Raw genomic sequence first — 45,234 nt, 5'->3', positions numbered from 1 at the left:
ATCCTTTTATCGGGGTGTCCACCGGCGGCGGGGCCGCGTGGGGCGCCGGGCCCGTTTTGGGTGGTGCCCCGCCCGCCGCCCGCCCCCCCGCCGCGCGCGGGCGCCACGACAGCAGATCTGACGAGGAGGCCATTGCCGAGCATGGGATGCCAACACCCCAGCGGCAATGGCCTTCTTCGTATGTGCAACACGTGAAAGAGGCGGGATCTCCATGACCACCACCAAGCCCCAGAAGAGCGACGACGGCAAAGTACGCGGCCGGTTTCTGCTGAAGCTGTCCGGTGAGGCCTTCTCCGGTGGCGGGGGCCTGGGCGTGGACCCCGACGTGGTGCACAAGATCGCCCGCGAGATCGCGGCCGTCGTGCGGGACGGGGCGCAGGTCGCGGTCGTCATCGGCGGCGGCAACTTCTTCCGCGGCGCCGAGCTCCAGCAGCGCGGCATGGACCGGGCCCGCTCCGACTACATGGGCATGCTCGGCACCGTGATGAACTGCCTCGCCCTCCAGGACTTCCTGGAGAAGGAGGGCATCGACAGCCGGGTGCAGACCGCCATCACCATGGGCCAGGTCGCCGAGCCGTACATCCCGCTGCGCGCCGTGCGACACCTGGAGAAGGGCCGGGTCGTCATCTTCGGCGCCGGTATGGGCATGCCGTACTTCTCCACCGACACCACCGCCGCGCAGCGCGCCCTGGAGATCGACGCCGAGGCGCTGCTGATGGGCAAGAACGGCGTGGACGGGGTCTACGACTCCGACCCCAAGCGCAACCCGGACGCCGTCAAGTTCGACTCCCTCGGCTACGGCGAGGTCATCACCCGCGACCTCAAGGTCGCCGACGCCACCGCGATCACGCTGTGCCGCGACAACAAGCTCCCGATCCTCGTCTTCGAGCTTCTGGCCGAGGGCAATATCGCCCGCGCCGTCAAGGGTGAGAAGATCGGCACGCTTGTGGGTGAGCACGGCAGCCGGGACTGACCAGCAACACCCACGGACCCTGACCGGGGGATGGACAATGTCCCGCAGGTCGGGAACCGTGCAGGAAGAAGACGCGACGCAGCCGGCCGCCGCCCCCACGCATACGGAACAGCAGCCGGGCCTACTCAAGACACGCAGGAGCAAGTGGTGATCGAAGAGACCCTCCTCGAGGCCGAGGAGAAGATGGAGAAGGCCGTCGTGGTCGCCAAGGAGGACTTCGCCGCGATCCGCACCGGTCGTGCGCACCCGGCGATGTTCAACAAGATCGTGGCCGACTACTACGGCGCGCCGACGCCGATCAACCAGCTGGCTTCGTTCTCCGTGCCGGAGCCGCGCATGGCGGTCGTGACCCCGTTCGACAAGACGGCGCTCCGTAACATCGAGCAGGCCATCCGCGACTCCGACCTGGGCGTCAACCCGAGCAACGACGGCAACATCATCCGGGTGGTGTTCCCCGAGCTCACCGAGGAGCGCCGCCGCGACTACATCAAGGTCGCCAAGGGCAAGGCCGAGGACGCGCGCGTGTCCATCCGGTCCGTGCGCCGCAAGGCGAAGGACGCCATCGACAAGCTCATCAAGGACGGCGAGGTCGGCGAGGACGAGGGCCGCCGCGCCGAGAAGGAGCTCGACGACTCCACCCACAAGTACGTGGCCCAGGTGGACGAGCTCCTGAAGCACAAGGAAGCGGAGCTGCTCGAGGTCTGATGAACGACTCTTCCTGGGGAACGCCGCCCCACACCGGGTCGCAGGCGGGGTACTGGGGGCCGTCCGACCAGGGACCTGTCCAGGGCGCTGCCCCGGCGGGTCCCGCGTACGATGCGCCCAAGGCGCAGCAGACTCGCCCCATGCCCATCGTGCCCGAGGTACCCGCGTACGGCGGTGACCAGGATGACGACCGGGGGGCCGCTCGGCTGAGCGGTCCCTTGTTCCGCGACGAACCCCCTCAGTCGCCGCCCTACCCGGCGGCGCAGCAGAATCCGGAGCCCATGCCCGACGCCCCGCAGCCGGCGCCCCGCCCGCAGAAGAAGAGCGCGGGCCGCGACCTGGGCGCGGCCATAGGGGTCGGTGTCGCGCTCGGTGTGGTGATCATCGCGTCGTTGTTCATCGTCAAGGCCGTCTTCGTCGGCGTCATCGCGGTCGCCGTCGTGGTCGGGCTGTGGGAGCTGACCAGCCGCCTCCAGGAGCGCAAGGGCATCAAGGCGCCCCTGGTTCCGCTGGCACTCGGCGGGGCGGCGATGGTCGTCGCGGGATATGTGCGGGGCGCCGAGGGCGCCTGGGTCGCCATGGCACTCACGGCGCTCGCCGTCCTCGTATGGCGCATGACGGACCCACCGGAGGGCTACCTCAAGGACGTCACGGCGGGCGTCTTCGCGGCCTTCTACGTGCCCTTCCTCGCGACGTTCGTGGCACTGATGCTGGCGGCCGGGGACGGGCCGTGGCGTGTGCTGACCTTCCTGCTGCTGACGGTGGTCAGCGACACGGGCGCGTACGCCGTCGGCTGGCGCTTCGGGAGCCACAAGCTGGCCCCGCGCATCAGCCCCGGCAAGACCCGCGAGGGTCTGCTCGGCGCGGTCACCTTCGCGATGGTGGCTGGCGCGCTGTGCATGCAGTTCCTGATCGACGACGGTGCCTGGTGGCAGGGCCTGCTCCTCGGCCTCGCGGTCGCGGCCAGCGCCACACTGGGCGACCTCGGCGAGTCGATGATCAAACGGGACCTGGGCATCAAGGACATGGGCACGCTGCTGCCGGGGCACGGCGGCATCATGGACCGGCTGGACTCGTTGCTGCCTACGGCGCCGGTGGTGTGGCTGCTCATGGTGTTGTTCGTGGGGTCCGGCTGACCGGCCGTGACGCATGGAGCCCCCGCCCTTCAGAGGGTGGGGGCTCCACGCTTTTCGGAAGGCTTTTCGGACGATGGCGGACCGGTCGGCCGAGTGGGACGATTCCGGTGTAAGCCCTCAAACGGAATCTCCCGAACCCGAAGAGGAGGCGCCATGTCCACCATCCATGAGGAGTTCGACGTGGACTGCCGTCCCGAGGACGCCTGGGCGTACATCATCGACCCCTCCCACCTGCCGGAGTGGCAGCTGAGCGCGGTCGCCACCGAACAGCTCGACGACCGCCCCTTCGGACTCGGGTCCCGGGTCCGGGTCACCCGGCACGTGGGCCGCCGCGACATCCCCATGACCATGGAGTGCACCCAGTACGAGCCCCAGCGCTCCTGGACCGTGCGCGGGATCGACGGCCCTGTCAGGGGCAACTTCCACGGCGAGATCACGCCCCTCGACGACGGCCGCCGCACCCACATCACCATGGACCTCGACTTCGAGGGACACGGCATCGGCAAGATCCTCCTCCCCCTGGTCGTCCGCCCGCAGGTCCGCAAGGAGATGCCACGCAACGAGCAACTGCTCAAGGACAAGCTGGAGCACACGACCGGCTAGGCGGGGGCCGGATTCATGGTGGGGCGGGGGACAGCGGGGGATCTGCGACACTGGAAGGGTTATGCCGAAGCCCGGAGAACTCACTTTCGTCGCCCCCCGCGGAGCCAAGAAGCCGCCGCGGCATCTTGCCGATCTCACGCCTGCCGAGCGCAAGGAAGCGGTGGCTGAGATCGGCGAGAAGCCGTTTCGTGCCAAGCAGCTCTCGCAGCACTACTTTGCGCGGTATGCGCACGACCCGGCGGAGTGGACCGACATCCCGGCCGGTGCGCGCGGCAAGCTGCAGGAGGCGCTGCTTCCCGAGCTGATGACGGTCGTACGGCATCTGTCGACCGACCAGGGGACGACGCGCAAGACCTTGTGGCGGCTGTTCGACGGGACGCTCGTCGAGTCGGTGCTGATGCGCTACCCGGACCGGGTGACCATGTGCATCAGCTCGCAGGCCGGGTGCGGGATGAACTGCCCGTTCTGCGCCACCGGACAGGCCGGGCTCGACCGGAATCTGTCCACCGCCGAGATCGTGCACCAGATCGTCGACGGGATGCGGGCGCTCAGGGACGGAGAGGTGCCCGGCGGGCCGGCGCGGCTTTCCAACATCGTCTTCATGGGGATGGGTGAGCCGCTCGCCAACTACAAGCGGGTCGTCGGGGCCGTCCGCGCGCTCACCGATCCCGCTCCCGACGGGCTCGGGCTGTCGCAGCGCGGCATCACCGTCTCGACCGTCGGTCTGGTGCCCGCCATCCACCGGTTCGCCGACGAGGGCTTCAAGTGCCGGCTCGCCATCTCGCTGCACGCCCCGGACGACGAGCTGCGCGACACCCTCGTCCCCGTGAACACCCGGTGGAAGGTGCGCGAGGTCCTCGACGCCGGGTTCGAGTACGTCGAGAAGAGCGGGCGAAGGCTCAGCATCGAGTACGCGCTCATCCGCGACATCAACGACCAGGCCTGGCGCGGTGACCGGCTCGGGCGGCTGCTGCGCGGCAAGCCCGTGCACGTCAACCTCATCCCGCTGAACCCGACGCCCGGGTCGAAGTGGACGGCGTCCCGGCCCGAGGACGAGAAGGCCTTCGTCGAAGCGATCGCCGCGCATGGAGTGCCGGTGACGATCCGGGACACCCGGGGGCAGGAGATCGACGGGGCCTGCGGCCAGCTCGCGGCCACCGAGCGGTAACCTGAGCCCGTACGTACATCTTCATATTCCGACAGGGGAGCGCCACAGCGCTGAGAGTGCGGCAACCGGGCCGCAGACCCTCTGAACCTTGCCCAGGTCATTCTGGGTAGGAAGTTCGGTCTTCACTCGAGCTGTTGCGCCCTGCCCGGGAGCCGGCGGATTTCTCCGGCGCTCCCGGGCAGGGCCGCGTCTCTTCCTGGTCAGCCAGGAGGAATTCAGTGCACACCAAGACGTTCGTGGCCGCCGCGGTCGGCCTCGGTCTCGTCACGTTGTCCGCGTGCGGTTCGTCGTCGTCCGGCAGCGAGGGCTCCGGCGGCTCCAAGACCGTCACCCTCGTCAGCCACGACTCGTGGGCCGTCTCGAAGAGCGTCCTCGCCGACTTCGAGAAGCAGTCCGGGTACAAGGTCAAGGTCCTCAAGAGCGGCGACGCCGGGCAGGCCGTCAACAAGGCCATCCTCACCAAGGACAACCCGCAGGGCGACGTCTTCTTCGGCGTCGACAACACCCTGCTCTCGCGGGCGCTCGACAACGGGCTGTTCCAGTCGTACGAGGCGAAGGGCGCGGACCGGATCCAGGCGCAGTACCGGGTCGACCAGTCCAAGCACCGGGTCACCCCGATCGACTCCGGCGACATCTGCGTCAACTACGACAAGGCCTACTTCAGCAAGCACAAGCTGACCCCGCCCCAGTCGTTCGACGATCTCGTCAAGCCCGCGTACAAGAACCTCCTCGTCACCGAGAACGCCTCCACCTCCTCGCCCGGCCTCGGCTTCCTGCTCGGCACCGCCGCCAAGTACGGCGACGACGGCTGGCAGGGCTACTGGAAGAAGCTCAAGGCGAACGGCGTGAAGGTCGTCGACGGCTGGGAGCAGGCCTACAACGAGGAGTTCTCCGGGTCCGCGGGCGCCAAGAAGGCGGGGGCCGACCGGCCGCTCGTCGTCTCCTACGCCTCCTCGCCGCCCGCCGAGGTCATCTACGGCAACCCCAGGCCGAAGACCGCGCCGATCGGAACGTCGTACGGCACCTGCTTCCGGCAGATCGAGTACGCCGGGCTGCTCAGCAACGCCGGGAACACCAAGGGCGGGAAGGCGTTCATCGACTTCCTGGTCGGCAAGGAGTTCCAGGAGGACATGCCGCTCAACATGTTCGTCTACCCGGTGATCGAGGGCGCCCAGGTGCCGCCGGAGTTCGTGAAGTACGGGCAGCCGGCCAAGGACCCCGAGACCATGGCCCCGTCCAAGATCGCCGCCAACCGTGACCAGTGGGTCAAGTCGTGGACGTCACTCGTACTGAAGTAGCCGTCCGCAGAAGGCGGACGGGGAGCGCGGTGCGGCTCGGCCTGATGGCCGTGCCCGCCCTGTTCTTCGCCGCCTTCTTCGCCTGGCCCGTCGCCGCGATCGTGGCGCGCGGGCTCAAGGTCGACGGGGAGTGGCAGTTCGGGCGGATCGAGGACGTCGTCGCACAGTCCGACATCCGGCACGTCCTGTGGTTCACCACCTGGCAGGCGCTCGCCTCCACCGCGCTCACGCTGCTGATTGCGCTCCCCGGCGCGTATGTGTTCGCGCGCCTCGACTTCCCCGGCAAGCACGTGCTGCGGGCCGTCGCCACCGTCCCGTTCGTGCTCCCGACGGTCGTCGTCGGTACGGCGTTCCTGGCACTGGTCGGGCGCGGGGGACTGCTCGACGAGCTGTGGGGCGTACGGCTGGACACCACCGTGTGGGCCATCCTGCTGGCGCACGTCTTCTTCAACTACGCCGTGGTCGTACGGACCGTCGGCGGCCTGTGGGGGCAGCTCGACCCGCGTCAGGAGGAGGCGGCGCGGATGCTGGGCGCCTCGCCGCTGCGGGCCTGGCGGAAGGTGACCCTGCCGGCGCTCGGGCCCGCCGTCGCCGCCGCCGCGCTGATGGTCTTTCTGTTCACCTTCACCTCCTTCGGTGTGGTGCAGATCCTCGGCGGCCCTACCTTCTCCACCCTCGAGGTCGAGATCTACCGGCAGACCTCGGAGATCTTCGACCTGTCCACCGCCGCCGTGCTCACGATCGTCCAGTTCGTCGCCGTCGGCGCGATCCTCGCCGTGCACGCCTGGACCGTGCGGCGGCGGGAGAGCGCCCTGCGGCTGGTGGACGCGAACGTCACGGCGCGGCGGCCCCGCGGGGCGGGGGAGTGGGGACTGCTCGCCGGGGTCCTCGCCACCGTCCTGGTGCTGCTCGTGCTGCCCCTGGCCGTGCTGGTGCAGCGGTCCCTGGGTGCCTCCGGCTTCGGCTACTACCGGGCGCTGACCCACGACGACGGCGGCACCTTCCTCGTGCCGCCGATCGAGGCCGTCGGCAACTCCCTCCAGTACGCCCTCGCCGCGACGGCCATCGCGGTGCTGATCGGCGGTCTGGCCGCCGCGGCGCTCGCCCGCCGGGACGCGGGCCGGCTGGTCCGTGGCTTCGACGCGCTGCTGATGCTGCCGCTGGGCGTCTCCGCCGTGACCGTGGGCTTCGGGTTCCTGATCGCGCTGGACAAGCCGCCGCTGGATCTGCGCAGTTCATGGATCCTGGTGCCGCTCGCGCAGGCGCTGGTGGGCGTCCCCTTCGTCGTACGGACCATGCTGCCCGTGCTGCGGGCCGTCGACGCGCGCCTGAGGGAGGCGGCGGCCGTGCTCGGGGCGTCGCCGTGGCGGGTGTGGCGGGAGGTCGATCTGCCGATGGTGCGGCGGGCGCTGCTGGTCGCGGCCGGGTTCGCGTTCGCCGTGTCACTGGGGGAGTTCGGGGCGACGGTGTTCATCGCGCGGCCGGACAATCCCACGCTGCCGGTCGCCGTCGCTCGACTGCTCGGCCGGCCCGGCGATCTCAACTACGGCCAGGCCATGGCCCTTTCGACCATTCTGATGGTGGTGTGCGCGGTCGCGCTGCTGGTGCTCGAGCGGCTGCGCACCGACCGGAGCGGGGAGTTCTAGATGCTGCTGAGCCTTGAGGACGCGACCGTACGGTTCGGCGGGCGGGCCGTGCTCGACGCCGTCGGCCTGGATGTCGTCGAACACGAGATCGTGTGCGTGCTCGGGCCCAGCGGCAGCGGCAAGTCGACCCTGCTGCGGGTGGTGGCGGGGCTCCAGCCCCTGGACGGCGGGCGGGTGCTGCTCGACGGACGTGACCAGTCGGGCGTGCCCGCACACAAGCGGGAGGTGGGCCTGATGTTCCAGGACCACCAGCTGTTCCCGCAGCGGGACGTGGGTGGCAATGTCGCCTTCGGACTGCGGATGCACGGCGTTACGCGCTCTCAACAGGGCGAACGGGTACGGGAGTTGCTGGACCTCGTCGGGCTGCCGGGCGCCGCCCGCCGGGCCGTCGCCTCGCTCTCCGGTGGTGAGCAGCAGCGCGTCGCGCTCGCCCGAGCGCTCGCTCCCAGGCCGCGGCTGCTGATGCTGGACGAGCCGCTCGGCCAGCTCGACCGCTCGCTGCGGGAGCGCCTCGTCGTCGAACTCCGGGAACTCTTCGGGCAGTTGGGGACCACCGTCCTCGCCGTGACGCACGACCAGGGCGAGGCCTTCGCGCTCGCCGACCGGGTCGTGGTGATGCGGGACGGGCGGATCGCCCAGTCCGGTACGCCACTTGAGGTGTGGCAGCGTCCCGCGGACGAGTTCGTGGCCCGCTTCCTCGGCTTCGACAACGTGGTCGAGGGCATGGTGACGGGCGAGGCGGCGGACACCCCCTGGGGCAAGCTGCCGGTGCCCCAGGACGCCCCGCAGGGCATCCGCACGCTGCTCGTGCGGCCCGCCGGCGTCCGGCTCGTCCCCGCCGACGAGGGCCTGCGCTGCACCGTGGCCGCCCGCACCTTCAAGGGCACCCATGTCGCCGTACAGGTGCAGCCGGAGGAGGCGCCGCGCCTGGAGGCGGCGGTGGCGCTGCGCGAGGCGCCGGAGGTCGGGGACGCGGTCGGGGTGGAGTTCGACGCGGCGGAAATCGTGGTGCTCGGCCCAGGGGTTTCCGCGTAGGGTGCGCGCGATGACACTACTTACGCATGATCGCTACTGCGATGAAATCGCCCACCAGGTGGAGCAGTTGAGGGCGGTGGTGACGAGCGGCGCCGATCTGTCCGCGACCGTCCCGACCTGTCCGGACTGGACCCTGGAACAGCTCAACCTGCACATGGGCGGCGTCCTGCGCTGGGCCGGGACACTGGTGCGGAAACGGGCCGAGGAGAACGTCCCCGACGAGGAGATACCGCGCGGCGACGGCCCCGAGACGCCGGGTGACGCCGCCGCCCTCGACGCCTGGCTTGCGGAGGCCGGCGAGCTGGCCGTGGGCGCGCTGCGCGAGGCCGGGCCCGACGCGAAGGTATGGGGCTGGGCCGGACCCCAGACCGCCGGCTTCTGGGCCCGCCGTATGGCCCACGAGATCACCGTCCACCGCGCCGACGCCACGCTTGCCGCGGGGCTGCCGTACGAAGTGGCCCCCGACATCGCCGCCGACGCGATCGACGAGTGGCTGCAGATCGTGGGATGGGTGCGGGAGCAGGAGGGGAAGGAAGCGCCGGTCGGCGCCGGAGAGAGCATTCACCTCCACGCCACCGACACCGCGCCGGAGCCGAATGCCGAGCGAAGCGAGATGGGGGTCCCCCCGCCCGAAGGGTGGGGGAGGCTGATCGAGGGCACCGAGGAGGGCTTCGGCTGGCGCCGCGGCCATGAGAAGGCGGACGTCGCCCTGTGCGGACCGCTCACCTCCCTGCTTCTCGCCTTCTACCGCCGAATTCCCCTGGACAGCCCGCAGTTGGAGGTCCTCGGCGAGCGGAAGGTGCTGGAGTTCTGGCTGGAGCGGGCGAGCTTCGGGTGAACGACCGCGGCCCGTCCCCCGGGGATACGGGGACGGGCCACAGCGTTGCTCTGCGGGAGGCGTCAGCGGCTGCTGTTCGCCCCACGACGGCGCATGCCGAAGAAGACGGCGCCGCCGCCGACCACGACCAGCGCGCCGGCGATACCGGCGATCAGGCCGGTGTTGGAGTTGGCACCGGTCTCGGCGAGGTTGTCGTCACCGGCCGCCGGGGACGGGGCGTTGGACGAGGTGTCCGCCGGAGGGGTGCTGTCCGAGGCGGACGGGGACGGGGACTCCGAGGCCGGGGTGGAGGCGGACGGGGTCGGCGTCGGCGATGCCGGCGGCGTGGTCTCGTCCTTCGAGCAGCCCTCGGACGGAGTCGTCAGGTTCGGCGTGATGTCCTTGTCGACGATCAGGTGGTCCTTGTCCTTGCCGGCCGCGACATGGATGCGGTACTCGGCGTTCGGCGACCAGTCCTCGTTGAACGTGACGGTGACGCCCTCGCGGGAACCGGTGACGTCCTGCTCGCCGACCTGCTTCGCGTCGGCGCCGTTGTTCTCGAGGAACACGGTGATCGTCGCCGGGGTACCCGAGGCGTCCTTGTCGGTGACGGTGATGACGCCCTTGCTGCCGTCGCACTTGGGTGCGGCGGAGAACTCACTGATGTTGCAGGCGAGCGCGGAGCCCGCGGCGCTCAGCGCGAGCGCGGAGGACGCGGCGGCGACGCCCAGGATCTGCACGGAACGACGTGCGGTACGGCGAGATATGGACACGTTTGCCCTTCACGGGATGCGCAACTGCGGGGGGTTGACGAGGGACGTGAGGCGACTGTGGAGGTGAAGCCTCACCCTCCCCAGGAGACTCAAAGGTTTATAAGCGTTCGATAAGGAGTGTCAATGCGCAGGGGTATCTGGGGCGTTGGCTTTGCACTCTTATTAACCGCCGAGACGTTTCAGCGCCGCCGGAGCCTCCTCGATCCGGTCAACGAGGGCGATACGGGACTCCATCGAGCGTTCCCGGGCGAGTGACTGCAAGAGGGGCCAGGTCGGCAAGTGCTCCGTCCAGTGCCTGCGGTCGACGAGCACCATGGGCGTCGGCTCGCCCCGTGACTCGTAATAGTTGGGCGTCGCGTTGTCGAAGATCTCCTGTACGGTGCCGGCGGCGCCCGGCAGGAAGACCACACCCGCGTTCGAGCGGGCCAGCAGACCGTCCTCGCGGGTGGCGTTGGCGAAGTACTTGGCGATGTGCGAGGCGAAGGGGTTCGGCGGCTCGTGGCCGTAGAACCAGGTGGGGATGCCGATGGAGTGGTTGCCCTTCGGCCAGCGGGTGCGCACCTCGAAGGCGGCGCGGGCCCACTCGGTGATCGAGGGCACGAACGACGGGGACTTCGCGAGGAGCCGGCAGGCCTCCTCCAGCATGCCGTCCTCGTACGGCGCCGCGTACGCGCCCAGGTTCGCCGCCTCCATGGCGCCCGGACCGCCGCCGGTCGCCACCACGAAACCGGCGCGGCTCAGCTCGCGGCCGAGACGTGCGGCACCGGCGTAGGCCTGAGTCCCGCGCGCCATCGCATGACCGCCCATGACACCCACCACTCGTGCCCCGCGCAGCAGTTCGTCGAGGGCGTCGGATATGGAGTCGTCGTGCACGGCACGCAGCATCGAGGCGAATATGTCGCCGTCGGCCTTGGTGCGCTGGAACCAGGCGTAGGCGAGGGCGTCCGGTGTCTGCTCGTATCCCTTCTCCAGGGAGGCGAACAGCTCGTCGGGCTTGTAGAGGTGCCCGCGGTAGGGGTCGAAGGGCAGATGCGGGACGGGGGGAAAGACCAGCGCACCGTCGGCGCGGACCTTCGCGGCCGCTTCCTCGCGCATCGGACAGCCGAGGAAGACCGCCTCGGCGGTGTCGGTGGTGAGCAACTCCCTTGTGCGGTCCGTCAGATCGACGGCCTGCACGCGGTAACCGGCGAGGGTGCCGCGGGCCGACACCGTCGCGTCGAAGTCCTCCAGCGTCTCGATCTCGCGCTCGTCGTGGTGGGCCGCATGGGCCGGGCTCGTCTGCACGGGCCCATGCTAGGCACGCCGTTCGTCGGGGGTTCCGGTCAGCCCTGGACCGCCGCCGGGTCCATCCACACGATCTCCCAGCCGTGGCCGTCGAGGTCTTCGAAGGAACGGCCGTACATGTAGCCGTAGTCCTGGACGTCGTCGTTGGCGGTGCCGCCGGCCGCGACCGCCCTTCCCACCAGCTCGTCGACCTTCTCGCGGCTCTCGGCGCTCAGACAGATCAGCACCTCGCTGGTCTTCGTCGAGTCCGCGATCTCCTTCTTCGTGAAGTCCGCGTACCGCTGCTTGCTGAGCAGCATCGTGATGATGGTGTCGCTGATCACGACACAGGCGCAGTCGTCGGTGCTGAACTGCGGGTTGATCGTGTAGCCGAGCTCCGTGAAGAACTTCTTCGACGCCTCGACGTCGTCGGTGGCCAGGTTCACGAAGATCATCTGCTGGTACATGTGAGGTCTCTCCCGTCGAATGCGTGGTGTTCGCAGGGGTAGACCGGGGGTCCGCGCGGAACTCATCGGTTCCCGGGAATTCTGGTCGTACGAATTCTCAGCGGGCCAGTGGCAGGGCCGCCAGCTCCGCCACGACCAGGGTCAGCGGGGCGAACACGGCGAGCAGTGCGCCCACCCGCAGGGCGGCGGCGCCGCGCAGCATCGTGGCGGGGGCGCCGAGGCGCAGCAGGGCTGCCGTGGTGTCGGCCCGGGCGTGCTTGGCCTCCACGGCCGCGGTGAGCAGCGTGGCGAGGGTGCAGCCGGACACGAGCAGCGTGCCGAGGGTGGTGAGCGGCCCGAAGACGGGGCCGGCCGTGTCGTACAGGGCGGCCATGGCGTAGGTGCCGGAGGCGACCGCGCAGACGATGCCGAGGGGGCGGCCGATGCGGGTGGCCTCCTCCATGAGGACGCGGCCGGACAGCAGCCGGAGGGCGCCGGGGCGCCCCGCCTGGAGGAGGCGGCCGCACAGATGGGCGAGGCCGGGGCCGGCGACGGCGAGGCCGAGGGTGGTGAGCACCCAGCCGAGGAGGACCGAGGGGGCGCCGGTGGCGAGGCCGCCGGGGAGCCGGGAGCCGGGGGTGGCCGACGCGCCGGTGGCGTAGGCCTGCACGGCCAGTCCCGCGGTGAGGACGGCGACGCCCCAGGGGAGGCCCGCGGGGGCGGTGCTGGGCGGGGGAGGGTGCGGTGAGGAATGGTCGGGGGCGGGGTTCGGCCGACCACCGGTCGAGTCGTCGCCCGGGGGTGGCGCTGTGGGGGCGGGATCGCTCGCCCGCGCGTGCGGGGTGCCGCCCTCCTTGGAGCCGCCCCAAGCGGCACGACTGCCCGCAGACTGGGGTGGCGGGGTGCCGCCCGTGTTCGGGGCGGGAGTCGCGTCGGCCGTACGGCTGCCCGCGGGCTGGGTGCGCAGGCGTGCGCCGAAGCGGCCGTAGGTTCCGAAGGTCTCCCGTGCCACCGTCCGGCCGTAGGCCCCGAAGCGGCCGTAGTGCCGTGCCACCGCCCGTGCCGCGGCCGGTCGTGCGTCCCGCGGGAGGAGGACCAGCGCCACCGTCGCCGATGCGACGGCCGGGACCAGCGCCAGCAGGGTCAGGGCCGCCGGGACGGGCAGTGGCTGGTCGGCGGCCAGGAACACCGAGGCGGCGCCGTCGAAGGGGACCCCCACGAGGTCGCCGCGGAGGTCGAGGAAGACGAGGAGGGCCAGCAGCGAGCCGAGCGTGCAGGACACGGCCGTCGTCGTGGCGGCGAGCGTCATCAGACGGAAGGGGCCGAGGCCGATGGCCGCCAGGCCGGAGCGGGGTTTCGTGGCGGGGTCGGTGCGGGCCACCGCCACCGCGAAGTGCGCGGTCGCGGCCAGCGGGGTCAGGCACCAGGCGAGACGGAGGGCCGAGCCGCCGGGGTTGGCCGGGTGGCTCATCGCGTAACCGAGGGCGCACAGCAGGAGGAAGCCCGTGCCGGCCGAGGCCACCGCCACCAGGAGGCGGCGCAGCTGTACGGCCGGGTGGGCGTCGCGGGTCAGACGGAGAGCGAGCACGGGGCCCGGCCTTCCGTCTCGGCCACCGGGGGCAGGTGGACCGTGTTCACGCAGCGGCCGTCCAGCAGCGACAGCGTGCGGTCGGCGATGGCCGCGGTCTCCTGGTCGTGGGTGGCGACGACGACCGTGATGCCGTGCGAACGGGCCGCCGTGGTGAGCGTGCGCAGGACGTGGGCGCGGTCGGCGCGGTGCAGGGGGGCGGTGGGTTCGTCGGCGAACAGGACGGTGGGGCCCAGGGCCAGGGCCCGGGCGATCGTCACGCGCTGCCGCTCGGCCTGCTTCATCTCGTGCGGACGCCGACGGGACAGGTCGCCGACGTCGAGGCGTTCGAGCCACTCAAGGGCGGCCGTCCTGGAGCGCTCGCGGCTGGTGCCGCGCAGCATCAGCGGCAGGGCGGCGTTCTCCCAGGCGTTCAGTTCGGGTACGAGCACGGGGGCCGGGTCGATCCAGCCGAAGCGGTCGCGGCGCAACCGCTCGCGGGCCGGCTGGGCCATGGTGTGGACCGGCACGCTGTTGAACCAGACCTCGCCCCGCTGGGGCGTCACCAGGCCGGACAGACAGCGCAGCAGGGTCGTCTTCCCGCTGCCCCGGGGGCCGCTGACGGCGAGGATCTCGCCCTCCCGGACACCGAACGAGACGCCGCTGAGCGCGGGCGAGCCGTCACTGTGCTGGAAGTGCAGTGAGCGTGCCCAGAGCACGTCGTTGTCCGGCGGGGCCTCCATGGGCGTACACCTCGGTTCGGATCTGTGGTTCCCGTGATCTTTGTTCCCCCGTGCGGGGGAACGAGGACAGGGCCGATCGGTTACCAGGCACGCTAAGGAGCGGCGGCGCCGACGCCGGACAGCACGCGGCCCGGCATGCACCCTTCTCACTCGTACGGGTGCACACCGGGCCGTATAAGCGGCTGAACCGCCGGGAGGTCAGAGCTTCGTCCAGGCCTCCGTCAGCGTGGCCCGCAGGATCTGCTCGATCTCGTCGAAGGTCTCCTGGTTGGAGATCAGCGGCGGGGCGAGCTGGATCACCGGGTCACCGCGGTCGTCGGCGCGGCAGTACAGGCCGTTGTCGAAGAGGGCCTTGGAGAGGAAGCCGTACAGGACGCGCTCGGTCTCCTCGTCGTTGAAGGACTCCTTGGTGGCCTTGTCCTTCACGAGCTCGATGCCGTAGAAGAAGCCGTTGCCGCGGACGTCGCCGACGATCGGCAGGTCGTGCAGCTTCTCCAGGGTCGAGCGGAACGCGCCCTCGTTGTCGAGCACGTGCTGGTTCAGGCCCTCGCGCTCGAACAGGTCGAGGTTGGCGAGGCCGACCGCCGCGGAGACCGGGTGGCCGCCGAAGGTGTAGCCGTGCAGGAAGGTGTTGTCGCCCTTGTAGAAGGGCTCGGCCAGACGGTCGGAGACGATGCACGCGCCGATCGGGGAGTAGCCCGAGGTCATGCCCTTGGCGCAGGTGATCATGTCCGGGACGTAGCCGAACTTGTCGCAGGCGAAGGTCGTGCCCAGTCGGCCGAAGGCGCAGATGACCTCGTCCGAGACCAGCAGCACGTCGTACTGGTCGCAGATCTCGCGCACGCGCTGGAAGTAGCCGGGCGGGGGCGGGAAGCAGCCGCCCGCGTTCTGCACCGGCTCCAGGAAGACGGCCGCGACCGTGTCCGGGCCCTCGAAGAGGATCTGCTGCTCGATCTGGTCGGCGGCCCAGCGGCCGAAGGCCTCGGGGTCGTCGCCGAAGAGCGGGGCGCGGTAGATGTTGGTGTTCGGGACCTTGTGCGCGCCCGGGACCAGCGGCTCGAAGGGGGCCTTCAGACCCGGCAGGCCGGTGATCGACAGGGCGCCCTGCGGGGTGCCGTGATAGGCGACCGCGCGGGAGATGACCTTGTACTTGGTGGGCTTGCCCACCAGCTTGAAGTACTGCTTGGCCAGCTTCCAGGCGGTCTCGACCGCCTCGCCGCCACCGGTGGTGAAGAAGACCTTGTTGAGGTCGCCCGGGGCCTCGTCGGCGAGGCGCTCGGCCAGCTCCACGGCCTTCGGGTGGGCGTAGGACCACACCGGGAAGAACGCCAGCTCCTGCGCCTGCTTGAAGGCGGTCTCGGCGAGCTCCGTGCGGCCGTGACCGGCCTGGACCACGAACAGACCCGCGAGACCGTCGAGGTAGCGCTTGCCCTTGTCGTCGTAGATGTAGGTGCCCTCGCCGCGCACGATCGTCGGCACGGGGGAGTTCTCGTACGAGGACATGCGGGTGAAGTGCATCCACAGGTGGTCGTACGCGGTCTTGCTGAGGTCCTTGGAGCTCACGGTTATCGGGTCCTCACGGTTATCGGGTTCCCCACATGTAGGTCTGCTTCTTCAGCTTCAGGTAGACGAAGCTCTCGGTGGAGCGCACGCCGGGCATCGCCCTGATGCGTTTGTTGATGACGTCCAGCAGGTGGTCGTCGTCCTCGCAGACGACCTCGGCGAGGATGTCGAACGAGCCCGCGGTCATCACCACGTACTCGACTTCCGGCATGTCGGTCAGCGCTTCGGCGATCTTCTCCACGTCGCCCTCGACGTTGACGCCGACCATCGCCTGCCGGCGGAAGCCCACGGTGAGCGGGTCCGTGACGGCGACGATCTGCATCACGCCCTGGTCGAGCAGCTTCTGCACGCGCTGGCGCACGGCCGCCTCGGACAGGCCCACGGCCTTGCCGATCGCGGCGTACGGCCGGCGGCCGTCCTCCTGGAGCTGTTCGATGATGGCGAGGGAGACGGAGTCCAGATGGGGACTGCCGTTCCTGGACTCGCGGGACGAGTCCCTTTGCTCTGCGCTTCGACTGGCCACGACCTCACTGTGCACGACGTCTCGACGGTTCCGCAAGGGCGAACCGATGAAATTCGTTGTTTACGTGACTGAGACCTGCGGATTTCGCAGCCATGGCGCGACTGGGGGTGTTGAAAACGTGGGCGATCGGATTAGTGTGGGTGTCTCATTCAATGGACACGTTGGATCACTCGAACTTGGAGGGTCGGCAGTGGGCACCGAGCTGGGACGGCTGCGCAAGCTACAGAACTACATCGCCGGTGAGTTCCGGGACGCCGCCGACGGACGGACCACCGAGGTGGTCAACCCCGCGACGGGCGAGGCGTACGCGACCGCGCCGCTGTCGGGCCAGGCGGACGTGGATGCCGCCATGGCCGCGGCCGCCGCCGCCTTCCCGGGCTGGCGCGACACCACCCCCGCCGAGCGCCAGAAGGCCCTCCTGAAGATCGCGGACGCGTTCGAGGAGCGGGCCGAGGAGCTCATCGCGGCCGAGGTGGAGAACACCGGCAAGCCGATCGGGCTCACGCGGTCCGAGGAGATCCCGCCGATGGTCGACCAGATCCGCTTCTTCGCGGGCGCGGCCCGGATGCTGGAGGGCCGGTCCGCCGGTGAGTACATGGACGGGATGACGTCCATCATCCGCCGCGAGCCGGTCGGCGTCTGCGCGCAGGTCGCGCCGTGGAACTACCCGATGATGATGGCCGTGTGGAAGTTCGCGCCGGCGATCGCGGCGGGCAACACGGTGGTGCTGAAGCCCTCGGACACCACCCCGGCGTCCACCGTCCTGATCGCCGACATCATCGGGTCGATCCTGCCCAAGGGCGTCTTCAACGTCATCACCGGCGACCGTGACACGGGCCGCCTGATGGTCGAGCACCCCACCCCGGCGATGGCCTCCATCACCGGCTCGGTGCGCGCGGGCATGTCGGTCGCCGAGTCGGCGTCCAAGGACCTCAAGCGGGTCCACCTGGAGCTGGGCGGCAAGGCACCGGTCGTCGTCTTCGAGGACACCGACATCGCCAAGGCCGTGGAGGACATCTCCGTCGCGGGCTTCTTCAACGCCGGCCAGGACTGTACGGCGGCCACCCGCGTCCTCGTGCAGGAGGGCATCCACGACGAGTTCGTGGCGGCGCTGGCGAAGGCCGCCGCCGAGACGAAGACCGGTCAGCCGGACGACGAGGACGTGCTGTTCGGCCCGCTCAACAACCCCAACCAGCTGCGGCAGGTCGCCGGTTTCATCGAGCGGCTGCCCGCGCACGCCAAGGTCGAGGCCGGCGGTCACCAGGTGGGCGAGAAGGGCTACTTCTACGCGCCGACCGTCGTCTCCGGGCTGAAGCAGGACGACGAGATCATCCAGAAGGAGGTCTTCGGTCCCGTCATCACCGTCCAGTCCTTCACGGACGAGGACCAGGCCGTGGAGTGGGCCAACGGCGTCGAGTACGCGCTCGCCTCGTCGGTGTGGACCAAGGACCACGGCCGTGCGATGCGGATGTCGAAGAAGCTGGACTTCGGCTGCGTATGGATCAACACGCACATCCCGCTGGTCGCGGAGATGCCGCACGGCGGGTTCAAGAAGTCCGGGTACGGCAAGGACCTGTCGGGGTACGGGTTCGAGGACTACACGCGGATCAAGCACGTGATGACCTCGCTGGACGCCTAGTCCCCACGACGTGACACGCGGCCCCGGGCGGATCAAGTTCCGTCCGGGGCCGCGGCGTTCGACAGGGTGTCCGGCCGGTGCGGGCGTACTCGACGCTGCGTCGATTGTCGGCGTACAGGCAGGGACGGCATGCTGCGCCCATGCCCCTCACACCGAAGACCTCCGCCCCCTCCCGTCGGTCCCTGCTGCGCGCGCTGGGTGGTGGCGCGGTGCTCGGCGGTCTGGCCGGGTGCGGGGTGCCCGCCGCGTATGTGCGGCCCGGCGAGCGTGCCGTCGCCGATCTGTCGGCCAGTGACAAGCGGCTGGCCTGGGCGAACTGGCCGCTGTACATCGACACCGACGACGACAACCCGAACCGGCGGCCCACGCTGGAGGCCTTCGAGAAGCGCACCGGGATCTCCGTCGAGTACACCGAGGAGATCAACGACAACGACGAGTTCTTCGGCAAGATCAGCCCCGCCCTGATGAACCATCAGCGCACGGGCCGCGATCTGATCGTCATGAGCGACTGGATGTGCGCGCGGTTCGTGCGGCTCGGATGGGTCCAGGAGATGGACCGGGCAGGGCAGCCGAATGTAGCCGAGTACCTTGACCCGCAGCTGCGTTCGCCCGCTTTCGACCCGGGCCGCAGGTACTCGGTGCCGTGGCAGTCGGGCATCACCGGCATCGCGTACGACCGCCGTAGGCTCGGCCGCGAGATCCGCCATGTCTCGGACCTGTGGGCGAGCGATCTCAAGGGGCGGGTGACCCTGCTGTCCGGCCTCGACGAGGCGTTCGCGCTGCTGATGCAGGGCAACGGCGTCGACATCACCAGGTGGACGGCGGCCGACTTCCACAAGGTCTGCGACCAGGTCGAGAAGTACGTCGCGCGGGGCCACATCCGCCGCTTCACCGGCAACGACTACACCAAGGACCTGGTCAGCGGCGACGTCCTGGCCTGCCAGGCGTACTCCGGTGACGTCATCCAGCTCCAGGCCGACAACCCGCACATCCGCTTCGTCGTCCCCGAGGAGGGCGCGGAGCTGTGGGCCGACTCCCTGATGATCCCGGACCGGGCGGCGCACAAGAGGAACGCCGAGCGGCTCGTCGACTACTACTACGCGCCCGAGGTCGCCGCCGAACTCGCCGCCTGGGTGAACTACGTCTGTCCCGTCCCCGCCGCCCGGGACGTCCTCGCGGCCGCCAAGGACAAGGACACCGCGGCCCTCGCCGAGAACCCGCTGATCTTCCCGGCCGCCGAGATGCGCAGACGGCTCGTGATCGCCCGGGACATCACGTCGACGGAGCGGGTGGAGTTCGCGAAGAGGTGGAACAAGATCGTGGGGTTGTGACAGGGGCGGCGGGTTCCTCCGGCAGCCCGCCCCCGGTCAGGCGGGCAGGGTGCGGATGGCTGCGATGTCGAACTGGAGGCGTACCTTCTCGCTCACCATGGCGCCGCCCTCCGCCAGCTTCTGGCTGTACGTCAGGCCCCAGTCGGAGCGGTTGATGGTGGTCGTGCCGTCGAAGCCCACCCGCTCGTCCCCGAACGCGTCGACGACGTGCCCGATGTAGGTGAGCTCCAGGTCGACGGGGCGGGTGGTGTTCTTGATGGTGAGCTCGCCGTTCATACGGTAGACGTCGGGCTCCACGAGCTGGACCGTCGTACTGACGAAGCGCATCCGCGGATGGTTCGCGGCGTCCAGGAAGTCACGGCCGATCAGGTGTGCGTCGCGCTGTTCCACGCCGGTGTCGACGGACGCGGTGGACAGGACGATCTCGGCCCGTGAGCGGGAGGGATCACGGCCGTCGAAGTAGAGCCGGCTCTGGTACTCGGTGAAAGCCCCGCGCACGGTGGTCACCATGGCATGGCGGACGGAGAAACCGATGCGGCTGTGCGCCGGGTCGATCACCCATTCTCCGGTCAGCGCCGCGAGAGCGGGGTCCGGACGGTTCGCTGTGGGGGCGAACGCCGGTGGTTCGAGGGGTCGTTGTGGGGCAGTGGGGGGAGCCGGGCGGCGCTGAGACGCAGCACGGGTGAACAGGTTCATGATTCACGTACTTACGTCATGACAACAACGGCCGCAAGCCACCTTCAAGACCCGCGCACACGGTCGTCACCAATTCCCCGATCAATGGCCGGATTCCGCCGTCCCGGGTGACTTTGCCGGCTCTTTACAACCCGGCCTTCCGCTGCCTCGTCTCTCCGCTCGATCAGTCACACAGCCCGCCGGTCGACCACCGGGCGGACCGACGAAAGAGAGCGATTCATGCGCCGAACCGGCCTCAGTGCCATGGCACTTGCGTGCACCGCCGTGCTGGCGGGCGCGCTGCCCGCGTTCGCCGACGGGGCGAAGACGAGCCCGAGCCCCGTCCCCAGCGCCAGCCAGGCACCCACCTCCGCCCCCAGTGCCCGTCCCAGCGCCAGTACCGCCCCGAGTGCCCGGCCGAGCGCGGCCCCGACCCGGGCGCCGTCCTCGGGCCAGGTCTCCGTCGTGCCGAGCGGTGCGCCGAACACCGGTGTGCCGCCGAGGACTTCGGGCTCCTCCAACACGGGTGCGCTGGTCGGCGGGGGCGCCGCCGCGGCCGTGGTCCTCGGCGGCGGCGCCGTCTTCCTCGTACGCCGCCGGCAGGCGAACGGGGCATGAGCCCGCGCTCCGGGCGCGCCCTCGCCGCCGCGGCGCTGGCCGCACTGCTCGTCGCCTGCGGCGGCCCCGGCGTCACGACCGGGAGCTCCGCGAGCCCGCCGTCCGCCTCGTCGCCGCCCGCGGCCCGGTCCGCCAAGTCGGTGTCCGCGGTGGGGCGATCGATCCCGGTCGGGCTCCGGATACCGGCCATCGGGGTGGACACCCCGGTGATGAAGCTGGGCCTGGCCGCGGACGGCAGCGTGCAGGTGCCGCCGATCGCGGCGCACGACCGGGCGGGCTGGTACGAGCACTCCCCGACGCCGGGCCAGACCGGTCCGTCGGTGATCCTCGGCCATGTCACGGTCGGCGCCTACGGGGACGGAGTCTTCCGGCGCCTGGGGGAGCTGCACCGGGGCGAGAAGATCGTGGCACGCCTGGAGAACGGCACCGCTGCGGTGTTCTCCGTGACCGACGTCCGCACGGTGTCCAAGGCCCACTTCCCGTCGGAGGAGGTCTACGGGAACGTGAACCGGCCGGAGCTGCGGCTCATCACCTGCGGCGGCAAGCGGACCGGTGACGGCTACCTCGACAACGTGATCGTCTTCGCGGTGCTGAGCTCCGCCGGTCCCTGAGCCGGTGACCCGGAACCCGGGCCGGCGGAACGTACGCCGTCGGCCCGGGGTCTTCCTCCACAAGTACGCCCACCAGTGCCCCCCCACGACCCTGGAGAACGTTGAAACGGTCCCGTGAGAAGGCCGCGTCCGAGCTGTTCGCCGCCCTCTATCCGCGTCTCGCCGGCTGGTGCCGCCGGCTGGTCGACGACGACGAGACGGCCCATGAGATCGCCTCGGAGGCGTTCACCCGGCTCTGGGCCCGCTGGACGTCCGTCGCGGAGCCGCGCGGCTTCCTCTACGTCACCGCGGCCAACCTCGTCCGGGACCACTGGCGCAAGCTGGAGCGCGAACGCAGAGCCGTGCGCCGGGCGACCACGGAGGCCGCGGTGGCCCCGCATCCCGAACAGGCGGACCCCTCGGTACGGCTGCTCGTGCAGTCCCTCCCGGAACGACTGCGGGTCCCGATCCTGCTGCACTACTACGCTGACATGCCGATCCGGGAGGTGTCCGTGCTGACCGGACGCAAGGAAGGAACCGTCAAGGCCGACCTCCACACGGCCCGCGAACTGCTCCGCGCCCACCTGAGGAGAAGCCTTGATCACACACTCTGACGAGGGCCCGGACTTCGACCCCGACGACCCGCTCACCGTCCTCCTGCGGCCCCCCGCCGAATACCTGGGCACACCCCCCGGCCGCTACGAGGAGATCCGCCGCGGCGCATCCCGCCGCCGCCTGCTGCGCGCGGCCGCCGGAGCGGCCCTGACCTGCGGTGTCGCCGCACTCGTAGTGCTGCCCCTGCATCTGACCGGCTCCGAGGGACCGGCTTCCCCTGTGGTCCCTCTCGCCCCGCCGCCCGCGAGCAGCCCCTCGACGCTGCCGCCGTCGAAGGCGGCACCCGCCCCGGTCACTCCCACTCCCAGCGCCGGCCCCTCCACGTTCCCCAGCCGCCCGTCGGCCCCCCGGACCGCCGAACCGTCGGCGAGCTCCGTGCCGACGGTCGCACAGTCGGCCCGCATCGGAGGTGCCATCCCCTCCCGCAGGTGAGCGAAAGCAGCGGACGACAGCAGCGGACGAAAGCAGTTTTGAACACGTTCAACAATGGGCGTACGCTGCCGCCATGAGCGACAGAGCCGCCCTGCTCAAGGGCATCCGCGTCTGGCTGGCCTTCTTCGTCGTCTGCCTGGTGCTCAGCGGCGCCACGGCCTTCCCGCTGGTCCACGAACTGCGCTGGACCGAGGACCTGTCGAGGTCGCTGTCCGTCCCGGACCACGTGCCCGCCCTGATGGACTGGATCGAGCGTGTCCGGCACGGACTCGACACCGCCGACGCCGACTACCCCTTCCTGCTGTACGGCACGGACTGGCTCGCCTTCGCCCACCTCGTCATCGCGGTCGCCTTCTACGGCCCCTACCGCGACCCGGTCCGCAACATCTGGGTCGTCGAGTTCGCGATGATCGCCTGCGCCGGCATCATCCCGCTCGCCCTGATCTGCGGACCGCTCCGGGGGATCCCCTTCTGGTGGTCGGTGATCGACATGTCGTTCGGGATCTTCGGAGTGATCCCGCTGTACGTCGTACGGAAGAAGATCAAGCGGCTGGAGGGGCTGGGCGTCGGGGCGTCTCAGCGGTTGAAGGCGGGATAGGCGAAACGCTCGGCGGTCGCCTGGCCGTCGCCCTTGGCGTCGGTCGAGGTGACCGAGTAGACCAGGGTGCGGGAGAGGTCGGGGGTGGCGGCGATCACCGTGGCGTAGCCGGGCCGCGAGCCGGTCTTGCCCCAGATCACCTTGCCGTTCAGCTCGAACCGCTCCAGCGCCGCCGCGTACCGTGCGCCGGGCACGTCGGGAAGTGTGAACATCTCCCTGAGCTGCGGCTCGGGCACGACCCTGCCGCGGAACAGCCCCACCAGCAGTCGCTGCAGATCGGCGGTCGTGGAGATCAGGTCCCCGGCCGCGAACCGGTCGGACATGTTCCAGTCGGTCACGTCCACCAGCCTGCCGTCGATCCAGTCGTACCCGCGGTTGTGCGGACCGTGGATACGGGGGTCGGCGCCGACGGGGAACGAGCTGTCCCGCATGCCGAGCGGCCGGAAGATCCGTACCTCGGCCTGGTGCGCGTACGAGTCGCCGGTCACCTTCTCGATGAGCATGCCGAGCACCGTGTAGTGGATGTTGTCGTAGTCCTGCCGTGTGCCGGGTGCGTACGCCGGGCCCTTGGCGACGGAGGCCGCCACGACCTGCCGCGGGGTCAGCGTCTCGAATCGGTGCGGGTACCCGTCCTCGACCGTGTCCCCGAGGGAGGCGCCCGACCGCAGACCGCTGGTGTAGTTGAGCAACTCCCGTACGGTGACGGGCTCGAACTCCTCGGTGAGAAGGCCGGGCAGATACTGCTGCACGGTGCCGTCCAGGTGGATACGGCCCTCCGCGGCGAGTTGCAGCACGATCGCCGCGGTGACCACCTTCGTCACGGAACCGGCCCGGAAGCGCCCGTTCTCCAGCGCCGGTGCCCCGGTCCGGACGTCCCGTACGCCGGCCGTGCCGTGCCACGTCCCGTTGCCGCCGACGCGCAGGGCCGCGGAGGTCGCGTCCGTGTCGGGCAGCCCCGCGATGGCGGCACGCAGGGCGTCGGTGTCGGGGCCGGTGGCGGCGGAGGCGGACACGGAGGCGGGCGCGGTCGCGGCGAACGCGGGCGCGGCCAGCGGGCCGGCGGTGAGGGCGAGGATGAGGGAGGCGGCGAGGATCGTCGAGGTGCGGGCGCGCATCGGCTGCTCCTGAGGGCTCGGTGGCAGGGGGTCGTAGATCATCCTCGGGGTGGCGGAGGCGGCACGGATCGTCGCTGAGGAGGGCATGAGTCCCTGACCGGTCCCGGAGCAAGTCCCTTACGGAGTGCGGTCGTTGTGGGGGATCGCCCCTACGGGCACTCACGGTCACCGGGGCCGTCGGGCGCGGCTCGCCGAAAAAGTGTTATCCCGCCCGCCTCCACCGCGTCTCCTCTCGCGTCCCGCATTCCCCTCACACCCGGGAGCCCCCACATGCCCCGCCCGCACCCGGCGCCCACTGTGATCCCCGACATAGCCACCACCCCCGGTCCGGCTGAGAAGGTGCGGTCGAACGGCATATGACCCGGGAGAGGACGTACGTGGACGAGAGGGCCGGGCAGCAGTGGCGCTCCACCATCGCGGCAGCACAGGCCGGTGACCGGCAGGCGCTGGACGATCTCGTCGCGGGCTGGCTGCCGCTGGTCTACAACGTCGTCGGGCGGGCCCTGAACGGCCATGCCGACGTCGACGACGTCGTCCAGGAGACCATGCTGCGTGCCGTCGACAACCTCGGCGCACTCCGCGACCCGGACAGCTTCCGGTCCTGGCTGATGGCGATCGCCATGCGGCAGATACGGGACCGGGCGCGCCGCAGGCCGCCCCGGCAGCTGGACGAGGGCGCCGCCCGGGAGGCCACCGACTTCGCCGAACTCACCGTGCTGCGGCTCCAGTTGGAGGGACAGCGGCGCGAGGTCGCGGAGGCCGTGCGCTGGCTGGACGACGAGGACCGGCAGCTGCTGTCGCTGTGGTGGCTGGAGGTCGCAGGCGAGCTGACCCGGCGTGAACTCGCTGCCGCCGTCGGCATCAGCAGACAGCACGCCGCCGTACGCGTCCAGCGGATGAAGGAGCGCCTGGAGACCTCCCGCGGGATCGTGCGCGCACTGGAGGGGGCATGCCCGCAGCTGCGGGAGCTGACCGGGCGCTGGGACGGGCGGCCCGACTCGGTCTGGCGCAAGCGGCTGGCCCGGCACATCAGGGGCTGCGGCTACTGCGGCGACGCCCGCGAGTCGGTCGTACCGGCGGAGCGGCTGCTGGCCGGAATCGCGCTCGTACCGGTCCCGGTCGGCTTCACGCTCTCCCTGGCCCTCGGCGGCAAGACGGCCGTGGCCGCCGGCTCCGTCGGCTGGTCCGCCAAGGTGCTCGGCGTCCTGACCAAGCCCGCCGTCGCCGTCACGGCGAGCGCGACCATCGTCGCGGGCGGCGCCTACGTCGTCACCCAGACCCCGCCCGCCCCGCCGCCGCGCGCATCCAACACCCCCACGGCGTCGAGCACCCACCGCCCGCCGCCCCCGTCCGCCCCGCCCACGCCCTCTCCGTCCCCTTCGGTGACGAAGAAGCAGAAGACCGAGGAGCTCTACGGCAGCGTCGTCGACGCCGTGGACAAGGCACCCGCCCCGGACGGACCGCCCGCCGCGCTCCCGCACCGGCCCGCCTCCGGCATCACCAGCACCGGCGGCGCGCACGCCCAGCTGAACCATCGCGGGGACAGCGTCACGCTCACCGGCCAGGGCTATGTCCAGGTCGTCTGGCAGGTCGCGCCGCAGTACCGGCCCGGCAGCCTGGTCCCGCCGAGCTGGACCGGCCTGAAGGGAAAGCTCTTCCATGTGGCCTCGGGCGGCGGCCGCCGCATGGACGACCGCGTCAGCAGCACCGACCCCACGGCCACCGGCATGGGCAGCAGGGCGACCGGCTTCGCCGTCCTGCCGACCGGCACCCAGCAGATGTGGCAGCACGAGTACTTCTACGTCGACGGCCGCGTCACCCTCACCGTGAACGAACGCGGCGCCGACTACAACCTGTACGTCTCCCCGACCACGTGGGACGCGGTCGAGAAGGACATCACCACCGGCCCCGCCCAGGGCGCGATCCGCTACGGCCTGGTCCGCGACACCGGCAAGGACGACACCCCGGTCCCGCAGTACGTCACCCGCGCGACCCCCTCCGATCCGGCGACGGTGGCTCAGCGCTCACGGGTGTAGCCGGTCAGCGGTCGCCCCGGAGGGCGCAGAGGACGTCGACGCGGTTGGTCGTGATCGAGTCGACGCCGAGGCCGATGAGGCGGCGCATGGAGCGGCGGGTGTCCGGGGTCCAGACGGACAGCAGATACCCCTCGTGGTGGACGTGGGCGGCCAGGTCGCGGTCCACCAGGGAGAAGCGGTAGTTGAGCCAGCGCGGCTTCACCGCCGCGAGCAGCGCGGGGCGCGGCGGCGCCACGCTGGTGCAGGTCAGGGCGATCTCGGCGGATGTGTCGGCGGCGCGGACGGCGAGCATCGCGGTGGCGTCGGCGGTGTAGTAGACGCGGTCGGCCGCCCCCGCCTCCCGTACGGCGTCCACGATGCGGCGCGCCGCCCGCTCGTCCCGCAGTCCCGGCAGGTCCAGCATCAGCCGGGTGCCGTCGGTGGCGGCCAGCGCCTCGATGAGCGTCGGCACCCCGCCGCCGGTGAGACCGCGCACCTCGGCCGCGGACAGCGAGCGCAGCGGCCGCTCGTACTCCCACAGCCGTTTCAGCGTCTCGTCGTGCAGCAGCACGGGGACGCCGTCCCTGGTCAGCCGTACGTCGATCTCGACCGCGTCCGCGCCCTGCCGGAGCGCGGAACGCAGCGAGTCGATCGTGTTCTCGCGGACGCGGTAGGGGTCGCCGCGATGGGCCACGGCGGTCACGTTCTGCATGGCCCCATTGTGGAGGTCCGCCTGCTGGAGGGTGTCAGGGGGCGAGCCAGGCCGAGGTGTAGGAGTCGATCTCGTCCCGGATCCCGGCCTTGCCGGCCTCGTCGAGGAAGGAGGCGTCGACGGCGCTCTTCGCGAGCGCGGCGATGCCCTCCGCGTCGAGGTTCAGCAGGCGGGCGGCGACGGCGTACTCGTTGTTGAGGTCGGTGCCGAACATCGGCGGGTCGTCGGAGTTGATCGTGACGACGATCCCGGCCTTCACGAACTCCTTGATCGGGTGCTCGTCGAGGCTGCGGACCGCGCGCGTGGCGATGTTGGAGGTCGGGCAGACCTCCAGCGGGATCCGGTGCTCGGCGAGGTGGGCGAGGAGCTTCGGGTCCTGGAAGGAGTTCGTGCCGTGCCCGATGCGCTCGGCCCGCAGATGGGTGAGCGCGTCCCACACCGTCTGAGGGCCGGTGGTCTCGCCGGCGTGCGGCACGGAGCGCAGACCCGCCGCGATCGCCCGGTCGAAATACGGCTTGAACTGCGGCCGCTCCACGCCGATCTCGGGCCCGCCGAGCCCGAACGAGACCAGGCCCTCCGGCCGCAGCCGGTCGTCGGTGGCGAGCCGCGTCGTCTCCTCGGCGGCCTCGAGACCGGCCTCGCCGGGGATGTCGAAGCACCAGCGCAGAACCGTCCCGAACTCGGCCTCCGCCGCCTTGCGGGCGTCCTCGATGGCGTCCATGAAGGCGCGCTCGTCGATGTTGCGGCGGGTCGAGGACCACGGGGTGACGGTCAGCTCCGCGTAGCGCACCTGCTGCCGGGCCAGATCCCGGGCCACCTCGTACGTCAGCAGTCGTACGTCCTCCGGGGTGCGGATGAGGTCCACGACGGACAGATAGACCTCGATGAAGTGGGCGAAGTCCGTGAAGGTGAAGTAGTCGACCAGGGCCTCGGGGTCGGTGGGCACCTTGGAGTCGGGGTGCCGGGCGGCGAGCTCCGAGACGATCCGGGGGGAGGCGGAGCCGACGTGGTGCACATGCAGTTCGGCCTTGGGCAGTCCGGCGATGAAGGTGTGCAGGTCGCGCGGAGCGGCGGCGAAAGCGCCCAGGTGCTGGGTCAAGGGTTCCTCCCCGGAACGGCGCCCCGGCGCGGCTCGGCCGGGCGGGACGCGGGTGATCGGCTGATCGGTGGGTCGGGATCATCGTAGGACGGGTCCGGGTCGGGGGTGCCGCCGGAGTGGGTGCCGGTGACCGGCCTGGCGGCGGAACCGCCAGGCCAAGGCTTTACGATGGCGTGACGGTCGACCGAGGGGGACAGGGACGTGGCGGACCAGACACATCCGCGCGGGGGCGCAGGGGCAGACCACGATCCGTGGGCGCCGCCCGAGCGCAAGACCTCGCTGGAGAAGGGCGGGCAGCCGTCCGCGCCCGGGCAGCCGCCTCTTCCGCAGGACCAGCCGCCGCCGCAGGTCCACGACCAGGCCACGGTGACCTCCCTGCCGGGCGAGGGCTTCGCCCCGCCCGGATTCGGCGCCCCCGGCTACGCCCCGCCCGCCCCCGAGGGCTGGTCCGAGTCCGCCGTACCGCCCCCACCGATAGCGCCCACCGGCCCCGGCGGATACGGCTACCCCGCCTACCCGCAGGGCTACGGCTGGCCCGGTATGCAGCCGTACCCGCAGAACGGCATGGGCACCGCGGCGATGGTGCTGGGCATCCTGTCCTGCTGCCTGTTCTGCATCTACGGCATCGTCTCCGTCGTCCTCGGTGTCCTCGCGGTCGTCTTCGGTGTGAAGGGGAAGCACCGCGCGGACCGCGGCGAGGCCAACAACCGCGGTCAGGCCCAGGCGGGCTTCATCACGGGCATCGTCGGGATCGTCCTCGGCATCGCCACGATGGTCCTGATGATCATCGCGATCGTCGCCGCCGTGCACGACGACAGGAACAACGTGGACGAGGGCCCCTCCTACAACTCGTCCCCCAGCCTCTCGGCCCCCCTGACGACCGGCGCCTGACACCACCACCCGGTCCCAGCTCAGCTCCTCCGCCCCACCCGCGCAGCTGGCCCGCCTTGCCCGGTCGCCGGTGGCCTTGCCCGGCCTGGCTCAGCCCGTCTCACCCGCTTGCCCAACCCCCGCCCGGCGCGGGCCGGCGGAGGCCGGGACCGTTCACTGCTTCCGCAGCCGCTCCCTTGCCTCCATCAGCGCGAAGCCCAGTAGGTTCGGGCCCCGCCAGCGGTTCGGGTCGGTCGCTGCCTCGTCGGTGGTCGCGAGGCCTATGCCCCATACCCGGTCCACGGGGCTCGCCTCGACCAGTACCCGATCGCCGGTGTTCACCAGGAACTCCCGCAGATCCGCGTGCGCGGTGAACTTGTGGACGCTGCCCTCGACCACGATCCCGAAGCGCTCGCGCTCCCACACCCCCTCGTCGAAGCCGCGCACCAGCCGCCCCGCGTTCTTGGCCTGGGACGGATGCTCCGCGGCCAGGACCCGCCGCTCCGCCTCCGCGTCCTCGAACAGCCGCGCCTTGGCCGCCATCATCCAGTGCTCGGCCGTCGCATAGGCCACCCCGTCGACCGTGAAAGGCGACGGCCACCACTGGCTCAGACAGCTCGGCCCCACTCGGCCGTCCGCCCGCGCCCGGTGACCCCAGAAGTGGAGGTACTCGACCCGGGCCCCCGCGCTGACCGCCGTGACCAGTGCCTCTCGGGAGTTGATCTTTTCCATGCATGCGAGTGTGGCAGCCACCACTGACACTCCGTCCCTCCTTTTCCGGGCTCACTCGACACCTGGTCGACAGATTCCGTCGCGTAACCGAAAGGCAACAACGGAATCCCTTGTAGGAGTGCCATAGCTCTGTCAGGATCGGCACTCAAATCGAGCTGGAGCTACGCCACCCGCCCCCTGGAGCCGCGGGGCGACGGCGGAGGAGAGCGACATGCAGAACCCGGGCACCGCCACCCCGGAACGATTCCCCGCACAGGACCGCCTCGCGGACGGCGCGCAGTTCATCGCGGGCCGCCTGACGAAGGGCACCTCCGGCCGTACGCACGCGGTCGTCGACCCGGCGACGGGCGAGGAGGTGTACACCTATGAACTGGCTGGCCCCGACGACGTCGACGTGGCCGTGGCCGCCGCGCGTGAGGCCTTCCCCGGCTGGGCCGCCACCACCCCCGGCGAGCGCTCCGACGCGCTGCACCGCTTCGCCGCCGTGCTCGCCGACCGCGCCGAGGAATTCGCCCGTGCGGAGAGCCTGCAGTGCGGCAAGCCGCTGAAGCTGACCCGCGAGTTCGACGTCCCGGGCACCATCGACAACACCGCCTTCTTCGCGGGCGCCGCCCGGCATCTGCAGGGGCAGTCGGCCGGTGAGTACTCCGGGGATCACACGTCGTACGTGCGACGGGAGCCCATCGGGGTCGTCGGGTCCATCGCACCCTGGAACTACCCCCTCCAGATGGCCGCCTGGAAGATCCTCCCGGCGATCGCCGCGGGCAACACGATCGTGCTGAAGCCCGCCGAGCTGACCCCGCTCACCTCACTGCTGTTCGCGCAGGCCGCCACCGACGCCGGAATCCCGGACGGTGTCATCAACATCGTCACCGGTACCGGCAAGGAGGCCGGTGAGCGTCTCGTCGGCCATCCCGACGTGGCCATGACCTCCTTCACCGGCTCCACCGCCGTCGGCAAGCGGGTGGCCGAGATCGCCACCGCCACCGTCAAGCGCCTGCACCTGGAGCTCGGCGGAAAGGCGCCTTTCGTCGTCTTCGACGACGCGGACCTGGAGGCCGCCGTCCACGGCGCGGTCGCGGGCGCCCTCATCAACACCGGGCAGGACTGCACGGCCGCCACGCGCGCGTACGTGCAGCGCCCGCTCTACGAGGCGTTCGTCGAGCGGACCGCCGCCCTGATGGAGACCGTGCGGCTCGGCGACCCCTTCGCCGCCGGCACCGACCTCGGCCCGCTGATCTCGCACGCCCAGCGCGACCGCGTCGCCGGTTTCGTCGACCGGGCGCGCTCCTACGCGCGCGTGGTGACCGGCGGCGAGACCCCCAAGGGGGAGCTCGAGAACGGCGCCTACTACCGGCCCACCCTGGTGGCGGACGCCGCCCAGGACAGCGAGATCGTCCAGTCGGAGATCTTCGGACCGGTTCTGGTGGTCCTGCCCTTCGACAGCGATGACGATGGAATCGGGCTCGCCAACGACACCCCGTACGGCCTCGCCGCCTCCGCCTGGAGCCGCGACGTCTACCGGGCGAACCGCGCCACCCGCGAGATCAAGGCGGGCTGCGTGTGGATCAACGACCACATCCCGATCATCAGCGAGATGCCGCACGGCGGGTACAAGGCGTCCGGCTTCGGCAAGGACATGTCCGCGTACTCGTTCGAGGAGTACACGCAGATCAAGCACGTCATGTTCGACAACACGGCGGTGGCCAGGAAGGACTGGCACCGCACCGTCTTCGGGGACCGCTAGCCGAACCGGCCGCACGACCGGCGGCCACACTCCCGAAAGGGCACCACGCGCATGGAGCAGTACGAGCCCGACCGCCTGACACCGGCCGTGGCGGCCGCGATGCGGCGCAGCCTGAGCAACGGCCGGGCGGCGATGACCCGGCGGTCCCTGATACGTGCCTCCGCGGGCGGCGCACTCACCGTCGGCGGCCTCGCGGCGCTGAGCGGCTGCGGGATCCCCGCCGCGGGCAAGACACAGGGGGGTGTCTCCGCCGACGACCACTCGGCGAAGGAGAGGGAGATCAACTTCTCCAACTGGACCGAGTACATGGATGTGGACGACAGCGGCAAGCACCACCCGACGCTGGATGCGTTCCGCAAGCGCACCGGCATCACGGTCAAGTACACCGAGGACATCAACGACAACGACGAGTTCTTCGGCAAGATCCAGCCGCAGCTCGCCGCGGGCCAGGACACCGGACGCGACCTCATCGTGCTCACCGACTGGCTGGCCGCCCGCATGATCCGCCTCGGTTACGTCCAGAAACTGGACGCGTCCAACCTGCCGCACGCCTTCGCCAACATCTCGGACCAGTTCCGCAGCCCCGACTGGGACCCGGGCCGCGCCTACTCGTACGTGTGGCAGGGCATCTCGACCGTCATCGCCTACAACAAGAAGGCGCTCGACGGCGTCGAGGTGAAGACGGTCTCCGACCTGCTCGACAACCCCAAGCTCAAGGGACGCGTCGGCTTCCTGACCGAGATGCGCGACAGCATCGGCATGACCATGCTGGACATGGGCAAGGACCCGGCGAAGTTCACCGACGACGACTACGACGCGGTGATCGCCCGCCTCCAGAAGGCTGTCGACAAGGGCCAGATCCGCCGCTTCACGGGCAACGACTACACGTCCGACCTCACCAAGGGCGACTTCGCCGCCTGTATCGCCTGGGCCGGTGACATCGTGCAGTTGCAGGCGGACAGCCCCAATGTCGGCTACATCATCCCGGACAGCGGCTACATGACGTCCACCGACAACATGCTGATCCCCAACAAGGCGCGCCACAAGACGAACGCCGAGCGTCTCATCGACTACTACTACGAGCTGGAGCCGGCCGCCGAACTCGCCGCGTACATCAACTACGTGAGCCCGGTCGCGGGCGTGAAGCCCTACCTTGCCAAGATCGACAAGTCGGCGGCGGACAACCCGCTGATCCTCCCCGACCAGGCCATGCAGGCGAAGTCCCACGCCTTCCGCTCGCTGAGCGCGAAGGAAGAGACCGCCTACCAGCAGAAGTTCGCGAAGCTCACAGGGGCGTGACGAAGATGACGACAGACCACAGCGGCGACGTCCGCCTCTCGGGCATCAGCAAGACCTACGGCTCCTTCACCGCCGTGCACCCGCTCGACCTGACCGTGCCGCAGGGCTCCTTCTTCGCCCTGCTCGGCGCCTCCGGCTGCGGCAAGACCACCACCCTGCGCATGATCGCCGGCCTGGAGGAGCCCTCCGGCGGCACCGTCCACCTGGGCGACCAGGAGGTGACCCGTCTCCCGCCGTACAAGCGGCCGGTGAACACGGTCTTCCAGTCCTACGCCCTCTTCCCGCACCTCGACATCTTCGAGAACGTGGCCTTCGGTCTGCGCCGCCGCGGCATCAAGAGTGTGAAGAAGCAGGTCGAGGACATGCTGGAGCTGGTCCAGCTCGGCGAGCAGGCGCGCAAGAAGCCGCACCAGCTCTCCGGCGGCCAGCAGCAGCGCGTGGCCGTGGCCCGCGCGCTCATCAACCATCCCAAGGTGCTCCTCCTCGACGAGCCCCTCGGCGCCCTCGACCTCAAGCTGCGCCGCCAGATGCAGCTGGAGCTCAAGCGCATCCAGACCGAGGTCGGCATCACCTTCATCCATGTCACGCACGACCAGGAGGAGGCCATGACCATGGCCGACACGGTCGCCGTGATGAACGCGGGCCGCGTCGAGCAGCTCGGCTCGCCCACCGACCTCTACGAGAACCCGAACACCACCTTCGTCGCCAACTTCCTCGGCACCTCCAACCTCATCGAGGCGGAGGTCGACACCAAGAACGGCGACGACATCGTCCTCAAGGCGGGCGGCGGCAAGCTGGTCCTGCCCGAGGCGCGGTGTTCCGCGCCCACGACGACCGGCGGCAAGGTCCTGGTCGGCGTACGCCCCGAGAAGATCTCCCTCACCCACGCCGACGACGCGGGCGAGATCGCCGAGGGCCGCAACCGGATCACCGGCAGGATCGCCGACTCCTCGTTCATCGGCGTCTCCACGCAGTACGTCATCGACAGCCCCGTCTGCCCCGAGTTCGAGGTCTACGCCCAGAACATCGACCGCGACGCCCGGCTGGTGCCCGGCGCCGAGGTCGTCCTGCACTGGAACGCGGCCCACACCTTCGGCCTCGACGCCTCCCAGGACATCGACGCCGGCATCGAGGAAGAGGCGACGGTCTGATGGCGACCCTCACCGAGGCGCCGCCGCCTCTCTCCCCGACCGCCCCCGAGAAGAAGCCCCCGCGCAAACGCGGCCGCCTGGTGCCGTACTGGCTCCTGCTGCCCGGCATCCTCTGGCTGATCGTCTTCTTCGCGCTGCCGATGATCTACCAGGCCTCCACGTCCGTACAGACGGGCTCCCTGGAGGAGGGCTACAAGGTCACCTGGCACTTCGCCACCTACTGGGACGCGCTCTCCGAGTACTGGCCGCAGTTCCTGCGCTCGGTCGCCTACGCGGCCGCCGCGACCGTCCTGTGCCTGCTCCTCGGATACCCGCTGGCGTATCTGATCGCCTTCCGCGCCGGCCGCTGGCGGAACCTGATCATGGTGCTGGTGATCGCGCCGTTCTTCACCAGCTTCCTGATCCGCACCCTCGCCTGGAAGACGATCCTCGCGGACAGCGGCCCGGTGGTGAGCACCCTGCACACGCTGCATGTCCTGGACGTCACCAACTGGCTCGGCTGGACCTCCGGCGACCGCGTCCTCGCCACCCCGCTCGCGGTGGTCTGCGGACTGACGTACAACTTCCTGCCGTTCATGATCCTGCCGCTCTACACCTCGCTGGAGCGCATCGACGGGCGGCTGCACGAGGCGGCCGGCGATCTGTACGCCAGGCCCTGGACCACCTTCCGCAAGGTCACCTTCCCGCTGTCGATGCCCGGCGTGGTCTCCGGCACGCTGCTGACCTTCATCCCGGCGGCCGGCGACTACGTCAACGCCGAACTGCTCGGCTCGACCGACACCCGCATGATCGGAAACGTCATCCAGACCCAGTTCCTGCGCATTCTGGACTATCCGACGGCGGCGGCCCTCTCCTTCATCCTCATGGCCGCGATTCTCCTCATGGTCACCCTCTACATTCGCAAGTCCGGGACGGAGGATCTGGTTTAAATGTCCGTCCTCAACTGGCTCAAGCGCCATCTCGTCGTCATCGCGGGACTGCTGACACTCGGATACCTCCTGCTTCCGAACGTCATTGTCACGGTGTTCTCCTTCAACAAACCGAAGGGGCGCTTCAACTACCAGTGGCAGCAGTTCTCCACGGACGCGTGGAAGGATCCCTGCGGGGTCGCCGACATGTGCGGCTCGCTGTCGATCAGCCTCCAGATCGCCCTCTGGGCGACGATCGGCGCCACCGTCCTCGGCACGATGATCGCCTTCGCGCTGGTCCGCTACCGGTTCCGCGCGCGGTCCGCGGTGAACTCGCTGATCTTCCTGCCGATGGCGATGCCCGAGGTCGTCATGGCGGCCTCGCTGCTCACCCTGTTCCTCAACCTGGGTGCCCAGCTGGGCTTCTGGACGATCCTCATCGCCCACATCATGTTCTGCCTCAGCTTCGTCGTCGTCGCCGTGAAGGCGCGCGTGATGTCCATGGACCCGCGCCTGGAGCAGGCCGCACAGGACCTCTACGCCGGACCGGCGCAGACCTTCCTGCGCGTCACCCTGCCCATCGCGGCCCCCGGAATCGCCGCCGGTGCGATGCTGTCCTTCGCGCTCTCCTTCGACGATTTCATCATCACCAATTTCAACGCGGGCTCGACCGTCACCTTCCCCATGTTCGTCTGGGGCTCGGCACAGCGCGGAACGCCCGTTCAGATCAATGTCATCGGAACGACGATGTTCCTCGTCGCCGTATTGCTGGTCCTTTCCTCGATGCTCATCGGAAATCGCCGCAACAAGCAAAAGGCGTAATCGCAGAAACCCTGTAGGGAGTTGAAATCATGGCCCCAAGCGCCATGAACCGCTGGACGAAATCTCTCTCCGACGCACAGCCGGTCCCGTACTGGCTGGAAGACCCCGGCAAGCCCCACCCCGAGCCCGCCCTCACCGGCGCCGAGACCTGCGATCTGCTGGTCGTCGGCGGTGGCTACAGCGGACTGTGGACCGCGCTCATCGCCAAGGAGCGCGACCCCGCACGGGATGTCGTCCTGCTGGAAGGCCGCGAGGCGGGCTGGGCCGCCTCGGGCCGCAACGGCGGCTTCTGCGCCGCCTCCCTCACCCACGGCCTGCCCAACGGCCTGACCCGCTGGCCCGACGAGATCCACAAGCTGCAGGAGCTCGGCGCCCGCAACCTCGACGAGATCGAGAAGGCGGTCGCCCGGCACTCCCTCGACTGCGACTTCGAGCGCACCGGCGAGATCGACGTCGCGACCGAGACCTACCAGGCGTGGGAACTGCGCGACTGGTACGAGGAGATGGAGCGCGAGGGCCTCGCCGAGGGCGTCGAGTTCCTGGACGCGGAAGCAGTGCGGGAACAAGTCGACTCACCGACATTCCAGGCCGGCCTCTGGGACCGTCGAGGCGTCGCCATGCTCCACCCGGCGAAGCTGGCCTGGGGCCTCAAGCGCGCCTGCCTCGCCCTCGGCGTCCGCATCTACGAGCACACCCCCGCCCTCACCCTGAAGCCGTACGGCGCGGGCATGGCCGTACGCACCCCCTACGGCTCCGTCCGCGCCCGCAAGGTCGCCCTCGGCACCAACATCTTCCCGAACCTGATCAAGCGCGTACGGGCCTACACCGTCCCGGTCTACGACTACGCGCTGATGACCGAGCCGCTCAGCGAGGAGCAGCTGGCGTCGATCGGCTGGAAGAACCGCCAGGGCCTCGGGGACAGCGCCAACCAGTTCCACTACTTCCGGCTGTCCGCAGACAACCGCATCCTGTGGGGCGGTTACGACGCGGTCCACCACTACGGCGGCCGGGTGCGCCGCGAGTACGACGACCGTCCGGAGACGTACGCCAAGCTGGCCGGGCACTTCTTCACCTGCTTCCCGCAGCTGGAGGGTGTCCGCTTCACGCACGCGTGGGGCGGCGCCATCGACACCTGCTCGCGTTTCTCGGCGTTCTTCGGCACCGCGCACCACGGCAACGTGGCCTACGCGGCCGGCTACACGGGCCTCGGTGTGGGAGCCACCCGCTTCGGCGCCGAGGTGATGCTGGACCTGCTGGCGGGAGAGAGCACGGAGCGGACCTCGCTGGAGATGGTCCGCAAGAAACCGCTGCCCTTCCCTCCCGAGCCCTTCGCCTGGACCGGCATCGCCCTCACCAAGTGGTCCCTGGCCCGCGCGGACGCACATGGCGGTCGCCGCAACCTCTGGCTGCGCACGATGGACCGGCTCGGGCTCGGGTTCGACAGCTGAGCGGCACCCGATCCCCGGCGATTGTGATCCAGCTCACTTGAATGGGCCGGGAAAACCCGCGTAATGCCTGCCAGGAGACCTCCCTCTCTCCCGTGACGCGACCAGCGTCCAGGAGAGACAGGAGGTCTCCTCATGGCTGGGGCGAAAACGGCGGTCGAGTGGCTGGCGTCCGTTGCTCCGGATCCCGAGGCCTGCCGCTGGGAGTGGGAGCGCAATCCCCTGGGGATCGCGCTGCTGCCCGCGGGCAAGGCGTGGGACGTACTCATCCTTCCGGCCGAGCTCGGCTATGCCACGCTCGACGTCCTCACCCGCTTCCTCGACCGGCCGGGTCCGGTCCTCGTCGACTTCGGGGACGCCCGCATGGGCTTTCTCGTGCCACCGGGCACCGCGGCCCGCTGGCTGGGCACCGGCATCCGTACGGCAGGGGCCGGCACCTGGATCGTGGTGCCGTACCCGGGCCGCTCGACCGGCGGAGTCCGCTGGCTGGTCCCGCCCGACGGCTCGGGCACCCTCACGGACCCCGCGCTCCTCGAACTGGCGATGCACGAGGCGGCGGCGGGCCTGGCGCGCGAGGAGGACAGCTGACGGGCCACTGATGGCCAGAGGTCTGCACAGATGGTTGGTGGAGACGGCCTACGAAGACGGACTGCTCGGACTCACCGCGCTCGCGTCGGCCCCCGCACGGCCGGTGCGGACCAGGAACATCCACAGGGACGCCATCAGCACCGTGCACAGACACCAGCTGGCCACCACGTCCAGGGGCCAGTGATAGCCGCGCCGCACCAGCCCGAACCCGACGGCGAGATTGACGACGGCGCAGGCGGCGAGCAGCACACGGGGGGCGTACAGCGTGCGGAGCCAGGGGAGCAGGAGGAGGGTCGCCGATCCATAGGCGACGGCGGCCGTCGCGGTGTGGCCGGACGGGTAGTAGCCGGTCCCAGGGGGCTCGACGGGGGTGCCCGGGCGGGCGATCAGCACCTTGAGGGGCACGACCAGGGCCGGGACCAGCGCCATCAGCAGCGCTGCCGCGAGCGGTGGCAGCCACCAGCGGTCCGTCCCGGCCGCACGGGCCCGCCAGGCCACGTACACCAGGACGACGGCGAGCACCGGCACCGCGACGCCGATGTTGCCCAGGTCGGCGAGGAGTTCCGAGAAGCGGTCCGGGTGCACGAGGGCCCCGCTGACCAGCCGGTCCACGCGCAGCAGCAGGCCGCCCGAGACGACCTGCCAGGTGATCAGCGCGAAGAGGAGGGCGGGAAGCCCGAGAAGGAGAAGGAAGGAGGCCGGCCGCCCCGGAACAGGGGGGGTAGTTCCGAGGCGGCCGATCAGATCGGATCGACGCCCACCCCGGGGGGTTTGGGGCGGGCGACTGTCCGATCGGTGAGGAGATCCGGAGCCGGAAGCTCCGTGTGTGTGCGCGAGGGCACGACCAGGTCGTAGCTGGGGAGGCCACGGCCTGAAATCGCCCACAGTCCCCTGTGAGCGGGGTGTATCTCTCATCTGGGTAGAACCTACGGCAGCCGGTGGCCGGAAGACAGGCGGAATCGCGTCCCGCCATCCACCTCGCACACGTTCTTCACATGGCCTGACGCCCACCGCCCCGGCGCCGGAATCGCGAGGGATGCCGGGGCTGGGGCGGGTGGTGCGCATGGGACACGCATCCTGTGCCTGAGCTGGGGATTCCGCTTGGCTCAGATCCGCGCGAAGGCCTGCTCGATGATGTCGAGCCCCTCGTTCAGGAGGTCCTCGCCGATGACCAGCGGAGGCAGGAAGCGGAGGACGTTGCCGTAGGTGCCACAGGTCAGGACCAGCAGGCCCTCCTGGTGGCAGGCCTTGGCCAGCGCGGCGGTCGCCTCCGGGTTCGGCTCCTTGGTCGTACGGTCCTTGACCAGCTCGATGGCGATCATCGCGCCGCGGCCGCGCACGTCACCGATGATGTCGAACTTGTCGGCCATGGCGCCGAGGCGGGCCTTCATGACCGCCTCGATGTTCTTCGCCTTCGCGTTGAGGTCGAGCTCCTTCATCGTCTCGATCGAGCCGAGCGCACCGGCGCAGGCGACCGGGTTGCCGCCGTAGGTGCCGCCCAGGCCGCCCGCGTGCGCGGCGTCCATGATCTCGGCGCGGCCGGTCACGGCGGCCAGCGGCAGGCCGCCCGCGATGCCCTTGGCGGTGGTGATCAGGTCCGGGACGATGCCCTCGTCCTCGCACGCGAACCACTGACCGGTGCGGCAGAAGCCGGACTGGATCTCGTCGGCGACGAAGACGATGCCGTTGTCGGCGGCGAACTTCCGGATCGCGGGCAGGAAGCCCTTCGCGGGCTCGATGAAGCCGCCCTCGCCGAGCACCGGCTCGATGATGATCGCGGCGACGTTGTCCGGGCCGACCTGCTTGCTGATCTGGTCGATGGCCTGCGCGGCGGCCTCGGGGCCGGCGTTCTCCGGGCCGGTCGGCCAGCGGTAGCCGTAGGCGACCGGGACGCGGTAGACCTCGGGCGCGAACGGCCCGAAGCCGTGCTTGTACGGCATGTTCTTCGCCGTCAGCGCCATCGTCAGATTGGTACGGCCGTGGTAGCCGTGGTCGAAGACGACGACGGCCTGGCGCTTGGTGTACGCGCGGGCGATCTTGACGGCGTTCTCGACGGCCTCGGCGCCGGAGTTGAACAGCGCGGACTTCTTGGCGTGGTCACCCGGGGTGAGCTCGGCGAGGGCCTCGGCGACCTCCACATAGCCCTCGTACGGGGTGACCATGAAACAGGTGTGGGTGAAGTCGGCGAGCTGCGCGGAGGCCCGGCGTACGACGGCCTCGGCGGACGCGCCGACGGAGGTCACCGCGATGCCGGAACCGAAGTCGATCAGCCGGTTGCCGTCGACGTCCTCGATGATCCCGCCGCCCGCGCGCGCGGTGAACACGGGCAGCACGGAGCCCACGCCCTGCGCGACCGCGGCGGTACGGCGGGCCTGCAGTTCCTGCGACTTCGGGCCGGGGATGGCGGTGACGATCCGGCGCTCCTGCGGAAGTGCACTCATGAGGGGCTCCTGGGGGTGTGCTCTTACGGACTCTTGGCTTCTTTTCTCGCAGGTTAGGACCGGGAGAGGGGGGTGGGCATGCTCCATGTGGGCGCTGTCGGGGGTTCGGGTTTGTCCGCGGTGGACATGGCGGCCGGTGCGGGGCCCGGCCGCGTAAGCGGTGAACTCCCCGTGCCGGGGCGTTAGATTGACCGCTGACGGTGGACGGAACGGCTGGTCAGGGAGCGAGGGCGATGGACAGCGACGGGACGCAGGACACACGGGGTACGCATGCGAATCCTGTGCCGCGTCCGGCAGGTCCGCCGGAGGTACCGCCGAGGCCCGTGGCCGCACCCGGCGTGCCGCCGCGGCCGGACGGCTCGGCGTTCCTGACCTGGCTGCGGGCGCCGCGCCCCGAGACACCGCCCGGCGTGTGGCGGTTCGGGCACCGGCCGCGGCCGCAGGAGGAGCCCGAACTCATCCCCGCCCGCCAGCTGGTCAGCGGCGCGGTGATCGCCTTCCTCGTCGGCTGGCTGATCTGGTCGCTGCTGTGGAACGGCTACCTCGGCGGCTGGTGGCTGCTGCCGCTCTACGCGATGATCCCGGACTCCTGGGCCCAGCCGCACAGCATCGCCTCGGTCGTGGTCGTCTACGCCTACTACGTGCTGATCGCCCTGGTCATCATGATCGGTGTCGGGAGGCTCGGCCGCTGGGGCGAGATCTGGCGCCGCTACGGCCCGCCCGCCTGGAACCGGCCGGCGCCCCGCGCCGAACGCCCGCCCGCCCCCGAACAGGACCCCGCCGAGTGGCCCCAACTCCGCGCCGCCGGAGCCGCCGAGGCCGCCGAGCGGCTCGCCACGGAGGCCCGGGCGGGGCTGATGCGGGACGTCGATCACGCGCGGATCGTGCGCGCCTGGCAGGGTGTGCGCACCGGCCGGCACTCCCTCGCCGCGTTCACCGGCGCGGTGCTCAAGGACGGCGCCGCCGCCTGTCTGCACCCCTCCGGGGAGCGCGACCTGCCGGCCCGGATCGCCCGCCACGACCTGCTGACCGGTCAGGTACGGCTCGGCACGGCCGCCGACGACCCCCGCAACCCGTACGCCTACCGCGGCGCCGGCCTCGGTCTCGGCCCCGAGCTGCTCGGCACCTCCCTGCTCGCCGTCGGCCCGGCCGGCTCGGGCAAGACCGGCACCGTGGTGCGGCCGCTCGCCGAGTCGCTCTGTCTGCACGCCCTCGCCGGACGGGCCGCGGTCGTCGTGGTCGGCGCGGCGGGCGCGGGACTCGGACCGGTCGACGCGTACGACGTCGTCGTACGGATCGGGAATCCGGAATCCGTCTACGACCTGGACCTGTACGGCGGGACGAGCGACCCGGACGAGGCCGCGGCCGTGCTGGCCGAGGCCCTGGTCGGCGACCTCGCCGATCCGCACCCGGGCGGTGACAGCCGCCGGTCCACGACCGTGCTCGCCCAGCTCCTCGGCCCCTTCCGGGCGGTCCACGGCCGCTTTCCCTCCGTGCCGGAGCTGCGGCAGCTGCTGGACGGAGCGCCCGGGCCGCTGGAGGAGCTGCGCAGGGCGCTGCAGGGTTCCGGGCAGGAGTCGCTGCTGCGGGAACTGGACGCTCGCGAGCGGCAGTTGGGGCACCCGGGGGATGTGGCGGCGGTGCTGGCGGACCGGGTGGCGCTGTTGGACCGACCTGCCTTCGCGGGGTTCTTCGACACCTCGGGACAGTCGAAGCCCTTCTCCCTCAAGGCCCTCGACCACCCGGTACGGGTCCGTATCGACCTGCCCGCGCGCGGGCACGCGGACGCCTCGCGGATGCTGGCGCGGCTGGTGCTCGCGCAGTTCACCGCGAGCGTGGCGGTACGCGAGGACCGCTCGCTCTTCGCCTGCCTGGTGCTGGACGACGCGACCGGGGCGGTGACCCCGGAGTCGGTGCGCGGGATCCAGCGGCTGCGCTCCGGGAACGCCGGCGTCGTACTGACCCTGCGGACCCTGGACGACGTGCCGAGGCCGCTGCGCGGGCCGCTGCTCGGCTCCACCGGATGCCGTATGGCCCTGTCCGGGCTCACCCCGTGGGACGGACAGGACTTCGCCGAGGTCTGGGGCAAGGAGTGGACCGAGGCACGGGACGTCACCGACCGGCAGATCATCGCCGAGACCCCGGCCGGCAAGGCCGTCCACATGCTCCGGCGCGTCATCACCGGCAAGGCGCCCACCGCACGGGCCGTGACCGTCCGGCAGGTCGAACGGGAGCGGTGGTCCGCGTCCGAGCTCGCGCACGGGGTGCCGCCCGGGCACGCGGTGCTGTCACTGACGACCGTCAAGGGCGAGCATGCGCCGCCCCTGCTGGTGGATCTGAGGGGTTAGGCCGGACTTCACAGGACAGGGTGACCGTACGGTGAGGCAGAATCGGCACAGGCCGTTCATACCGGGCGGCCAAAAGATCAAAAGGTTCGCCCGATCCCCGCAAACCTGACCTGAAGGCCTCATGCCCCCGACACTCGCCTCGCTCGTCCACCACTCCGCGCTCAAACTCACCGTGCGCGCGGGTGAGGACCGCCTCGACGTGCCGGTCCGCTGGGCGCACGTCAGCGAGCTCGCCGACCCCGTGCCGTACATGGAGGGCGGGGAGCTGCTGCTGATCACCGCGCTGAAGCTGGACGCGGAGGATCCGCAGGCCATGCGGCGGTATGTGAAGCGGCTCGTGGGGGCGGGAGTCGTCGGACTCGGCTTCGCCGTCGGGGTCAACTACGAGGAGATCCCGAAGGCGCTGGTCGACGCGGCCGAGGGCGAGGGCCTGCCGCTGCTCGAGGTGCCGCGGCGCACGCCCTTCCTCGCCATCAGCAAGGCCGTGTCCGCGGAGATCGCCGCCGACCAGTACCGGGCCGTGACCGCGGGCTTCGCCGCCCAGCGGGAACTGACCAAGCAGGCTTTGACGGGCGGGCCCGAGGGGGTGCTGTCCGCGCTCGCCTCGCAGGTGGACGGATGGGCCGCGCTGTACGACGCCTCGGGCGCCGTCGTCGCGACCGCGCCGGAGTGGGCGGGGCGGCGGGCCGCACGGCTCACGGCGGACGTGGAGCGGCTGCGGGAGCGGCCCGCGCCCGCGTCCTCGGTGGTCGGCCCGCCGGACAACGAGGACCGCGTCGAACTGCACTCGCTGGGCACGGGGAGGCGGCCGCGGGCCGCGCTCGCGGTGGGGACGGCGGCCGCGCTCGGCACGGCGGAGCGGTACGCCGTCCACTCGGCGATCGCGCTGCTGACGCTGACGACGGAACGGTCGAGGTCGCTGCACGCCGCGGAACAGCGCATCGGTGCGGCGGTGCTGCGCATGCTGCTCGCGGGGGAGCCGGACCATGCGCGGGCCGTCGCGGGCCATCTGTACGGGGGGCTGCTGGACGCCCCCTTCCGGCTGGTCATCGCGGAGTCGGCCGCACGGGCCGCCACCGACGCGGGCGGCGATCCACTGGCCGGGCTCGCCGAGACCATGGAGTCGGCGGCCGCGCGGGCGGGGGAGGCCGTGCTGGTCGTGCCCGAGGGGGAGCGGCTGGTCGTGCTGGCCGCGGACGGGGGTGCGGCGGTCACCGCGTGCGGGGAGTACGCGGCGGCGGTCGAGGCCGCGCGGGGCGGGGCGGAGGCGGTGCGGGATGCCGCCGGCGGCGAGGAGCAGGACCTGGTGGTCGGGCTGTCGGCGCCGGTGGGGCCGATCGCGGCTGCGGCGGCGTACAAGCAGGCCGAGCAGGCGTTGTCGGTGGCCCGGCGGCGGGGGCGGGTGTGCGTGGGGCACGAGCAGCTGGCGGCGGGGTCCGTGCTGCCGTTGCTGGCCGACGATGCGGTGAAGGCGTTTGCGGACGGGTTGCTGCGGGCGCTGTACGAGCATGACGCGACGGGGCGGGGGGATCTGGTGGCCTCGCTTCGGGCGTGGTTGTCGCGGCATGGGCAGTGGGATGCGGCGGCTGCGGATCTGGGGGTGCATCGGCATACGTTGCGGTATCGGATGCGGCGGGTGGAGGAGATCCTGGGGCGGTCGCTGGACGATCCGGATGTGCGGATGGAGCTGTGGCTGGCACTGAAGGCGACGTCTGCGGAGTAGCCACCGGGCCCGCGGCGGAGCCGCTGACGGATGCAGCTCGCCCCCGCCGCCCCTACCCGTCCCGTACCTGGGGGCTCCGCCCCCAGACCCCCGATCGGCCTGAACGGCCTCGTCCTCAAACGCCGGACGGGCTGAAAAGATGCCGGCTGCACCCACCACCCCGCCAAACCGTCGTACAGCCCGCCCCCACCACTACACCCCGGCCAAACACACCCCCACCCCCACCGCCCTACCGTGGACCCCGAAGCCACGAACAGCACCCCAACAGGGAAGGGCCGGAACCCCATGACTTCCACCACCGCCTTCTGGCTCGCCGGCCGCCAGGCCACGGGTGAGGACACCTTCGACGTCACCTCCCCGTGGGACGGCCGCCTCGTCGGCAAGGTGAGCGTGCCCACCGACGCCCAGGTCGAGGAGGCCGTCGCCGCCGCCCACGCCGTCCGCGAGGACTTCGCCGCCACCCCCGCCCACGTCCGCGCCGGCGCCCTCGACCACGTCAGCCGCAGGCTCGCCGAGCGCACCGAGGAGATCGCCCAGCTGATCTCCGCCGAGAACGGCAAGCCGATCAAGTGGGCCCGCGGCGAGGTGGGCCGCGCGGTCTCCGTCTTCCGGTTCGCCGCCGAGGAGGCCCGCCGCTTCAACGGCGGCGAGGCCCAGCGCCTCGACACCGACGCCGGCGGCCAGGGCCGTCTCGCCCTCACCCGCCGCTTCCCCAAGGGCGTCGTCCTCGGCATCGCGCCCTTCAACTTCCCGCTCAACCTGTGTGCGCACAAGGTCGCCCCGGCGATCGCGGCCGGCGCGCCGATCATCCTGAAGCCGGCGCCCGCCACCCCGCTCTCCGGCCTGATCATCGGTGACCTGCTCGCCGAGACGGACCTCCCGGCCGGCTCCTGGAGCATCCTCCCGGTCGCCAACGACAAGATGCCCGCCCTGGTCCAGGACGAGCGCCTGCCGGTCATCTCCTTCACGGGCTCCGAGAAGGTCGGCTACGCGATCATGGACTCGGTGCCGCGCAAGCACTGCACCCTGGAGCTGGGCGGCAACGGCGCGGCCGTCGTCCTCGGCGACTACGCCTCCGACGCCGACCTCGACTGGGCCGCCACCCGCATCGCCACCTTCTCCAACTACCAGGGCGGCCAGTCCTGCATCTCCGTGCAGCGGGTCATCGCGGACGCGTCCGTGTACGACCGGCTGCTGCCGCGTATCGTCGCCGCCGTCGAGGCCCAGGTCACCGGTGACCCGAACGACGACAAGACCGATGTCGGCCCGCTGGTCAGCGAGGACGCCGCGAGGCGCGTCGAGTCGTGGGTGAAGGAGGCCGTCGAGGCCGGGGCGACCCTCCTCACCGGCGGCGACCGCGACGGCGCCTCCTACGCGCCGACCGTCCTCACCGACGTACCGGCCGACACGACGATCTCCTGCGAGGAGGTCTTCGGGCCCGTCCTGACCGTGCAGAAGGTGG

Annotated in this window: 41 protein-coding genes and 1 pseudogene (1 of these 42 cut by a window edge); 28 read left to right on the top strand and 14 right to left on the bottom strand. The window is 70.7% G+C overall.

Annotated elements, in window-relative coordinates:
• The first annotated feature begins 211 nt into the window (after positions 1–211).
• The 9 genes from pyrH (at position 212) to ABT254_RS36955 (ending at position 9,402) form a co-directional block, all read left to right on the top strand.
• Entirely contained in the window at positions 212–973 is a 762-nt protein-coding gene (gene pyrH, locus ABT254_RS36995; RefSeq protein ID WP_351480389.1) for a UMP kinase, read from the top strand.
• A gap of 147 nt (positions 974–1,120) precedes the next feature.
• Entirely contained in the window at positions 1,121–1,678 is a 558-nt protein-coding gene (frr, locus tag ABT254_RS36990; RefSeq protein WP_030943211.1) for a ribosome recycling factor, read from the top strand.
• Complete coding sequence (locus ABT254_RS36985; protein WP_351480386.1) at positions 1,678–2,814, top strand: phosphatidate cytidylyltransferase; 1,137 nt, start codon at positions 1,678–1,680, stop codon at positions 2,812–2,814. Before frr ends, ABT254_RS36985 begins: the two co-directional genes overlap by 1 nt.
• A gap of 153 nt (positions 2,815–2,967) precedes the next feature.
• Complete coding sequence (locus ABT254_RS36980; RefSeq protein WP_351480384.1) at positions 2,968–3,417, top strand: SRPBCC family protein; 450 nt, start codon at positions 2,968–2,970, stop codon at positions 3,415–3,417.
• 61 nt (positions 3,418–3,478) lie between these two features.
• A complete protein-coding gene (gene rlmN / locus ABT254_RS36975) occupies positions 3,479–4,585 on the top strand; it encodes a dual-specificity RNA methyltransferase RlmN (RefSeq protein WP_351480381.1) in 1,107 nt (368 codons plus the stop codon).
• Between the two features lie 218 nt (positions 4,586–4,803).
• A complete protein-coding gene (locus tag ABT254_RS36970; RefSeq protein ID WP_351480378.1) occupies positions 4,804–5,883 on the top strand; it encodes a thiamine ABC transporter substrate-binding protein in 1,080 nt (359 codons plus the stop codon).
• Between the two features lie 44 nt (positions 5,884–5,927).
• Positions 5,928–7,529, top strand: coding sequence for an ABC transporter permease (locus ABT254_RS36965; protein WP_351480402.1), 1,602 nt, complete (start codon positions 5,928–5,930; stop codon positions 7,527–7,529).
• Complete coding sequence (locus ABT254_RS36960; protein ID WP_351480375.1) at positions 7,530–8,564, top strand: ABC transporter ATP-binding protein; 1,035 nt, start codon at positions 7,530–7,532, stop codon at positions 8,562–8,564.
• A 10-nt stretch (positions 8,565–8,574) separates the two neighbouring features.
• Positions 8,575–9,402 carry a maleylpyruvate isomerase family mycothiol-dependent enzyme gene (locus ABT254_RS36955; RefSeq protein WP_351480372.1) on the top strand — a complete coding sequence of 276 codons (828 nt, stop codon included), beginning with the start codon at positions 8,575–8,577 and terminating at the stop codon, positions 9,400–9,402.
• A gap of 62 nt (positions 9,403–9,464) precedes the next feature.
• Here the strand turns inward: ABT254_RS36955 and ABT254_RS36950 are convergent, their stop codons facing one another.
• The 7 genes from ABT254_RS36950 to ABT254_RS36920 all read right to left on the bottom strand — a co-directional run bounded on the left by ABT254_RS36950 (position 9,465) and on the right by ABT254_RS36920 (position 16,274).
• Positions 9,465–10,154 (bottom strand): LAETG motif-containing sortase-dependent surface protein, encoded by a 690-nt coding sequence (locus tag ABT254_RS36950; protein WP_351480370.1) that lies wholly within the window; start codon positions 10,152–10,154, stop codon positions 9,465–9,467.
• Between the two features lie 162 nt (positions 10,155–10,316).
• Positions 10,317–11,438 carry an LOG family protein gene (locus ABT254_RS36945; protein WP_351480367.1) on the bottom strand — a complete coding sequence of 374 codons (1,122 nt, stop codon included), beginning with the start codon at positions 11,436–11,438 and terminating at the stop codon, positions 10,317–10,319.
• A gap of 38 nt (positions 11,439–11,476) precedes the next feature.
• Positions 11,477–11,884, bottom strand: coding sequence for a VOC family protein (locus ABT254_RS36940; protein WP_351480364.1), 408 nt, complete (start codon positions 11,882–11,884; stop codon positions 11,477–11,479).
• Positions 11,885–11,981: 97 nt separating this feature from the next.
• Positions 11,982–13,451 carry a hypothetical protein gene (locus tag ABT254_RS36935; RefSeq protein WP_351480361.1) on the bottom strand — a complete coding sequence of 490 codons (1,470 nt, stop codon included), beginning with the start codon at positions 13,449–13,451 and terminating at the stop codon, positions 11,982–11,984.
• Positions 13,433–14,173, bottom strand: a complete 741-nt coding sequence (locus ABT254_RS36930; RefSeq protein ID WP_351480358.1) for an ABC transporter ATP-binding protein — start codon at positions 14,171–14,173, stop codon at positions 13,433–13,435. The genes ABT254_RS36935 and ABT254_RS36930 overlap by 19 nt, the downstream gene beginning before the upstream one ends.
• Before the next feature lie 198 nt (positions 14,174–14,371).
• Entirely contained in the window at positions 14,372–15,736 is a 1,365-nt protein-coding gene (locus ABT254_RS36925) for an aspartate aminotransferase family protein (RefSeq protein ID WP_351480355.1), read from the bottom strand.
• Between the two features lie 19 nt (positions 15,737–15,755).
• Entirely contained in the window at positions 15,756–16,274 is a 519-nt protein-coding gene (locus ABT254_RS36920) for an Lrp/AsnC family transcriptional regulator (protein ID WP_351480353.1), read from the bottom strand.
• 175 nt (positions 16,275–16,449) lie between these two features.
• On the opposite strand from ABT254_RS36920, the gene ABT254_RS36915 reads away from it, so the two are divergent.
• Complete coding sequence (locus ABT254_RS36915) at positions 16,450–17,898, top strand: gamma-aminobutyraldehyde dehydrogenase (protein ID WP_351480350.1); 1,449 nt, start codon at positions 16,450–16,452, stop codon at positions 17,896–17,898.
• A gap of 140 nt (positions 17,899–18,038) precedes the next feature.
• Complete coding sequence (locus ABT254_RS36910) at positions 18,039–19,229, top strand: polyamine ABC transporter substrate-binding protein (protein WP_351480348.1); 1,191 nt, start codon at positions 18,039–18,041, stop codon at positions 19,227–19,229.
• 36 nt (positions 19,230–19,265) lie between these two features.
• Here the strand turns inward: ABT254_RS36910 and ABT254_RS36905 are convergent, their stop codons facing one another.
• Positions 19,266–19,925, bottom strand: coding sequence for a YceI family protein (locus tag ABT254_RS36905; RefSeq protein ID WP_351480345.1), 660 nt, complete (start codon positions 19,923–19,925; stop codon positions 19,266–19,268).
• Positions 19,926–20,144: 219 nt separating this feature from the next.
• Here ABT254_RS36905 and ABT254_RS36900 point away from each other — a divergent pair, with 219 nt between their 5' ends.
• From ABT254_RS36900 to ABT254_RS36880, 5 genes are all read left to right on the top strand, one after another.
• Complete coding sequence (locus tag ABT254_RS36900; RefSeq protein ID WP_351480342.1) at positions 20,145–20,522, top strand: LPXTG cell wall anchor domain-containing protein; 378 nt, start codon at positions 20,145–20,147, stop codon at positions 20,520–20,522.
• A complete protein-coding gene (locus ABT254_RS36895; protein WP_351480339.1) occupies positions 20,519–21,133 on the top strand; it encodes a class F sortase in 615 nt (204 codons plus the stop codon). The genes ABT254_RS36900 and ABT254_RS36895 overlap by 4 nt, the downstream gene beginning before the upstream one ends.
• 101 nt (positions 21,134–21,234) lie before the next feature.
• Positions 21,235–21,726: an RNA polymerase sigma factor gene (locus ABT254_RS36890; RefSeq protein WP_099931608.1), complete on the top strand. Its 492-nt coding sequence runs from the start codon at positions 21,235–21,237 to the stop codon at positions 21,724–21,726.
• On the top strand, positions 21,710–22,159 hold the full coding sequence (locus ABT254_RS36885) for a hypothetical protein (protein WP_351480335.1): 450 nt from the start codon (positions 21,710–21,712) through the stop codon (positions 22,157–22,159). Before ABT254_RS36890 ends, ABT254_RS36885 begins: the two co-directional genes overlap by 17 nt.
• Positions 22,160–22,232: 73 nt before the next feature.
• The gene (locus tag ABT254_RS36880; RefSeq protein WP_351480332.1) at positions 22,233–22,757 is read left to right on the top strand and encodes a hypothetical protein; all 525 of its coding nucleotides are present in this window, start codon (positions 22,233–22,235) and stop codon (positions 22,755–22,757) included.
• Here ABT254_RS36880 and ABT254_RS36875 read toward each other — a convergent pair.
• Positions 22,736–23,872 (bottom strand): serine hydrolase domain-containing protein, encoded by a 1,137-nt coding sequence (locus ABT254_RS36875; RefSeq protein ID WP_351480399.1) that lies wholly within the window; start codon positions 23,870–23,872, stop codon positions 22,736–22,738. The genes ABT254_RS36880 and ABT254_RS36875 overlap by 22 nt on opposite strands.
• Before the next feature lie 356 nt (positions 23,873–24,228).
• Between ABT254_RS36875 and ABT254_RS36870 the strand changes: the two genes are divergently transcribed.
• On the top strand, positions 24,229–25,908 hold the full coding sequence (locus ABT254_RS36870; RefSeq protein WP_351480329.1) for an RNA polymerase sigma factor: 1,680 nt from the start codon (positions 24,229–24,231) through the stop codon (positions 25,906–25,908).
• Positions 25,909–25,912: 4 nt separating this feature from the next.
• Here ABT254_RS36870 and ABT254_RS36865 read toward each other — a convergent pair whose 3' ends face one another.
• Positions 25,913–26,599: a glycerophosphodiester phosphodiesterase gene (locus ABT254_RS36865; RefSeq protein ID WP_351480326.1), complete on the bottom strand. Its 687-nt coding sequence runs from the start codon at positions 26,597–26,599 to the stop codon at positions 25,913–25,915.
• 34 nt (positions 26,600–26,633) lie between these two features.
• Positions 26,634–27,790: pseudogene (locus tag ABT254_RS36860) on the bottom strand (adenosine deaminase); the annotation flags it as partial.
• A 109-nt stretch (positions 27,791–27,899) separates the two neighbouring features.
• Between ABT254_RS36860 and ABT254_RS36855 the strand changes: the two are divergent.
• Complete coding sequence (locus tag ABT254_RS36855; protein ID WP_351480323.1) at positions 27,900–28,589, top strand: DUF4190 domain-containing protein; 690 nt, start codon at positions 27,900–27,902, stop codon at positions 28,587–28,589.
• Between the two features lie 153 nt (positions 28,590–28,742).
• Here ABT254_RS36855 and ybiA read toward each other — a convergent pair whose 3' ends face one another.
• On the bottom strand, positions 28,743–29,300 hold the full coding sequence (gene ybiA, locus ABT254_RS36850; protein ID WP_351480320.1) for a riboflavin biosynthesis intermediates N-glycosidase: 558 nt from the start codon (positions 29,298–29,300) through the stop codon (positions 28,743–28,745).
• A 211-nt stretch (positions 29,301–29,511) separates the two neighbouring features.
• Between ybiA and ABT254_RS36845 the strand changes: the two genes are divergently transcribed.
• The 7 genes from ABT254_RS36845 (at position 29,512) to ABT254_RS36815 (ending at position 37,260) form a co-directional block, all read left to right on the top strand.
• Positions 29,512–31,047, top strand: a complete 1,536-nt coding sequence (locus tag ABT254_RS36845; RefSeq protein ID WP_351480317.1) for a gamma-aminobutyraldehyde dehydrogenase — start codon at positions 29,512–29,514, stop codon at positions 31,045–31,047.
• A 51-nt stretch (positions 31,048–31,098) separates the two neighbouring features.
• Positions 31,099–32,346: an ABC transporter substrate-binding protein gene (locus ABT254_RS36840; protein WP_351480314.1), complete on the top strand. Its 1,248-nt coding sequence runs from the start codon at positions 31,099–31,101 to the stop codon at positions 32,344–32,346.
• A gap of 5 nt (positions 32,347–32,351) precedes the next feature.
• Entirely contained in the window at positions 32,352–33,497 is a 1,146-nt protein-coding gene (locus ABT254_RS36835) for an ABC transporter ATP-binding protein (RefSeq protein WP_351480311.1), read from the top strand.
• On the top strand, positions 33,497–34,426 hold the full coding sequence (locus ABT254_RS36830; RefSeq protein ID WP_351480307.1) for an ABC transporter permease: 930 nt from the start codon (positions 33,497–33,499) through the stop codon (positions 34,424–34,426). Before ABT254_RS36835 ends, ABT254_RS36830 begins: the two co-directional genes overlap by 1 nt.
• On the top strand, positions 34,427–35,227 hold the full coding sequence (locus ABT254_RS36825) for an ABC transporter permease (RefSeq protein ID WP_351480304.1): 801 nt from the start codon (positions 34,427–34,429) through the stop codon (positions 35,225–35,227).
• Between the two features lie 29 nt (positions 35,228–35,256).
• Entirely contained in the window at positions 35,257–36,675 is a 1,419-nt protein-coding gene (locus tag ABT254_RS36820; RefSeq protein ID WP_351480301.1) for an NAD(P)/FAD-dependent oxidoreductase, read from the top strand.
• Positions 36,676–36,807: 132 nt separating this feature from the next.
• Positions 36,808–37,260, top strand: a complete 453-nt coding sequence (locus ABT254_RS36815) for a bifunctional DNA primase/polymerase (protein ID WP_351480298.1) — start codon at positions 36,808–36,810, stop codon at positions 37,258–37,260.
• 48 nt (positions 37,261–37,308) lie between these two features.
• Here ABT254_RS36815 and ABT254_RS36810 read toward each other — a convergent pair whose 3' ends face one another.
• Entirely contained in the window at positions 37,309–38,145 is an 837-nt protein-coding gene (locus ABT254_RS36810; protein ID WP_502972112.1) for a phosphatase PAP2 family protein, read from the bottom strand.
• Positions 38,146–38,366: 221 nt separating this feature from the next.
• A complete protein-coding gene (gene gabT / locus ABT254_RS36805) occupies positions 38,367–39,701 on the bottom strand; it encodes a 4-aminobutyrate--2-oxoglutarate transaminase (protein ID WP_351480292.1) in 1,335 nt (444 codons plus the stop codon).
• A gap of 233 nt (positions 39,702–39,934) precedes the next feature.
• Between gabT and ABT254_RS36800 the strand changes: the two genes are divergently transcribed.
• The 3 genes from ABT254_RS36800 to ABT254_RS36790 form a co-directional block, all read left to right on the top strand.
• Positions 39,935–42,049 carry an ATP-binding protein gene (locus ABT254_RS36800; RefSeq protein WP_351480289.1) on the top strand — a complete coding sequence of 705 codons (2,115 nt, stop codon included), beginning with the start codon at positions 39,935–39,937 and terminating at the stop codon, positions 42,047–42,049.
• A gap of 121 nt (positions 42,050–42,170) precedes the next feature.
• The gene (locus tag ABT254_RS36795; protein WP_351480286.1) at positions 42,171–43,772 is read left to right on the top strand and encodes a PucR family transcriptional regulator; all 1,602 of its coding nucleotides are present in this window, start codon (positions 42,171–42,173) and stop codon (positions 43,770–43,772) included.
• A gap of 285 nt (positions 43,773–44,057) precedes the next feature.
• Positions 44,058–45,234, top strand: the 5' portion of a protein-coding gene (locus ABT254_RS36790) for an aldehyde dehydrogenase family protein (protein WP_351480283.1). 269 nt of this gene lie beyond the right edge of the window; the window shows 1,177 of its 1,446 coding nt (coding positions 1–1,177); the start codon lies at positions 44,058–44,060; its stop codon lies beyond the right edge, outside the window.

Source organism: Streptomyces sp. NPDC001137, from assembly GCF_040298885.1.
GTDB lineage: Bacteria > Actinomycetota > Actinomycetes > Streptomycetales > Streptomycetaceae > Streptomyces.
Note: the sequence above shows the minus strand (reverse complement) of the source record. Positions and strands in the feature narration are given on the sequence as shown.

Bases quoted from the DNA above. Each gene is read 5' to 3' on its own strand.
- ABT254_RS36940 (WP_351480364.1), bottom strand. From the start codon at position 11,884: ATGTACCAGCAGATGATCTTCGTGAACCTGGCCACCGACGACGTCGAG.
- ABT254_RS36965 (WP_351480402.1), top strand. From the start codon at position 5,928: ATGGCCGTGCCCGCCCTGTTCTTCGCCGCCTTCTTCGCCTGGCCCGTC.
- pyrH (WP_351480389.1), top strand. From the start codon at position 212: ATGACCACCACCAAGCCCCAGAAGAGCGACGACGGCAAAGTACGCGGC.
- ABT254_RS36910 (WP_351480348.1), top strand. From the start codon at position 18,039: ATGCCCCTCACACCGAAGACCTCCGCCCCCTCCCGTCGGTCCCTGCTG.
- ABT254_RS36825 (WP_351480304.1), top strand. From the start codon at position 34,427: ATGTCCGTCCTCAACTGGCTCAAGCGCCATCTCGTCGTCATCGCGGGA.
- ABT254_RS36800 (WP_351480289.1), top strand. From the start codon at position 39,935: ATGGACAGCGACGGGACGCAGGACACACGGGGTACGCATGCGAATCCT.
- ABT254_RS36845 (WP_351480317.1), top strand. From the start codon at position 29,512: ATGCAGAACCCGGGCACCGCCACCCCGGAACGATTCCCCGCACAGGAC.
- ABT254_RS36955 (WP_351480372.1), top strand. From the start codon at position 8,575: ATGACACTACTTACGCATGATCGCTACTGCGATGAAATCGCCCACCAG.
- ABT254_RS36900 (WP_351480342.1), top strand. From the start codon at position 20,145: ATGCGCCGAACCGGCCTCAGTGCCATGGCACTTGCGTGCACCGCCGTG.
- ABT254_RS36875 (WP_351480399.1), bottom strand. From the start codon at position 23,872: ATGCGCGCCCGCACCTCGACGATCCTCGCCGCCTCCCTCATCCTCGCC.
- ABT254_RS36830 (WP_351480307.1), top strand. From the start codon at position 33,497: ATGGCGACCCTCACCGAGGCGCCGCCGCCTCTCTCCCCGACCGCCCCC.
- ABT254_RS36905 (WP_351480345.1), bottom strand. From the start codon at position 19,925: ATGAACCTGTTCACCCGTGCTGCGTCTCAGCGCCGCCCGGCTCCCCCC.
- ABT254_RS36795 (WP_351480286.1), top strand. From the start codon at position 42,171: ATGCCCCCGACACTCGCCTCGCTCGTCCACCACTCCGCGCTCAAACTC.
- ABT254_RS36960 (WP_351480375.1), top strand. From the start codon at position 7,530: ATGCTGCTGAGCCTTGAGGACGCGACCGTACGGTTCGGCGGGCGGGCC.
- ABT254_RS36815 (WP_351480298.1), top strand. From the start codon at position 36,808: ATGGCTGGGGCGAAAACGGCGGTCGAGTGGCTGGCGTCCGTTGCTCCG.
- ABT254_RS36895 (WP_351480339.1), top strand. From the start codon at position 20,519: ATGAGCCCGCGCTCCGGGCGCGCCCTCGCCGCCGCGGCGCTGGCCGCA.
- ABT254_RS36985 (WP_351480386.1), top strand. From the start codon at position 1,678: ATGAACGACTCTTCCTGGGGAACGCCGCCCCACACCGGGTCGCAGGCG.
- ABT254_RS36865 (WP_351480326.1), bottom strand. From the start codon at position 26,599: ATGCAGAACGTGACCGCCGTGGCCCATCGCGGCGACCCCTACCGCGTC.
- ABT254_RS36870 (WP_351480329.1), top strand. From the start codon at position 24,229: ATGACCCGGGAGAGGACGTACGTGGACGAGAGGGCCGGGCAGCAGTGG.
- ABT254_RS36930 (WP_351480358.1), bottom strand. From the start codon at position 14,173: ATGGAGGCCCCGCCGGACAACGACGTGCTCTGGGCACGCTCACTGCAC.
- ABT254_RS36820 (WP_351480301.1), top strand. From the start codon at position 35,257: ATGGCCCCAAGCGCCATGAACCGCTGGACGAAATCTCTCTCCGACGCA.
- ABT254_RS36880 (WP_351480332.1), top strand. From the start codon at position 22,233: ATGAGCGACAGAGCCGCCCTGCTCAAGGGCATCCGCGTCTGGCTGGCC.
- gabT (WP_351480292.1), bottom strand. From the start codon at position 39,701: ATGAGTGCACTTCCGCAGGAGCGCCGGATCGTCACCGCCATCCCCGGC.
- ABT254_RS36835 (WP_351480311.1), top strand. From the start codon at position 32,352: ATGACGACAGACCACAGCGGCGACGTCCGCCTCTCGGGCATCAGCAAG.
- ybiA (WP_351480320.1), bottom strand. From the start codon at position 29,300: ATGGAAAAGATCAACTCCCGAGAGGCACTGGTCACGGCGGTCAGCGCG.
- ABT254_RS36980 (WP_351480384.1), top strand. From the start codon at position 2,968: ATGTCCACCATCCATGAGGAGTTCGACGTGGACTGCCGTCCCGAGGAC.
- ABT254_RS36840 (WP_351480314.1), top strand. From the start codon at position 31,099: ATGGAGCAGTACGAGCCCGACCGCCTGACACCGGCCGTGGCGGCCGCG.
- rlmN (WP_351480381.1), top strand. From the start codon at position 3,479: ATGCCGAAGCCCGGAGAACTCACTTTCGTCGCCCCCCGCGGAGCCAAG.